At 55.1% G+C, this 55,245-nt stretch carries 62 protein-coding genes and 1 tRNA gene (2 of these 63 running past the window's edge); 34 read left to right on the top strand and 29 right to left on the bottom strand.

Translation table 11 applies throughout. The annotated features are described in order from the left end of the window. The 8 genes from NQ012_RS05565 to NQ012_RS05530 all read right to left on the bottom strand — a co-directional run. Positions 1-195 carry the start of a hypothetical protein gene (locus tag NQ012_RS05565; protein WP_257066629.1) on the bottom strand. 837 nt of this gene lie to the left of the window's left edge, so the window shows 195 of its 1,032 coding nt (coding positions 1-195); the start codon lies at positions 193-195; the stop codon falls past the left edge of the window. Between the two features lie 80 nt (positions 196-275). Next, entirely contained in the window at positions 276-1,289 is a 1,014-nt protein-coding gene (locus NQ012_RS05560; protein ID WP_257066628.1) for a hypothetical protein, read from the bottom strand. Positions 1,290-1,354: 65 nt separating this feature from the next. Further along, positions 1,355-2,284 (bottom strand): ACP S-malonyltransferase, encoded by a 930-nt coding sequence (gene fabD, locus NQ012_RS05555; RefSeq protein WP_257066627.1) that lies wholly within the window; start codon positions 2,282-2,284, stop codon positions 1,355-1,357. Between the two features lie 9 nt (positions 2,285-2,293). Beyond that, positions 2,294-3,550 carry a DUF1294 domain-containing protein gene (locus NQ012_RS05550; protein WP_257066626.1) on the bottom strand — a complete coding sequence of 419 codons (1,257 nt, stop codon included), beginning with the start codon at positions 3,548-3,550 and terminating at the stop codon, positions 2,294-2,296. 182 nt (positions 3,551-3,732) lie between these two features. After that, positions 3,733-4,698, bottom strand: coding sequence for a beta-ketoacyl-ACP synthase III (locus tag NQ012_RS05545; RefSeq protein ID WP_257066625.1), 966 nt, complete (start codon positions 4,696-4,698; stop codon positions 3,733-3,735). Positions 4,699-4,900: 202 nt separating this feature from the next. Continuing rightward, positions 4,901-4,977, bottom strand: a tRNA-Pro gene (locus NQ012_RS05540). A 110-nt stretch (positions 4,978-5,087) separates the two neighbouring features. After that, positions 5,088-5,798, bottom strand: coding sequence for an SAM-dependent methyltransferase (locus tag NQ012_RS05535; protein WP_257066624.1), 711 nt, complete (start codon positions 5,796-5,798; stop codon positions 5,088-5,090). Between the two features lie 104 nt (positions 5,799-5,902). Then, positions 5,903-6,493, bottom strand: a complete 591-nt coding sequence (locus NQ012_RS05530) for a Maf family protein (RefSeq protein ID WP_257066623.1) — start codon at positions 6,491-6,493, stop codon at positions 5,903-5,905. Positions 6,494-6,544: 51 nt separating this feature from the next. Here NQ012_RS05530 and NQ012_RS05525 point away from each other — a divergent pair, with 51 nt between their 5' ends. From NQ012_RS05525 to plsX, 4 genes are all read left to right on the top strand, one after another. After that, positions 6,545-7,048: a YceD family protein gene (locus tag NQ012_RS05525; protein WP_257066622.1), complete on the top strand. Its 504-nt coding sequence runs from the start codon at positions 6,545-6,547 to the stop codon at positions 7,046-7,048. A 35-nt stretch (positions 7,049-7,083) separates the two neighbouring features. Beyond that, positions 7,084-7,263: a 50S ribosomal protein L32 gene (gene rpmF / locus NQ012_RS05520; RefSeq protein ID WP_003785213.1), complete on the top strand. Its 180-nt coding sequence runs from the start codon at positions 7,084-7,086 to the stop codon at positions 7,261-7,263. Positions 7,264-7,425: 162 nt separating this feature from the next. Further along, complete coding sequence (locus NQ012_RS05515) at positions 7,426-7,953, top strand: phosphoribosyltransferase (RefSeq protein ID WP_257066642.1); 528 nt, start codon at positions 7,426-7,428, stop codon at positions 7,951-7,953. Between the two features lie 66 nt (positions 7,954-8,019). Then, the gene (plsX, locus tag NQ012_RS05510; RefSeq protein WP_257066619.1) at positions 8,020-9,084 is read left to right on the top strand and encodes a phosphate acyltransferase PlsX; all 1,065 of its coding nucleotides are present in this window, start codon (positions 8,020-8,022) and stop codon (positions 9,082-9,084) included. 559 nt (positions 9,085-9,643) lie between these two features. On the opposite strand, the gene NQ012_RS05505 is transcribed toward plsX, so the two are convergent. From NQ012_RS05505 to NQ012_RS05485, 5 genes are all read right to left on the bottom strand, one after another. Further along, positions 9,644-10,249 (bottom strand): Maf family protein, encoded by a 606-nt coding sequence (locus NQ012_RS05505; protein ID WP_257066618.1) that lies wholly within the window; start codon positions 10,247-10,249, stop codon positions 9,644-9,646. Further along, positions 10,246-11,088, bottom strand: coding sequence for an SDR family NAD(P)-dependent oxidoreductase (locus NQ012_RS05500; RefSeq protein WP_257066617.1), 843 nt, complete (start codon positions 11,086-11,088; stop codon positions 10,246-10,248). The genes NQ012_RS05505 and NQ012_RS05500 overlap by 4 nt, the downstream gene beginning before the upstream one ends. 231 nt (positions 11,089-11,319) lie before the next feature. Then, positions 11,320-11,766: a hypothetical protein gene (locus NQ012_RS05495; protein ID WP_257066616.1), complete on the bottom strand. Its 447-nt coding sequence runs from the start codon at positions 11,764-11,766 to the stop codon at positions 11,320-11,322. Continuing rightward, positions 11,759-12,151 carry a hypothetical protein gene (locus NQ012_RS05490; protein WP_257066615.1) on the bottom strand — a complete coding sequence of 131 codons (393 nt, stop codon included), beginning with the start codon at positions 12,149-12,151 and terminating at the stop codon, positions 11,759-11,761. The genes NQ012_RS05495 and NQ012_RS05490 overlap by 8 nt, the downstream gene beginning before the upstream one ends. An 81-nt stretch (positions 12,152-12,232) precedes the next feature. Beyond that, positions 12,233-12,472, bottom strand: coding sequence for a hypothetical protein (locus NQ012_RS05485; protein WP_257066614.1), 240 nt, complete (start codon positions 12,470-12,472; stop codon positions 12,233-12,235). Positions 12,473-12,868: 396 nt separating this feature from the next. Between NQ012_RS05485 and NQ012_RS05480 the strand changes: the two genes are divergently transcribed. The 7 genes from NQ012_RS05480 to NQ012_RS05450 all read left to right on the top strand — a co-directional run bounded on the left by NQ012_RS05480 (position 12,869) and on the right by NQ012_RS05450 (position 19,235). Continuing rightward, the gene (locus tag NQ012_RS05480) at positions 12,869-13,297 is read left to right on the top strand and encodes a YqaA family protein (RefSeq protein WP_257066613.1); all 429 of its coding nucleotides are present in this window, start codon (positions 12,869-12,871) and stop codon (positions 13,295-13,297) included. A 131-nt stretch (positions 13,298-13,428) separates the two neighbouring features. Beyond that, positions 13,429-14,439, top strand: coding sequence for a ferrochelatase (gene hemH, locus NQ012_RS05475; protein WP_257066612.1), 1,011 nt, complete (start codon positions 13,429-13,431; stop codon positions 14,437-14,439). 170 nt (positions 14,440-14,609) lie between these two features. Further along, positions 14,610-14,948: an iron-sulfur cluster insertion protein ErpA gene (gene erpA / locus NQ012_RS05470; RefSeq protein ID WP_085362710.1), complete on the top strand. Its 339-nt coding sequence runs from the start codon at positions 14,610-14,612 to the stop codon at positions 14,946-14,948. Positions 14,949-15,371: 423 nt separating this feature from the next. Further along, on the top strand, positions 15,372-16,043 hold the full coding sequence (locus NQ012_RS05465) for a hypothetical protein (RefSeq protein WP_373566637.1): 672 nt from the start codon (positions 15,372-15,374) through the stop codon (positions 16,041-16,043). 372 nt (positions 16,044-16,415) lie between these two features. Continuing rightward, positions 16,416-17,429, top strand: coding sequence for an ABC transporter substrate-binding protein (locus NQ012_RS05460; RefSeq protein WP_257066609.1), 1,014 nt, complete (start codon positions 16,416-16,418; stop codon positions 17,427-17,429). Between the two features lie 109 nt (positions 17,430-17,538). After that, positions 17,539-18,444 (top strand): ABC transporter permease, encoded by a 906-nt coding sequence (locus tag NQ012_RS05455; RefSeq protein ID WP_257066607.1) that lies wholly within the window; start codon positions 17,539-17,541, stop codon positions 18,442-18,444. Next, a complete protein-coding gene (locus tag NQ012_RS05450; RefSeq protein WP_257066605.1) occupies positions 18,441-19,235 on the top strand; it encodes an ABC transporter ATP-binding protein in 795 nt (264 codons plus the stop codon). The genes NQ012_RS05455 and NQ012_RS05450 overlap by 4 nt, the downstream gene beginning before the upstream one ends. 211 nt (positions 19,236-19,446) lie before the next feature. Here NQ012_RS05450 and NQ012_RS05445 read toward each other — a convergent pair whose 3' ends face one another. The 9 genes from NQ012_RS05445 to NQ012_RS05405 all read right to left on the bottom strand — a co-directional run bounded on the left by NQ012_RS05445 (position 19,447) and on the right by NQ012_RS05405 (position 25,481). Then, positions 19,447-20,079: a 7-carboxy-7-deazaguanine synthase QueE gene (locus NQ012_RS05445; RefSeq protein WP_257066603.1), complete on the bottom strand. Its 633-nt coding sequence runs from the start codon at positions 20,077-20,079 to the stop codon at positions 19,447-19,449. Beyond that, positions 20,076-20,447: a DUF1304 domain-containing protein gene (locus tag NQ012_RS05440; protein WP_257066601.1), complete on the bottom strand. Its 372-nt coding sequence runs from the start codon at positions 20,445-20,447 to the stop codon at positions 20,076-20,078. Before NQ012_RS05440 ends, NQ012_RS05445 begins: the two co-directional genes overlap by 4 nt. Continuing rightward, positions 20,435-20,872 (bottom strand): 6-carboxytetrahydropterin synthase QueD, encoded by a 438-nt coding sequence (gene queD, locus NQ012_RS05435; protein ID WP_257066599.1) that lies wholly within the window; start codon positions 20,870-20,872, stop codon positions 20,435-20,437. Before queD ends, NQ012_RS05440 begins: the two co-directional genes overlap by 13 nt. A gap of 66 nt (positions 20,873-20,938) precedes the next feature. Further along, positions 20,939-21,439, bottom strand: coding sequence for a DUF1543 domain-containing protein (locus NQ012_RS05430; RefSeq protein WP_257066597.1), 501 nt, complete (start codon positions 21,437-21,439; stop codon positions 20,939-20,941). 27 nt (positions 21,440-21,466) lie between these two features. Then, the gene (gene queC / locus NQ012_RS05425) at positions 21,467-22,135 is read right to left on the bottom strand and encodes a 7-cyano-7-deazaguanine synthase QueC (protein ID WP_257066595.1); all 669 of its coding nucleotides are present in this window, start codon (positions 22,133-22,135) and stop codon (positions 21,467-21,469) included. Positions 22,136-22,275: 140 nt separating this feature from the next. Continuing rightward, the gene (grxD, locus tag NQ012_RS05420; protein ID WP_085365051.1) at positions 22,276-22,584 is read right to left on the bottom strand and encodes a Grx4 family monothiol glutaredoxin; all 309 of its coding nucleotides are present in this window, start codon (positions 22,582-22,584) and stop codon (positions 22,276-22,278) included. Between the two features lie 124 nt (positions 22,585-22,708). After that, positions 22,709-23,752 (bottom strand): N-acetyl-gamma-glutamyl-phosphate reductase, encoded by a 1,044-nt coding sequence (gene argC / locus NQ012_RS05415; protein WP_257066593.1) that lies wholly within the window; start codon positions 23,750-23,752, stop codon positions 22,709-22,711. 124 nt (positions 23,753-23,876) lie between these two features. Continuing rightward, positions 23,877-25,031 (bottom strand): NnrS family protein, encoded by a 1,155-nt coding sequence (locus tag NQ012_RS05410; protein ID WP_257066592.1) that lies wholly within the window; start codon positions 25,029-25,031, stop codon positions 23,877-23,879. 87 nt (positions 25,032-25,118) lie between these two features. Continuing rightward, entirely contained in the window at positions 25,119-25,481 is a 363-nt protein-coding gene (locus NQ012_RS05405) for a hemerythrin domain-containing protein (protein ID WP_257066591.1), read from the bottom strand. A gap of 78 nt (positions 25,482-25,559) precedes the next feature. Between NQ012_RS05405 and NQ012_RS05400 the strand changes: the two genes are divergently transcribed. The 4 genes from NQ012_RS05400 (at position 25,560) to NQ012_RS05385 (ending at position 28,393) form a co-directional block, all read left to right on the top strand. Continuing rightward, positions 25,560-26,012 carry an Rrf2 family transcriptional regulator gene (locus NQ012_RS05400; RefSeq protein ID WP_257066589.1) on the top strand — a complete coding sequence of 151 codons (453 nt, stop codon included), beginning with the start codon at positions 25,560-25,562 and terminating at the stop codon, positions 26,010-26,012. Positions 26,013-26,285: 273 nt separating this feature from the next. Next, a complete protein-coding gene (locus NQ012_RS05395) occupies positions 26,286-27,203 on the top strand; it encodes an energy transducer TonB (RefSeq protein WP_257066588.1) in 918 nt (305 codons plus the stop codon). Between the two features lie 92 nt (positions 27,204-27,295). Further along, entirely contained in the window at positions 27,296-27,955 is a 660-nt protein-coding gene (locus tag NQ012_RS05390) for a MotA/TolQ/ExbB proton channel family protein (RefSeq protein ID WP_257066587.1), read from the top strand. 3 nt (positions 27,956-27,958) lie between these two features. Next, positions 27,959-28,393, top strand: coding sequence for an ExbD/TolR family protein (locus NQ012_RS05385; protein WP_257066585.1), 435 nt, complete (start codon positions 27,959-27,961; stop codon positions 28,391-28,393). Between the two features lie 247 nt (positions 28,394-28,640). Here the strand turns inward: NQ012_RS05385 and mnmC are convergent, their stop codons facing one another. Further along, positions 28,641-30,278, bottom strand: a complete 1,638-nt coding sequence (gene mnmC / locus NQ012_RS05380; RefSeq protein ID WP_257066584.1) for an FAD-dependent 5-carboxymethylaminomethyl-2-thiouridine(34) oxidoreductase MnmC — start codon at positions 30,276-30,278, stop codon at positions 28,641-28,643. A gap of 203 nt (positions 30,279-30,481) precedes the next feature. Between mnmC and pyrF the strand changes: the two genes are divergently transcribed. From pyrF to NQ012_RS05335, 9 genes are all read left to right on the top strand, one after another. Then, on the top strand, positions 30,482-31,219 hold the full coding sequence (gene pyrF / locus NQ012_RS05375) for an orotidine-5'-phosphate decarboxylase (protein WP_257066583.1): 738 nt from the start codon (positions 30,482-30,484) through the stop codon (positions 31,217-31,219). A gap of 72 nt (positions 31,220-31,291) precedes the next feature. Next, positions 31,292-32,254, top strand: a complete 963-nt coding sequence (rfaE1, locus tag NQ012_RS05370; protein ID WP_257066581.1) for a D-glycero-beta-D-manno-heptose-7-phosphate kinase — start codon at positions 31,292-31,294, stop codon at positions 32,252-32,254. 33 nt (positions 32,255-32,287) lie between these two features. Then, positions 32,288-32,470, top strand: a complete 183-nt coding sequence (locus NQ012_RS05365; RefSeq protein WP_085365035.1) for a hypothetical protein — start codon at positions 32,288-32,290, stop codon at positions 32,468-32,470. Then, positions 32,451-33,035 carry a zeta toxin family protein gene (locus tag NQ012_RS05360; RefSeq protein WP_257066579.1) on the top strand — a complete coding sequence of 195 codons (585 nt, stop codon included), beginning with the start codon at positions 32,451-32,453 and terminating at the stop codon, positions 33,033-33,035. The genes NQ012_RS05365 and NQ012_RS05360 overlap by 20 nt, the downstream gene beginning before the upstream one ends. Positions 33,036-33,078: 43 nt before the next feature. Beyond that, the gene (gene rfaD / locus NQ012_RS05355; protein ID WP_257066578.1) at positions 33,079-34,080 is read left to right on the top strand and encodes an ADP-glyceromanno-heptose 6-epimerase; all 1,002 of its coding nucleotides are present in this window, start codon (positions 33,079-33,081) and stop codon (positions 34,078-34,080) included. Positions 34,081-34,233: 153 nt separating this feature from the next. Continuing rightward, positions 34,234-34,728, top strand: coding sequence for a ribonuclease E activity regulator RraA (rraA, locus tag NQ012_RS05350; protein WP_257066577.1), 495 nt, complete (start codon positions 34,234-34,236; stop codon positions 34,726-34,728). 3 nt (positions 34,729-34,731) lie between these two features. Beyond that, positions 34,732-35,151: an OsmC family protein gene (locus NQ012_RS05345; RefSeq protein WP_257066576.1), complete on the top strand. Its 420-nt coding sequence runs from the start codon at positions 34,732-34,734 to the stop codon at positions 35,149-35,151. 87 nt (positions 35,152-35,238) lie between these two features. Next, on the top strand, positions 35,239-35,961 hold the full coding sequence (locus tag NQ012_RS05340; protein ID WP_257066575.1) for a GntR family transcriptional regulator: 723 nt from the start codon (positions 35,239-35,241) through the stop codon (positions 35,959-35,961). A 344-nt stretch (positions 35,962-36,305) separates the two neighbouring features. Then, a complete protein-coding gene (locus tag NQ012_RS05335; RefSeq protein ID WP_257066641.1) occupies positions 36,306-37,190 on the top strand; it encodes an RnfABCDGE type electron transport complex subunit B in 885 nt (294 codons plus the stop codon). 191 nt (positions 37,191-37,381) lie between these two features. Here NQ012_RS05335 and NQ012_RS05330 read toward each other — a convergent pair whose 3' ends face one another. Beyond that, complete coding sequence (locus NQ012_RS05330) at positions 37,382-37,861, bottom strand: FKBP-type peptidyl-prolyl cis-trans isomerase (RefSeq protein WP_085365029.1); 480 nt, start codon at positions 37,859-37,861, stop codon at positions 37,382-37,384. 477 nt (positions 37,862-38,338) lie between these two features. On the opposite strand from NQ012_RS05330, the gene NQ012_RS05325 reads away from it, so the two are divergent. The 8 genes from NQ012_RS05325 (at position 38,339) to rpoD (ending at position 49,323) form a co-directional block, all read left to right on the top strand. Continuing rightward, entirely contained in the window at positions 38,339-38,632 is a 294-nt protein-coding gene (locus NQ012_RS05325; protein WP_085365028.1) for a hypothetical protein, read from the top strand. A 138-nt stretch (positions 38,633-38,770) separates the two neighbouring features. Further along, positions 38,771-40,144, top strand: coding sequence for an FAD-binding oxidoreductase (locus NQ012_RS05320; RefSeq protein WP_257066574.1), 1,374 nt, complete (start codon positions 38,771-38,773; stop codon positions 40,142-40,144). Between the two features lie 352 nt (positions 40,145-40,496). After that, positions 40,497-42,782 (top strand): formate C-acetyltransferase, encoded by a 2,286-nt coding sequence (pflB, locus tag NQ012_RS05315; protein WP_257066573.1) that lies wholly within the window; start codon positions 40,497-40,499, stop codon positions 42,780-42,782. A 146-nt stretch (positions 42,783-42,928) separates the two neighbouring features. Further along, entirely contained in the window at positions 42,929-43,729 is an 801-nt protein-coding gene (gene pflA, locus NQ012_RS05310) for a pyruvate formate lyase 1-activating protein (protein WP_257066572.1), read from the top strand. Between the two features lie 719 nt (positions 43,730-44,448). After that, positions 44,449-44,661 (top strand): 30S ribosomal protein S21, encoded by a 213-nt coding sequence (rpsU, locus tag NQ012_RS05305; RefSeq protein ID WP_085365024.1) that lies wholly within the window; start codon positions 44,449-44,451, stop codon positions 44,659-44,661. 250 nt (positions 44,662-44,911) lie between these two features. Then, entirely contained in the window at positions 44,912-45,358 is a 447-nt protein-coding gene (locus tag NQ012_RS05300) for a GatB/YqeY domain-containing protein (protein ID WP_257066571.1), read from the top strand. Between the two features lie 76 nt (positions 45,359-45,434). After that, complete coding sequence (gene dnaG / locus NQ012_RS05295) at positions 45,435-47,210, top strand: DNA primase (RefSeq protein WP_257066570.1); 1,776 nt, start codon at positions 45,435-45,437, stop codon at positions 47,208-47,210. 154 nt (positions 47,211-47,364) lie between these two features. Then, the gene (gene rpoD / locus NQ012_RS05290; RefSeq protein ID WP_257066569.1) at positions 47,365-49,323 is read left to right on the top strand and encodes an RNA polymerase sigma factor RpoD; all 1,959 of its coding nucleotides are present in this window, start codon (positions 47,365-47,367) and stop codon (positions 49,321-49,323) included. A 230-nt stretch (positions 49,324-49,553) separates the two neighbouring features. Here the strand turns inward: rpoD and NQ012_RS05285 are convergent, their stop codons facing one another. The 4 genes from NQ012_RS05285 to purM all read right to left on the bottom strand — a co-directional run bounded on the left by NQ012_RS05285 (position 49,554) and on the right by purM (position 52,904). Further along, positions 49,554-49,682: a hypothetical protein gene (locus NQ012_RS05285; protein ID WP_257066568.1), complete on the bottom strand. Its 129-nt coding sequence runs from the start codon at positions 49,680-49,682 to the stop codon at positions 49,554-49,556. A 4-nt stretch (positions 49,683-49,686) separates the two neighbouring features. Continuing rightward, positions 49,687-51,219, bottom strand: a complete 1,533-nt coding sequence (locus NQ012_RS05280) for a BCCT family transporter (protein ID WP_257066567.1) — start codon at positions 51,217-51,219, stop codon at positions 49,687-49,689. Between the two features lie 332 nt (positions 51,220-51,551). Continuing rightward, on the bottom strand, positions 51,552-51,788 hold the full coding sequence (locus tag NQ012_RS05275; protein WP_257066566.1) for a hypothetical protein: 237 nt from the start codon (positions 51,786-51,788) through the stop codon (positions 51,552-51,554). Between the two features lie 78 nt (positions 51,789-51,866). Further along, positions 51,867-52,904, bottom strand: a complete 1,038-nt coding sequence (gene purM / locus NQ012_RS05270) for a phosphoribosylformylglycinamidine cyclo-ligase (protein WP_257066565.1) — start codon at positions 52,902-52,904, stop codon at positions 51,867-51,869. A 140-nt stretch (positions 52,905-53,044) separates the two neighbouring features. On the opposite strand from purM, the gene NQ012_RS05265 reads away from it, so the two are divergent. Further along, positions 53,045-54,115 carry an AI-2E family transporter gene (locus NQ012_RS05265; protein WP_257066563.1) on the top strand — a complete coding sequence of 357 codons (1,071 nt, stop codon included), beginning with the start codon at positions 53,045-53,047 and terminating at the stop codon, positions 54,113-54,115. 78 nt (positions 54,116-54,193) lie between these two features. Here the strand turns inward: NQ012_RS05265 and NQ012_RS05260 are convergent, their stop codons facing one another. Continuing rightward, the gene (locus NQ012_RS05260; RefSeq protein ID WP_257066562.1) at positions 54,194-54,604 is read right to left on the bottom strand and encodes a hypothetical protein; all 411 of its coding nucleotides are present in this window, start codon (positions 54,602-54,604) and stop codon (positions 54,194-54,196) included. Positions 54,605-54,764: 160 nt separating this feature from the next. Between NQ012_RS05260 and NQ012_RS05255 the strand changes: the two genes are divergently transcribed. Beyond that, on the top strand, positions 54,765-55,245 hold the 5' portion of the coding sequence (locus tag NQ012_RS05255) for an SDR family NAD(P)-dependent oxidoreductase (protein ID WP_257066561.1). Its footprint extends 248 nt past the window's final position; the window shows 481 of its 729 coding nt (coding positions 1-481); the start codon lies at positions 54,765-54,767; its stop codon lies beyond the right edge, outside the window.

The following is a 55,245-nucleotide window of genomic DNA, read 5'->3' as shown; positions in this document are numbered from 1 at the left end:
TTTGGCGTATTTATCGCGCAACACCAGTTTTCTGAATTTAACGCCGAGCCGGGCGGACAGTGAAGGGTAGCGGAATGTACGGGGGTCGGAAACCAAATAGATCACATTGAAGCCGTGGTGTTCGAGGTTGGCTTGGATGCTTCGGTAGATACCCATATGGTCGGGCATACCTAAAAAAACGGTCGGTTTGTTCATGGCGGCGGCTTTGGTTTGATGGGTTTCAGACGGCCCGGTATCGGGATGGAGGCCGTCTGAAAACGGCGCGGGGCAAAGGTTTACGGCAGTGCGGCGGTGGGCGCAAATGCGCGCTGTATCCAGCTTCCGAACGAATAATATCGTTTGATTTCGAGATCCAACGCAACGTAGGGTTTGTTGAGAAAGTCTGCCAGCCCGTCGAGGTTTGTGCCGTTCCACACGAAAATATTGTCGGGGTGGTAGAAATCGTAGCCGGTAACGGTTTGGTTGTTGGTGATCAGCTTTTTATCGAAACACAGGGCGTCGAAAATCCGGAACGACAGGCCGTAGTGGTCGAATTGGACAAAATCGACCACGGCACGGCTGCCGCATACTTTTTGCAGGTTTTGCTCGAAACTCAGCACGGTGGAACGGTTGAGATAGGTGATGCCTTCGGTGCCGAAGGCTTTGCGGGCACGCTGGTCTTTGCAGTAGATATGGAAATCCAGCGGCAGTTTCAGACGGCGTGCTTCTTCGATAAAGCATTTGGTATCGACGGCGCGGTTGCTTTCGTAACCGCCGAGAAAATACAGGCCGTTGCTGCCGTTTTCGGTTTCGACCGGAAAGTCGAAATAAAAATTGGTGGCTGCTTCGAAACGGTATTGGGGATATTTGGCCACATCGTTTTTATCGAACACGAAACAGCGGTCGAAATAGGGCAGGTAGTCGATGATGTCGGGAAAGCGGCCGATGCCGTCCCATTGGTAGTTGATGCAGAAGGCGGAATGCTCGCGGATTTTTTTAATGATGGCTTTGGGGTAGATATTGGCGCGTATGCACAGGGCGAAGCCGGCTTTTTCTCCGCCCAGCGCGGCGAGTTTGCGGTTGATTTCGTTTTGAAAGCGCGAAAACTTCAGCTTTTTCTTATAGTCTTGGTTTTTAGTGATTTTTTTGTGATAAAGCGCGGCCAGCCGGCTGCCCAGGTGCGGGTAGTAGGAATCCCGGTCGTCATAACACAGATTAATGACATCGAAACCGTGGTAACGCAGGTTTTTCTCGATACATTGATCCAAGCCGTACATATAAGGCACAGCCAAAATAACGGTTTTACTCATGATGGAAGAGGTTGTCGGATTTCCAAACGGCATTAGTGTTTCATGCCGTCTGAAAAGTTCCGTTGTCAGGCGTGTGATTCGATAAAAGCGGCCACTTGCGCGGCATTGGTCAACGCGCTGCACGAGGCTTCTTTGTTGATACGTTTGGCCAAACCCGCCAATACTTTGCCGGGGCCGCATTCTGCGGATCGGGTAATGCCTTCGGCAACCAGCGCGTTGACGGTTTCGGTCCAGCGCACGGGGCTGTAAAGTTGGCGCACCAAGGCGTCTTTGATTTTTTCGGCATCGTCGTAGGCGGCCACGTCGGCATTGTGGATCACGCGGATTTGCGGTGTTTTGATCACCACGTTTTTCAATGCTTCGGCCAGTTTTTCGGCGGCAGGCTTCATCAGGCTGCAATGCGAGGGCACCGAAACAGGCAGTGGCAGGGCGCGTTTGGCGCCTTTTTCTTTGGCGAGTTCCATTGCGCGGTCAACCGCAGCGGCGGCACCGGCAATCACCACTTGGCCGGGCGAGTTGAAGTTGACGGCTTCCACCACGCTGCCTTGGGCGGCTTCGGTGCAAACTTCGCGCACCACATCATCGTCCAGCCCCAAAATGGCGGCCATCGCCCCTTCGCCTTGCGGCACGGCGCTTTGCATCAGCTCGGCGCGCAGTCGCACGAGTTTGACGGCATCGGCAAAATCCAGTGCACCCGCAACCACCAATGCGGTGTATTCGCCCAGGCTGTGCCCGGCTGCTACGACGGGAACTTTGCCGCCTGCTTCGAGATAGGCGCGGTAAGTGGCCACGCCGGCGGCCAGCATCAGCGGCTGGGTGTTGACGGTTTCGTTGATGGGGGCGGCATCGTCGCCGTTAATCATCGCCCACAAATCCCGGCCGAGCACGGCGGAGGCTTCGTCGAAAGTGGCTTTCACAACGGCGGTGCCGTCGAAACCGTTCATCATGCCGAGGCTCTGCGAACCTTGGCCGGGAAAGAAAAATGCGAAAGACATGGCAATCCTTTAGTTTTTTAACAATGAAGCAAGCGGATTATCGGCATAATGTATCAGCAGCGCATAGGTGATGGCAATATTGATTGCCGCCACCAGCCAGAAAACGCGGATAAACGATGCTTTGCCGGTTTTGTGGTTGAAGGCGCCGCGTGCCAAAAGCGCGCCCGGCCAGCCGCCGATCAGGCCGATTTGGTGCAGTTTTTTCTCAGGCACGCGCCCCAGATAACCTGTTTTGCCGGCTTGGGTAACGGCGGTTTGCTTGTCGCTGCGGTAAAGCCAGAAGGCGGCAGCGCTGGCAAGCAGGTAAAAAACGGCCAGTTTGGTGGAATAATGGTTGACGGCCAGCAGGTAAACCGTTCCGCTCAGTCCGTAACACAAAAATTTGCGCATATTCAGGTTCAGCTCGTGGTAATCGTAGGGGCGGTCGGAAAACAACGAGGCTTCGTGGCCGCTCAACACCACTTTCAGGGCTTTCTGCGGTTCGCTGCCGACGGGGCGGTTGCAGTAGAAGCTCACCTGCTGCCCGGCCTGCGGCCGCTGCGATGTGTAGTGGAACGCAGAAATGTGGAAAAACACGCTTTGTTTTTTTGCGGTGCGGATGAAACCGTAGCCTTTCTCGTCGTCCCAACTGATGATTTCGCCGTTTAAAACACGGTTGGCGGGCAGGGCGGGCGTGTCGGAGCCGGCGGTGCCGTGTTGCACGGTATCGGTGCCGCCGGAGATTTGCGGGCTGTCGGCACGGCCGGTTTCGGTTTGCAGCTGTTCTTCGGCGATAATGGTGGCGGGTTGCTGTGCCGTATCCGGTGCGGTTTCAGACGGCCTGCCGATAATATCGGCTTCCACCAAAAGCCATTGGCCGTTGCTGTGTTTGACCAGCCTGCCTTCCAAAACTTCGCCGGTTTCGGGAATACGGGTTTGGTCGTTTAAAAACTGCCCCAAAATAAAAATCGGGGAACTGCGCTGCACCTGGTGGATGCCGTAGCCGCCGTTTTGCTGGAAGTTCCATTCGGTGAGCGTGACTTCCACCCGTTCGTTTTCCTTTAAGGGCGGCAGCGGTGACACATTTTCTGCGCATAAGCGGTTTTTGGCGTCTTGATGCAGGCAGAAACTGATGCGGTCGCCGCTTTTCGGACGGGGGTAGTGCCGGCTTAAAGACGAGGCTTCGAGCAGAATCCGCTGCGTGCCGTGATCGTCGGAAACTACCGAGCCGCGTTGCAGCTCGGCGAACCAGTGCGTTACTGTGCCGTAATGTATTTTTTTAGTCATTTTCGTAATGTATTTGGTGAGTTATGGTTGGGCGGCCGGGAGAGCTTCCCCTGCTCTGCGGTTGGCCGTCGTTGTTTTATTCGGTTTTATTTTATTTGGCCGTCTGAAAATACTTCGGTTTGCTGTGTTTCAGACGGCCTGAATGTTGTTTTTTTTAAATGGTGTGCGTTGTTTTCAAACGGTTAGTATTTCAACAGCACCGCGCCCCAAGCGAAGCCGCCGCCGATGCCTTCAAGCAGCAGGTGCTGGCCGCGGCTGATTTGGCCGCTGCGTATGCCGCTGTCTAAGGCGAGCGGAATGGACGCTGCGGAGGTGTTGCCGTGTTCCTGCACGGTTAACACTACTTTTTCCATGCTCAGCCCCAAATGTTTGGCGGTGCTTTCGATAATGCGTTTGTTGGCCTGGTGCGGCACGATCCAGTCGATCTGATCGGCGGTGTAGCCCGCTTCGGTAATCACTTCGTCGGCCACTTTCGCCAGCATTTTTACGGCGAATTTGAATACGCCGGGGCCGTCCATGGTTAGGAAGGGTGTACCCCAAACCTGGCCGTTTACCACTTGGCCCGGGGTTTTGAGCAGGTCGAGATAGTCGCCGTCGGCTTGCAGTTTGCTGTGGATGATGCCCGGTTCGTCGGATGCGCCCAATACCACTGCTCCTGCGCCGTCGCCGAACAGCACGCAGGTGGTGCGGTCGTTCCAGTCGAGAATGCGGCTGAAGGTTTCCGCGCCGATGACCAGCACGTTTTTGGCCATGCCGCTTCTGATATAGGCGTTGGCGGTGGTGATGGCATACATAAAACCCGCGCACACGGCCTGCACGTCGAAAGCGGGGCAGCCGCTGCTGCCGATGCCGAGTTTCTGCTGCACGATGGTGGCGGTGGAAGGGAAAATCATATCGGGCGTTGAAGTGGCAACGATAATCAGGTCAAGCTCTTCGGCGGGCAGGTTGGCGCTTGCCAAGGCATTGCGCGCGGCGGCAACGGCCAAATCGCTGGTTTTCTCGTTATCGTCGGCGATATGGCGGAATTTGATACCGGTGCGCGTGGTAATCCATTCGTCGGAAGTATCGATTTTTTTGGCTAAATCATCGTTGCTTACGCGGTTGGCGGGCAAATAGCTGCCCGTGCCGAGAATCTTGGCATACTGCATGGTAACGCCTTTATGATGGTTTGGGGATAACGGCTATTGTAAGATAATCCGCCCGATTTTCCCAAATATTAATCGCAGGGGTGGCGGGAGGCTTCGGATAACGGCGGTTTGGCAAAGGTTTCGGCGGCCGCCGGTGTTGCAAATAAAGCCAAACATAAAGAAAACAGGCAGCTTTGAATCATCAAAGCTGCCTGAATTATTGTGGTCGGAATGAGAGGATTCGAACCTCCGACCCCTTCGTCCCGAACGAAGTGCGCTACCGGGCTGCGCTACATTCCGAATAAGCTGCGCATTATAGGTAAAGAATTTCCGTTTGGCAAGATAGGGCGGCGAAAATTAACGGGCGCTTTGCCGGCAGCCGCTTTTGCCGTTGTGATTGCGGGCGGAAGTCAGGCGGCGTGCACAACAAATATGGTGGGGCGTTTTTTCAGATTGGGCAGTGGCCCGCTTTTGCGCCAGCCGGACACGGTTTGGCTGATGATAGTTTGCGAAGGCAGCGTTAAATCGCTGGCGGTGCATAGGCGGGTGGCGGGGGAGAGTGTTTCGACGGCATCGGCCAGCAGGGCGTCGTTGCGGTAGGGCGTTTCGATAAACAGCTGGGTTTCGTTATGCTGGCGGGAACGCTGTTCCAATGCCTTTAAAGCTTGGATGCGTTCGCTTTTTTCAGACGGCAGGTAGCCTTTGAATGCAAAATTCTGGCCGTTGGCACCCGACGCCATCAGAGCCAGCAGCAGGCTGGACGGACCGATCAAGGGTCGCACTTCAAAGCCGTGCTCGTGCGCCAGCGCCACCAGATTGGCGCCGGGGTCGGCCACGGTGGGGCAGCCGGCTTCGCTGACTATGCCCATGCTGCGGCCTTCTTGCAGCGGTTTGAGCAAATCGGGCAGGGTTTTGATGTCGGTGTGTTCGTTGAGCGTTTGCAGGTTCAGTTCGCGTATCGGCGTGGTAATGCCCAAATGTTTCAGGTGGGTGCGGGCGGTTTTTTCGGCTTCGACTACGAAATCGGTCAAACCGATGATTTGCGCCTGTTCGTGCGGCAGCAGGCAGGGCGTGTCGGGCGCGCCGAGCGGGGTGGGAATGAGATAGAGAATGGCAGGCATGGTTTCGGGCGTATTTGTATTATTGGTAAAACGGTTGATTTGTTAAGGCCGTCTGAAAAACGAACTGCTTAATAGAGTATTTTCAGACGGCCTGATTGTTGTTGTTAAATAACTTCCACACCTTCCGCCGCCAAAAACTCCACCAGTTTGAAAACCGGCAGACCGATCAGGGCGTTGGGATCGGTGCTGTCTATCCGTTCCAGCAGCGCCGCGCCCAAGCCTTCGCTTTTGGCCGCGCCGGCGCAGTAAACGGCGTCGGGTTCGCGTTCCAGATAACGGTGGATTTGCCCGTCGGTTAGTGCGCGCATGGTAACCACGGTTTTATCAACGTGGGCGTGCAGGCCGTCTGAAACGGTGTTGAGCAGGCACAGCGCGCTGTAAAACTCGATACGCTGCCCGCTCAATTGCGCCAGCATCTGTTGTGCGTTTGCGACGTTCATCGGTTTGCCGAGCTGGCGGCCTTTGCACCAAGCTACTTGGTCGGCACCGATAATCAGCGCGCGCGGAAATTTTCCGGCCAGCGAGCGGGCTTTGCCGACGGCAAGGCGCAAGGCGGTTTGCGCTGCGGTTTCGCCGGGCACGAGCGTTTCGTCGAAATCGGGGCTGGCCGTCTGAAACGGAACGCCCAAGCGTTGAAGCTGGGCTTGGCGGAACACCGAACTCGAGCCTAAAATAAGCGGCAGATTTGCATTCATGTGTGTAAAAACATTGACGTTAAAGCAACGAAATTATATCATACCCCGTTTATGTCAGACCTTAATTTGATTGACCCCGCCGCTTTCGCCGCCGAAAAGCAGAGCCTGCAAGGCAGATTTTTGCTGAGCCAGTTGGACGAACGCGTTTGGTCGCACGAATATTTTGCCGACAAACAGGCCGAGGTGTTGTTCACGCTCAAAGGCGGGCAAGACCGTCTCGGGCGCTTGTTTCTCGATTTGGGCGTAACCGGCAGCGTGCCGCTGGTGTGCCAGCGCTGTATGCAGCCGATGCCGTTCGATTTCAACGAAACCGGCCGTATCGTGTTGTTCGGCGACGAAGCCGGTTTGGACGAAGCCATGCTTTCCGACGAAGACTTGGAAGGCATGGTGGCGGAAGAAACGCTCGACGTGCGCACTTTGGTGGAAGACCAAATCCTGATGGCCCTGCCGTTTTCGCCGCGCCATGAAAACTGCGGCAATGCCGTTATCGAAGAGGTCAACCGAGACAAACCCAACCCGTTTGCCGTTTTGGCAGGGCTGAAAAGCAGCCGCTGACCCGGTTTTACAGTTTTATATTTTAGGAGCTTGAAATGGCCGTTCAACAAAACAAAAAATCCCCCTCACGCCGCGGTATGCACCGCTCGCACGATGCCCTGACTGCGCCCGCCCTGTCGGTTGACGGCGCTACCGGCGAAGTGCACCGCCCGCACCACATTTCCCCCAACGGCATGTACCGCGGCCGCAAAGTGGTGAAAGCCAAAGGCGAATAATCCGCACCGCCCCCGATTATGAACGAAAGCCAGAAGATTGCCTTCCAACCGCAATTACTGGCTTTTTTGCGTTAAACGCCGCAGATTTGACATATCAATAAATCAGGCCGTCTGAAACCTTGTTTGAAGGTATGAGCCTGCGGCATTGCCGGTATCTGTATGATGAAAAAGAAAGTCTGGTACACCTACGACGATATCCACCGCGTTATCAAACAGCTTGCAGAAAAAATCAAGGCATCGGGCGTGCGTTACGACGCCATGATAGCCATCGGCGGCGGCGGTTTTATCCCCGCACGGATTCTGCGCTGTTTTCTGGAAATCCCGATTTACGCCGTTACCACCGCCTATTACGACAGCGATAACGAAGGCCAGGTAACCGACGGCGTGAAAAAAATCCAATGGCTGGACCCCATGCCCGAAACCCTGCGCGGTAAAAACGTACTGGTGGTGGACGAGGTGGACGACAGCCGTGTTACGCTCGAATTCTGCCTCAACGAGTTGGCCAAAGAGCAGTTCGGCACTGTGGGCATTGCCGTTTTGCATGAGAAAATCAAAGAAAAACAAGGTAAACTGCCTGAAAACATGCCTTATTTCAGCGGGTTGACTGTGCCCGACTGGTGGATTAACTACCCGTGGGATGCCGAAGATATCGACGAGCACAACCGCCTGGCGGCGCAGGCCGCAGAGTGAGCGGCAGGTTTCGCGGCCGAACATCAGGCCGTCTGAAACATTTGTATAACATACGGAGAAACATGAATGATTACTTTGGCCGTTGATGCTATGGGCGGCGATGCCGGATTGAACGTTACCGTTCCCGGTGCCGTGGCCTTTCTAAACCGGCAGAGCAACGTGAACCTGATTATGGTGGGAGACGAGGCGCTTGTGAAAGCCGCGCTGGCCGCCGCCCATGCGCCGATGGAGCGCATCACCGTGCAGCACGCCTCGCAAGTGGTGGAAATGGACGAAGCTCCGCAGCTGGCGTTGAAAAACAAAAAAGACTCTTCGATGCGCATCGCCATCAACCAAGTGAAAGAAGGTTTGGCGCAGGCCGCCGTGTCAGCGGGCAATACCGGCGCACTGATGGCGACGGCGCGTTTCGTGCTGAAAACCATTCCCGGCATCGAGCGGCCCGCCATTGCCAAATTTCTGCCGTCTTCCAACGACCACATGACCTTGATGCTGGATTTGGGCGCCAATGTCGATTGCACCGAAGAGCAATTGATGCAGTTTGCCGTTATCGGCAGCGAACTCTACCAAGCCCTTTATCCCGAAAACGGCCGCGCGCGCGTGGGTTTGCTGAATGTGGGCACGGAAGACATCAAAGGCACCGAAACCGTTAAACAAACGTTTAAGCTGCTGAAGGCAAGCAATCTGAATTTTGTCGGCAACGTGGAAGGCAATGCGGTGTTTTCCGGTAAGGTCGATGTGATTGTGGCCGACGGCTTCGTGGGCAATATCGTGCTGAAAACCATAGAAGGCGCGGTGAAGTTTATGGGCGGCGCCATCAAGCAGGAATTTCAGGCCAATGTGTTCACCAAAGCCGCCGCACTGGTTTCCATGCCGGCGTTGAAAGGTTTTAAAAACAAATTCGATCCCCGCCGCTTCAACGGCGCCATCTTTCTCGGCCTGCGCGGCGTGGTGATTAAAAGCCACGGTGGCACCGATGCGGCCGGCTTTGCATTTGCGCTGGAAGAGGCCTACCACGAAGCCCATGCCGATAGTTTGACGAAAATCGAGCAGGGCGTAGCCGCGCAACTGGCTGTGATGATGGAGAAAAAGCTGGAAAGCGAGCAGGTGGCTATGGCCGACAATATCGGTTAGTGCGGTTGGATATTTCGCCAAAAAAACCTAGGCCGACATCTCGTCGGCCTAGGTTTTTTGTAGTTGCAATAGATTGCTCAGACTGAAACCTTTGCGAAATTCAAGAAACATCGCAAAAGAGGCCTTTGCAAAACCTAGGGAGTGTAGTCAGAAAGCGTTGCGGCGGTATTTTTGGTTAAAATCCACACCTGCGGCGTTAGGTAGTGTAGCGGACTTGCGAAGCTAAAATGCTCGCAAGATGTTCAATCTTGCTGCACTTTTTGCCTTGCATCTGCGGATTTTTCCTCAAAAACCGTTTCACAAGCATTCTGACTAACTCCCTAGAAAAAGCTTATTTATCGTCATTGGCTTCGGAAGTCCGCTGCGCTACTTCCGCGTAGGTGGAAGTCCAGACGTTTGATGCTCAAGTGTTTGTTTAGTCAATATTTATATTTTCAGCTGGATTCCCGCTTACGCGGGAATGACAGAATCTAAGCATTTCAGACGGCCTTAAAGTATTTTTGCAAGGCTTCTACATTTCCTTTTTTTCGGGATAAACCGGCAACCGGTATTTTGGTTTTCAGGCCGTCTGAAAAGGCGGCGTGGCCAAATCCAAGCTTTTCAGCAAGGTTACGGTTTCAAACACGGGCAACCCCATCACGCCGGTAAAGCTGCCGCGCAGATTTTCCACGAATATTCCGCCCAAACCCTGAATGCCGTATGCGCCGGCTTTGTCCATGGGTTCGCCGCTGGCGATATAGGCGGCGATTTCGGCTTCACTCAAGGTTTTGAAAGTAACGTCGCTCTGCTGCATCAGCGCGCGGGTGTCGCCTTGCCAATAAACGCATACGGCCGTTAATACTTGGTGGGTGGTGCCGGAAAGCCGGCGCAGAATATCGGCCGCATCGTCTGCGGATTGGGGCTTGCCGAGAATGTGGTTGTGCAGTGCGACGGTGGTGTCGGCACTCAGCAGCGGGTATTCGGGTGCAAAAGGGTGTTGTGCCTGCCAATAAGCAACGGCGGCGGCATTTTTTTCAAGCGCCATTCGCGCCACATAAGCGGCGGCGGCTTCGTGCAGGTAAGGAGTTTCGTCGATTTCTACGCGCAGGCGGGCAACGGTGTAGCCGAGGTTCTCGAGAATTTCGCGGCGGCGCGGGCTGCCTGAGGCAAGATAAACCGTGTTCATTTGCCTTGTCCTTCGACGGCGCCGCGTTGCATACGGTCGAGCAGCCAAATGGGCAGCAGGCGGCGCAGATACCAAAACAATACGGTGGGAAAGGTAACGAGATAGCGTGCTTTGGGCCGGTCGGCGGTGAGGGCTTTGACGCACACGGCGGCACAATCGGGCGACGACATGGTGAAAGGTGCCACCGCGCCTTCCGCTTCCAGGCGGTTGAGCTGGCGGCGGTAGTTTTCGGCGTGAAAGCTGGATTCGATTTCGATATATTGGTGGAGTTTTTTCAAGGCGTTGGGGCGGAAGCGGGTGGCGATCGGGCCGGGTTCGACCAGGCTGACAAAAATGCCGCTGCCGTAGGTTTCGTGGCGCAACGTATCGCACATGCCTTCGAGTGCGAATTTGGTGCTGTTGTAGGCACCGCGCCAAGGCATGGCCGAAAAGCCCAAAATGCTGCTGTTCACCAAAATCCTGCCGTGGCCTTGCTGCCTGAACACTCGCATGGCCAGGCGGATACATTCCCATGCGCCGAAAACATTGGTTTCAAACTGCTCGCGCAGGGCTTCGCGCGGAACGTCTTCCACCGCGCCGACTTGGCCGTAGCCCGCGTTGCTGAACAGGGCGTCGAGCTTGCCGCCGGTTTGTGCCAGCAGGGTGTCGAAAGCGGCCTGTATGCTGCGGCTATCGGTAACGTCCAGTTGCAGCGCGTCGGTTAAGCCTTCGCTGCGCAGGCGCTCGACATCTTCGGAGCGGCGGCATGTTGCGAACACGCGCCAGCCGAGCGCGTGCAGTTGTTTGGCAGTATCGTAACCGATGCCGCTGGAGCAGCCGGTGATTAAAATGGTTTTCATAATATTAATGATTTGATGGGTGCGGGGGTTAAGTATATAGCCAATAAATATTTTTCGATACCGGAAGGCAGGCTGCCGCATGGGCGCGGCAAGGCGCGGCAATGCCGTACCGGAAATTGAAACAGCCGTTACCGATAATAACAGGCAGGGGTCTTTGCAAAATTGTTCAGGCCGTCTGAAAACAAATGCGGAATTTGCTTTCAGACGGCCTTTCGGTTGGGCGAAACAGATTTAAAGCCGTTGCACGCGCTGTTTAAGCGCTGCGATTTTATCTTTCAGTTTCGATACGCGGGTGTGCCAGATTACCAAAGCGCCCGATACAAGCAGCAGCAGCAGCAGGGTGGTGCCGCCGGTTTGATAGTCGCCGAAATCCTTAAGTTGCATAATGTTGCCGGCACCCGCAATAACCGGTGTGGAAGGGGCGGCCAGAATCACAAACATCACGCCGCACACAGTCAGGCATGAAAACAACAGCACCATGCCGGTTTTCAGCCGCCAGTTTTTGAAGCGGGCGATAGCCAGGCCGACAGCCGTCAGCACGGCCGACGCTGCCGAAAAGGCCAATAGTGCCGACCATTTGTCCACTACCGTTTGCGTGGAGATAAAAGCGGTCAGCCCCAGCATATACAAACAGAAAATAGCACCACAGAAAAATATCATACTCAACAGATTACGCATTACCTATTCCACCGGAGGTTTGAAAATAAAAATGGGTACGGGAACGGAACAAAAAATATACGATGCAGGCAAACAGCACCACTCCGTAAAGCAGCATCGGCTGGTCGGGCGATACCGCCAGATTAAATACGATACCCGCCGTGCCGTAAATCACATACAGCCAGCGTCCCCAGTTTTTGGCACGCAGCATGGCTGCACCGGCAACGATGTTCAACACCGATTCCGAATAAGCGGCCGAAGTATAAATGCCTATCGGAAACGGGATATGGCGGATGATTTCCTGCATTTCGGGGTTATGCCGGGTTGCCAGCATGGCCAGTATGTTGAATGCAGGGGCGGCAATTAAAAACCAGGCCAAAACCGTTACAAAAAGCGGTCGTTTCATAAGTTATCTAAAAAATACATTTTTTAACAAATCTAATTATGCCAAACAAATTACAATTGTGACTATTTTTTAGATAAACGGTTAAATTTCCGCATAAAGGTTGTTGGGGTATTCCGAGCGGGAGAAACCGCCGTTTTCTGCCAAACCGTTGCAGTCGCCCGCGCTTGATATTTGCGGAATACCGGGGTTATTTTTATTAAATACAAAAAGTTCAAAACAAATTTTGTCGGATTTTTTAAATCTTTCCGGCAGAAGGCCGGTTTTTATCATGCCGGGCAGATGAGCTTTTTTGCCGGATTTTAAAGGTGTGCCTTGTTGCATATTTACTACGTTGTCATTTTGTGTAAGCCGGTTTGTTTCAACTTTTCATACGACACCTTGCCTGTGTAAAACCAAACATTGCTTATCTTTTTTTAACTAAAAGTGGCTGAAATTTGCAGATTTGGTTTGGGTGGCCAAGTTATGTTCGGGTTATGTTTCAGACGGCCTCGCTGCGAAGCCTATCTTAAGCGGCACAGATTTTAACAAAAACCCGAACAAATTTCGGTTATTTTCACAAAACTACGGATTAGGTCAACAAGCGGCATACGGGTGGCAGCTGTGGCGGTTTAACGGCATAGTACGGTATGGGAATGTTGCGGGGCGGTATAAAAAACCGTCGTCGGCCGGGTGCTTTGCATTACAATACGCATTTTTCTGCCGTGCCGACCGCCTGCTATGGAATTATTCTGGCTTTATGCCGCCTTGGCCGCATCTGCTTTCACATCCGCCACCATTCTGCCCGGCACGTCTGAAGCCGTATTCACCGCTTTTGTGCTCCGCTATCCGGAAGCTTGGTCGGGTGCGTGGCTGGTGGCGGGCTTTTTCAACGGGGCGGGCAGTATTGTATCGTATGGTATGGGCAGATTGTTGCCCGATAAGAAAAGGCCGTCTGAAAAAATATTTAAGTTTCTGAACCGATACGGTATTTGGACGCTGCTTTTGGCCTGGGTGCCTGTTGTGGGCGACGGGCTGCCGATTGCGGCAGGCTGGCTGCGCCTGAATGTTTGGAAATGCTGCCTGATTTTGACGGTGGGCAAACTGATACGCTACGGCATTTTGCTCGGCGGCATACAGGCTTGGAACGGAGCGGCATTTACGGCTTGAGCTTAGCGGGCCGCACTTCAGCATCAGAAAAATTTTGCCAGGTATTAATCAGGTATTGATAGGAATATAGCAATACGCCCGCATACGCCAAACTTAAACAGGCCGTCTGAAAAAACGATAGGATAAACACCATGCCGAGTTTTTTACCCGAACCCGCACTGCCTTACGGGCAGCAAAACAAAACCGCCGTGCTGCTGATGAACCTCGGCACACCGGCCGCGCCGACGGCTGCCGCAGTCAAACCCTACCTGCGCGATTTCCTGTCGGACAAGCGCGTGGTGGAGCTGCCCAAACCGTTATGGCAGCCGATACTGCACGGCGTGGTGCTGACCCTGCGTCCGAAAAAAAGCGCCCACGGTTATGAAAAAGTGTGGCTGCCCGAAGGTTCGCCGCTGGCGGTTTATACGGAAAAGCAGGCCGAACTGCTGGCGCAGCGGCTGCCTGATATTATCGTGCGCCACGCCATGAGTTACGGCAACCCCGGCGTGCCGCAGGTTTTGCGCGAACTGAAAGCGCAAGGCGTGATGCAGGTGCTGGCCGTGCCGCTTTACCCGCAGTATGCCGCTTCCAGCACGGGCGCGGCACTCGACAAAGTATTTGGTGAACTTTTGCAGCAGCGCAACCAAATGAGCGTGCGTACCGTGTCGCGTTTTTATAACGACGAAGGCTATATCGCCGCCATGAAGCAGCATATCGAAGCCTATTGGGCGCAGCACGGGCGCGGCGGCAAACTGATGCTGAGTTTTCACGGCATTCCGCAGAAAAACAGCGACGACGGCGACCCCTATCCGCACGAATGCCACGAAACCGCGCGCCTGTTGGCCAAAGCTTTGTCTATCGGTGAAAACGATTATGTCGTTTCGTTTCAAAGCCAGTTTGGCAAGGCCAAATGGGTGGGGCCGGGTACGCAGGAATTGTTTGACCGGCTGCCCAAGCAGGGCGTGCTTGATTTAGACGTGTTCTGCCCCGGTTTTGTCAGCGACTGTTTGGAAACCATGGAAGAAATCGCCATAGCCGGCCGCGAGCAGTTTCACGAGGCAGGCGGGCGGCAATACCGTTATATCCCGTGTCTGAACACCGACGCGGCATGGATAGATGCCCTGGCCGCGCTGGTGGAACGCAACCTCCAAGGCTGGCGTTAAAGCGCATGTTTTCAGACGGCCGCCGTATTTTCTACCATTGAACCGGTGGATAAAAACGGCGTTAACCGGCTTTACCACATATTGAAATTCCGGCCGCCGCCCTAACTTGCTTAAGCAGCCTGTTTGCGCGACAATAGCCGCAAACTATCACAAATCTAAGGAAGCACATCATGTCAGAAGAAACACCCATCATCTTTACCGAAAGCTGCTGCGCCAAAGTGGCCGACTTAATCGCCGAAGAAAACAATCCCGATTTGAAACTGCGTGTTTTCGTGAACGGCGGCGGTTGTTCGGGTTTCCAATACGGCTTTACTTTCGATGAAATCAAAAACGACGATGATTTCGAAATCGAAAAAAACGGCTTAACCTTTTTGGTGGATCCCATGAGCTACCAATATTTGGTAGGTGCCGAAATCGACTACACCGAAAGCCTGCAAGGCTCGCAATTCGTTATCCGCAATCCGAACGCTACCACCACCTGCGGTTGCGGTTCATCGTTTTCCGTTTGATTTCCGCAATCCGGCCCGCCCGAGCAAGAACAAGGGCCGGGCGGGCTGGCGTTTCGGCTTTGTGTTAAATCAATTTCTTTTGCCTGTCTAAAGGCGTAGGGGAAAAATAATTCGCAGAGGTGCGCATGCTTAATTTATAATTGCCGGCATTACTTTTTCAAATCATGCGTATCGGCTGCACAGGTTAAAATTGCCGTGCAGAAACCTTGCCGTTAGTGTCTGTTTGATTTAATCGCAAATAAATACCGTTTGTATGTTGGTAGCTGACAAAACTGCTACAATTGCATAATCTTGATGTCGGCATACTCGTGTATTTTCATAATCCAAAGAGGCTGAATTTTTAAGATTTTGTTTTTTATAAAAATAAAAAAATTATTGCTAGAAATTTGAAGTCTAGGCTTCAGAAATAGATTTAACGGAAAAATAATGAGTCAACAGAAATTTTATGACGTTTATGTGTCTTATCCGCCCGGTATCGACCGCGAGCGTATCAACGCCTGCCTGCTCGACAACCTGCCGGAAAATGAAGCCAATGACCTGATTCAGGCATTGGCCGAACGTCCTCAGGCCATTATTGCGGAAAACTGCACCAAAGACGAACGCGAAAACGCCCAGCAATATTTCAGTTATCTGGGTTTGGATGTGATTATCCGCCACTCGCTCGAGCTGATGCCCGACGATACCGAAGAGGAGGATAAGGTTCAGCCCATCGTCGACCAATGTCCGGTGTGCCGCACCATGATAGACAATCCTGAAGAAACTGCGGAATGCCCCACCTGCCGTCTGCATTTTGCAACCGCTACCGAAGCCGTTATCGCGCGCAAACGCATCGAGTGGGAAGAAAAAGTGGCTTTCGAGCATAAGAAGCAGCAGGAAATCGCGCACCGTATGCAACTGGAAAAGCTGGCCGAAGAAAAACGCCTGCGCAAGCAAGTGCGTGCGGAGCTGGAAGAAAAAATGGAAAAAGAACTCGGTATTCCGCGCTGGATGTCGTGGTTCAGAGATGAAAAAGCCTTGATTGCCGGCGGCGTTATCTTGGTTGTTGTGATTATTTTGATTGCGGCAGGCTATTTTCTCGGCCAGTCGGGAAAGTAATCAGATTATTCCTGCAAACGCATATAAAGGCCGTCTGAAAGTTTTTTCAGACGGCCTTATTGTTTGGTTTGCGGCGGCCTGCCTTATTGTTTTCAAGATTATTCCGCTTCACAGGATTCTAGGTGGTGCGATATATTGGCAGATAACCATATTTTTCTTTAAAAAAATCCATAATTGATTTTTTATTGAAAGTATAAAAAATTTTTTAAAATTTAAATTTAAAAATTATTTGTTTTTTAAAATATTAAATTATTATTGGTGTGGGGATTTGCAACCGCACGCCGGCGCGGGCCGTGATTTTTTAAAAAAATTAAAATACCATTACACAGTTCGTGCCCAGGCACCTGCTTTATCAATTAAGGAAAACTTCCAATGAACCACCAACCCGCAAAAAAATATGTTTTAGGCACCGTGGCCGCCTTGCTGCTGGCTGCCTGTTCTCCCGCCGAGCAAGCCGCCGCGCCTGCGGCGTCGGGCACCGCTGTTGCGGCAGGCAATAAAAAAATAGCCATCACGGCGATTGTGGAGCACCCAGCCTTGGATGCCGTCCGCAAAGGAGTGATTGACGAATTGAAAAGCAAGGGTTACGAAGAGGGTAAAAACCTGACGGTTGATTTTCAAAGTGCACAAGGCAGCACCGCGAATGCTGCGCAGATTGCCAAGAAATTCGCCGGCAGCAATCCCGACGTAATTGTGGCGATTGCAACACCGAGCGCGCAATCGGTGGTGACCGCTACCAAAACCATTCCCGTGGTTTATGCCGGCGTAACCGATCCTGTGGCGGCGAAACTGGTGCCGGGTTGGGAGGCTTCCAACACCAATGTAACCGGTGTTTCCGATGAGCTGCCGCTGGAACCGCAAATCGATTTGATGAAAAAGCTCGTGCCTGCGGTGAAAAACGTGGGTTATGTGTACAGCCCGGGTGAAGTGAATTCCACCATCGTGCTGGATCAGCTTAAAGCCAAGCTCTCGCCTCAAGGCATCAATGTGGTGGCGGCTCCTGCGCAGCGTTCTTCCGACGTGCTTACCGCCGCGCGCAGCTTAAACGGCAAAGTCGATTTGATTTACACTTCGCTCGACAACAATGTGGTTTCTTCTTACGAATCCATGTATAAAGCCGCCGTGGAAATGAAAAAACCTTTGGTTGCTTCGGATACCGATTCCGTGAAACGCGGTGCGGTGGCCGCTTTGGGGGTGAACTATTATGATTTGGGCAAGAAAACCGGCGATGTGGTGTTCCAAATCTTAAATGGTAAGAAAGCGGGCGAAATCCCGTCGGCCCGTATGGAAACTTTAGACCTGTTTTTGAGCAAAAAGAACGCCGCCGCCGAGGGTATTACCCTGCCGGAAGATCTGATTAAACAGGCTAAAGAAGTGCAAGAGTAACCGGTTGATTCGGTTTGATAAACGATTGGCCAACCGCAAAGGTTGGCTGATTGTGTTTTCAGACGGCCGTCTGAAAACACAGGCAACCTGAAAGAAAGTTTGACCAAACATGAGCTTGATTGCTTTTTTCGGCGGTATCGAAGCCGGCCTGATTTATGCGCTGGTGGCGCTGGGCGTGCTGATTTCGTTCCGCATTCTCGATTTCCCCGATCTGACTGCCGACGGCAGCTTCCCTTTGGGCGCGGTGGTGTTTGCCGTATGCGTGGGTTCGGGTGTCAACCCGTGGCTGGCCTGCCTGGCCGGTGCGGCGGCTGGCGCTTGTGCGGGCATGATAACGGCGTGGTTGAACGTGTCGTTGAAAATTCTGCCGCTTTTGGCCAGCATTTTGGTGATGGTGGCGCTGTATTCGGTTAACCTGCGGATTACCGGCGGCACGCCCAATATTCCGCTGATCGGCGCACCGAGCGTGTTTGAGCCGTTTGTGGCCGCCGATTTCAGCAACCAGTTTTGGGTGCAGCCGCTGATTATCGCCGGCTTTGTGGTCGTCGCCAAACTGCTGCTCGATTGGTTTTTCAACACCAAAACCGGTTTGGCCATGCGCGCCACCGGCGTAAACGCACGTATGGCCAAGGCGCAAGGCGTGGCCACCTCGAAAATGGTGGTGCTCGGCATGGCGATTTCCAATGCCCTGATTGCTTTGGGCGGCGCGCTGTTCGCCCAAACCACGGGCAGCGCCGATTTGGCCAGCGGTATCGGCACCATCGTTATCGGTTTGGCGGCGGTGATTATCGGCGAGAACCTGCTGAGCAGCAAACGCATTATCTTTATCACGCTGGCCGCCATCGTGGGCGCGCTGGTGTACCGCCTGCTGATTGCTTTTGCCTTGGGCAACGAATTTCTGCAAAGTTTGGGCGTGCGCCCGACCGATTTGAACCTGATTACCGCCGTGCTGGTGGTTATCGCCCTGCGCCTGCCGGCGGTTAAACGCTCGCTTACAAGGAAAACCACATCATGATGCGCGCCGATAATTTGAAAGTAACCTTTAATGCGGGCACACCGATTGAAAACCCCGCCATGCGCGGCATGAGCCTGCATATCCGAGACGGCGAATTCGTTACCGTTATCGGCAGCAACGGCGCGGGCAAATCCACTTTTCTCAATGCCATCAGCGGCGATTTACCGGTGGACAGCGGCAGCATCCGTATCGACGGCCAAGACGTTACCCGCCTGCCCGCGCACAAACGCGCCCATTTGGTGGCGCGCGTGTTCCAAGACCCGCTGGCGGGCACCTGCGAAGCGCTGAGCATCGAAGAAAACATGGCGCTGGCGTATTCGCGCGGCCGCAAGAGAGGCTTGAAGTTTGCGTTGAACAAGGCCAACCGCGAGCTGTTTCGCGAAAAGCTCGCCGTGTTGAAACTCGGTTTGGAAAACCGCCTCACCGACCGCATCGGCCTGCTTTCGGGCGGCCAGCGCCAAGCTGTGAGCCTGCTGATGGCCAGTTTGCAGCCGAGCAAAATCCTGCTGCTCGACGAACACACCGCCGCACTCGACCCGAAAACCGCCGCTTTCGTGCTGGAGCTGACCGACCAGATTATCGCCGAAAACAAACTGACGGCGATGATGGTTACCCATTCCATGCGCCAAGCCCTCGACCACGGCAGCCGCACCGTTATGCTGCACCGCGGCAAAGTGGTGCTGGACGTTGCGGGAGAGCAGCGCGCGGGCATGGATGTGCCCGATCTGCTGGATTTGTTCGAGCAGACCCGCGGCGAGAAAGTGTCGGACGATGCTTTGTTGCTGGATTGAAGCGGGGCATGGTGGATAAACAGGCCGTCTGAAGGGTTTCAGACGGCCTGATACTTTTTTAAATTCAAAAAAACACCGCTAAAAATTATTTACCATTACACCCGGGTCGGATGCAAATATCTGCTGTTTCTTTCCAATCAATAAGATACTCGGGTCAAGCCCGAGTATGACGGCGATCGGGTGTTTCAGACGGCCTGTTTTTTCCGCCGCCCTATTCAATCCCCGCCCATTTGTGCGTCTGCACGCTCAATTGCCAATGCACGGCGGCATCGGGGCGGCTGTTTAACAGGCCGATTTGGCGGATGGTGTCGTAGATATTCATTTCGCCGTTTTGCTCGCAGGGCGAAAGATAATAATGCTCGGCACGGATTTTCTGCTCCATCGCCGCGCAAAACGCCAGCACGTTACCATCGGCCACAATGCGCACTTCGTCCGCCTGTTTGATGCACTGCTGTTCATACTTGGCCGCATAGCAGGCTTTCGGGCTGGCGGCCACATAATCGATTTGCGGCGGCGCGGGATTCAACCCGTTGGTTTCGATGTACAGCCGGTAGCCGGCCGATTTCAAGGCATCGAGCAACACTTCCAAATGAGGCTGTATGGTCGGCTCGCCGCCGGTGATGATGATGTTGCGGGCGGTATAACTTTTCAGACGGCCTAAAATATCCGCCAGGCTCATCATCGTGAACGTGAGGTAATCGGTGTCGCACCAGGCACAGGCAAGATTACATTTGCCCAAGCGGATAAACACGGCGCTCATGCCGGTGTTGTAGCCTTCGCCTTGCAGGCTCTCGAAAATTTCGACGATGCGGTATGCGGGGTTTTCGGGGCGGATTTCGGTCATGCCGCGCCCCACACGGCCAGAAACGCCAACAGTGCGGGCAAGCCCTGTTTGATGAGAATCCCTTTGTTTGAGGTAACGGCTCCCCAAAGGGCGGCGGTTATCACGAAGCCGAGAAACAGCAAGGTGGCTTCGGTGCCGGCGTTTTCCGGCGCGAAAAACTGCGCCCATACGATGCCGGCGGCCAGAAAGCCGTTATACAGCCCTTGGTTGCTGAACATCACCTGCACGCGCTTTTGCTGCATAAATTCCTCGGGCAGGCCGAAAATGCGCGCGGTTTGCGGGCTGGGGATTTTGCACATTTCGAGATACATAATATAAAAATGTTCGGCGGCCACGATTAAGGCCAATACGGTTGCTAAGGTTTGCATGGTTTAGTTCCTTCATATTCGGCGCACGAGGCGGGCGTTTCCCACAGTTTGACGCTGCACACGGGCAGGCCGGCGGTTTTCAGACGGCCGTAAATTTCCACGCTCAGGTTTTCGGCGGTGGTGCGGCGGTTTAGGCGCAGGGTTTTCATCTGCCAGCCCTCCAGCAAGGCGGCGATTTGGCTTTCGCGCGCGTTGCCGCCGTGGTAGATGAAGGCATGGTCGAACGGCTCGATAACGGTTTGTTTGACAATGGTTTTCAAGTCGGCGAAATCCATTACCATGCCCGCTTTGGCGCCTGCTTCGATCAGGCTGTCTGAAACGGTGATTTCGAGCGAATAAGTGTGGCCGTGCAGGTTTTGGCATTTGCCGTCGTGGCCGTCGAGCATATGGGAGGAATCGAAGGTGAAGATTTTGGTGATTTTCATAGGCGGCTTGCGGATGCCTGTCTGAACTTTTTCAGACAGGCATTTTTTAATGTTCTGATGGTGGAATTAAATCGGCAGATAACCTTGGAAACCGATCTCGGCGGCCTTGCCGTCAGGATTGCTTTCCAAGCGGATGTAAAAGCCGCCGATTTCGTTTAGTTCCAACAGGTTATCGACATCTTTCAGGTTGTCTTTGTGTTGGTGCAGATAATCGGGCAGCAGTTTTTGCAGGGCTTTCTGTTTGGCTTCGCCGGCGTTTTCCGCCACAAATAAATCAAAGGCGTGCGCTTCCGCCAATCGGCCTGCGACGTAGCCGCCGACATTCACAAAATACAAGCGCAGCGGGCTTTCAGACGGCCTGTCCGACAGTTTGACATCGTAGCCGTCCGCCCAATCCACAACCCGCCAGCCGTCGATATGGATTTTATCCGTATCGCCGAACCAGGCGGCTTTCAATTCGGGCACGGCTTCGCGGTAATCGCTGCATACGGCAAACTGGATGTCGTGTACTTCGATGTTCGAGCGGCCTGCGTTGCCGCCGAGATAAAACATGTGCAACTGCTTCATATGCTTGCTCCTTGTGGATTTATCGGGCTATGCGGTTGGGGCGGCGGCTTTTTGCGCCAAATATTCGGCCAGCCCGCGCTCGCGCAGCACGCAGCTCGGGCATTCGCCGCAGCCGCCCGCCACACCATGGTAGCAGGTGTGGGTGTGTTCGCGGATATAGTCCAAACAGCCTAACTCGTCGGCCAGCGCCCAGGTTTGCGCTTTGGTGAGGTACATCAGCGGCGTGTGGATTTGGAAATCGTAGTCCATCGCCAGATTGAGGGTTACGTTCATCGATTTGATGAAGATGTCGCGGCAGTCGGGGTAGCCGGAAAAGTCAGTTTCGCACACACCGGTAATCAGATGGCGGGCGTTACGGCTTTTGGCGTAGATGGCGGCATAAAGCAGAAACAGGGCGTTGCGGCCGTCGACGAAGGTGTTGGGCAGGCCGCCTGCGGGGGCTTGGATTTCGGCGGTTTCGTCCATCAGCGCGTTGTGGGTGATTTGCTGCATCAGGCTCAAATCGAGAACGGTTTGGCGTACGCCCAAATCTTGGGCGATCCGGCGGGCGCGTTCCAGCTCGATGGCGTGGCGCTGGCCGTATCGGAAGGTGATGGCTTCAACGTTGTCGCTGCCGTATCGGCGGATGGCCTGAATCAGGCAGGTGGTGGAATCCTGGCCGCCTGAAAAGACGACCACGGCTTTTTGAGGGTTCATGGCGGGTTCCTAGTTTTGTTGTCGCGGGATGGATTGCGAACCGCGTGCGGCGAAGGAAAACGGCGATTATAACCGATTAAAGGTTTCAGGCCGTCTGAAAGTGTGTTTCAGACGGCCTGAAGTTTTTAACGGGTTGGAGATTAGGCTTTCAATGCTTCTTGCAGTTCGCCTGCTTCAAACATTTCCATCATGATGTCCGAGCCGCCCATGAATTCGCCGTTGATATACAGCTGCGGAATCGTCGGCCAGTTGCTGTATTCCTTGATGCCTTGGCGCACGGCTTCGTTTTCCAGCACGTTAACGGTAACGAAATCTTCACAGCCTGCGGCTTGCAGAATCTGCACGGCGCGCGAAGAGAAACCGCATTGCGGAAACTGCTTGGTGCCTTTCATAAACAATACCACGCGGTGGGTGGTAACCACTTCTTTAATCTGCTCTTGGATGCTCATGCTCGGTTCCTGAAAGTTATGGGTGTAAAGATAAGATTATAGTGGATTCAATTAATTTCCGATACAAAGGCAGCAACGCCGTAGCGGAAGTTAAGTGAATCCGCACGATACGCGCTTTGCCGGGTTAGGGCAGCAGCGGTGCATTGTGCAGGCCGGCTTTTTCATTGAAGCCGAACATGATGTTCATGTTTTGCACGGCTTGCCCGGCCGCACCTTTCACCAGATTGTCGATAACCGACAACACAATCCACACGTTGCTTTGCGGCGCCTGCTGCACGCTGATGCGGCAGAGGTTGGCGCCGCACACGCTGCGGGTTTCGGGCGTGCTGCCCGGCGGCATGATGTCGACAAACGGGCTGTTGCGGTAGAAGCCGGCCAAGAGTTCGTGGGGGTCGGTGCCTTCGTGCAGGTGCAGATACATGGTGGCCTGCATACCCCGTATCATCGGCGTGAGGTGGGGCACGAACACCAAACCTTCGGCCACGTTGCTTTGCAGAGCGCTGATGGTTTGTTTGATTTCGGGCAGGTGGCGGTGGCCGCCCACACCGTAGGCTTTGAAGTTGTCGCCCGCTTCGCAAAACAGCGTGCCCACGTTGGCTTTGCGGCCCGCGCCGGAAACGCCGGATTTGCAGTCGGCAATCAGCGGCATGTTTTCTTTCAGACGGCCTGCTTTCAATAAGGGCAGAAGGGCGAGGGAAACGCAGGTGGGATAGCAGCCGGGGTTGGCCACCAATTGTGCCCGGGCGATGCCGTCGCGGTTCATTTCGCTCAAGCCGTACACGGCGTGGGCAACGGTTTCGGGGCTTGCGTGCGCCATGCCGTACCATTTTTCCCAAACGGGAATATCTTGCAGGCGGTAGTCGGCCGACAAATCCACCACGCGCACGCCTTGCGCGAGCAGCGCGGGCGCTTCTTTCATGGCCACGCCGTTGGGGGTGGCGAAAAACACCACGTCGCATTGTGCCAAACCGGCTTCGTCGGGCGTTTGGAACGCCAAGTCATACACCCCGCGCAGGCTGGGGAAATAATCGGCTACGGCGATGCCGGCTTCGCTGCGGCTGGTTACGGCGCAAACTTCAACGTCGGGGTGGGCGGCAAGCAGGCGCAGCAGCTCTACGCCGGTGTAGCCGGTGGCGCCGACAATGCCGGCTTTAATGCGGTTGGACATGATGGAATCCTCGGTGGAAGGCGGGTTGGAAAAGGCTTAAGTTTAAAACCATGCAGGCCGTCTGAAAAGGCGGATTTTTTCAGACGGCCTCAAACAAAACAGTCGTTTTAAGCGGCCGGACGCCTCATCCGGCCTTGCCGTCGGCGCGGGGCGAGAGCAGCCACGGGGTATAACGCCAGGCATACAAGAGCAGCGATAAGGCGAATAAAACGGCCGAAAAGCGGATGCCGTGGGTATAGGCCGTGCCGCTTGAAAACGCAACGGCGGCGCGCACCAAAGCGGCGGCAGCCATCAGCCAAAAAGCCGCCGTTACCGATGCGGGCGCGGGGTAGATGGATCTGCCGGTGTGTCCCAGCGCGGTGCGCGCCATCATGCCCACGGTGAGCAGGCCGATGCCGCCCACGCCGGTCAGGTGCACGCCCAAACTCAGATAGGCCGGCTGCCATTGCGCCGCGCCGCTGGCAATCAGGCCGAGCGCGGTAAACAGATAACCCGCAAACAACACCCACAGCATAGGCTCGCGCAACACTTTGCCGTTCCACCAGCGCCACACCTGCACCACATTGATAATGCCCGCCGCCATCGCCGCTACGGCGGCCGCGGGCAGGGCGGTTTGCAGCATCATCAGCACAGCCGCAAGCATAGGCAGCAGCAAAGCCGACAATGCCACCCAAGAGGGCGTGGCAACCTGCGGGATATTCAAACGTTTGGCGGTGAAGAACGGCATAATCCGCATACCCACCAAGCCGATAAAGCCCGCCACCATCATCAGGCCCGCCATCAGGCCGTTAAGCAGGGCGGCGGCGTGAAACGGCTTTAAATAAAGGTGGAACAACGCATGGGTCAGGCCGAACACAAACAGGGCGGCCACCGCGATATAGTTGCGCGAATTGCGGCTGCGGATAACCGGCAAAGCCAAACACACCGCCGCATACCAAAAAAACACCGTTCCCGCGACGCCGCTTAAAGCCGTGCCGTGCGGAAAATACAACGACACCCGCGCCACCAGCCAGCAGGCGACCAAACCCGCCAGCGCGGCACCGCGCGTAGGCGGCTGCCCCGTCCAAGTGGCGACGGCGGTTAACAGAAAGCCCACCACCACCGCGCCTGCATAGCCCCAAATCATTTCATGGGCGTGCCAATAGAGCGAAGGCAGCTCTGCCGTGCCCTGATAACCCAAGCCCCACAGCAGCACCGACAGTGCGCCGAAAATCGCGGCCAGCGGATAAAACGGCCTAAAGGCCATCGCCCACACCGGGCGGTCGAAAAAAGCGTTCATGGCGGTTCCTGAAATAATGTTAAACGGCAGAAAGTTTTCAGACGGCTTACGGCGTGCATGGCAGGCCGTCTGAAAAGTTGGGGGGCTTTACAAAAACGGTTCGGCGGCAGGAAACAGCTCGCGCTCTTCAAAACGGGCGTGGTCGCGCAGCGTGCGCGCAAACCCGGTGTTCCATGCTTCGCTGCCGTATTGCGGCGCGGCGGCCATTGCGCGCAGTTGGCGGTGGTCGGCCTCGAAGCGTGCGCGCAGGGCAGGGTCGAGCTTGGGCCAGAGCGGGGCGAACTGGTTTTCTTCGGCAGAAAAATGCGCCAGCAAGTCAGGCAGGTGGGCTTCGATGTCGGCCTGATGGTTATCGGCGGGGTTGCGCAGAATACGCACGCACAATGCCAGCGAATGATGGTGTTCGCGCGAGCGTTCGATTAAATCGGGGTGGCGTTTCAGCGGTTTCATGGCGTTGCTGCTGGATAATTTTATAAGTTTCATATATTATGAAACTTATCTTGCCGATAAGTCAAACCCATTACGATCATGTATTTAACCCAACACACCGATTACGGCCTGCGCGTGCTGGTTTATACCGCCGTAAACGACGATGCCTTGGCCAATATCGGCACCATTGCCGACACTTACGGCATATCGAAAAGCCATTTGATGAAAGTGGTTACCGCGCTGGTGAAAGGCGGCTTTCTCGACAGCGTGCGCGGCAAAGGCGGCGGCCTCAAGCTCGCCCGCACGCCCGAACACATCAACATCGGCGCGGTGGTGCGCCATTTGGAACCGATGCAGCTGGTTGAGTGCATGGGCGAGAACAACCAATGCCTGATTACCCCGGGCTGCCGTTTGGCGGGCATACTCGGCGGGGCGATGAAAGCCTTTCTGAATTATCTCGACGGCTTTACGCTGGCCGACTTGCTCAACAAACCCATCTACGATCTGCTGTATCTGCCGAAAATTCCCATCTTGGCCGAAAGCCGTTTGTAGCAACGCCCTCGACGACACCCCCTAAGAAGGCCGTCTGAAAATATTTTTCAGACGGCCTTATAGCCTTATAAATATAGGATTCACACGAAGGCATCAATGCGACGCTGTCACGCACTCTGCAAAACCGCATTTGCCGCTTCGGCCTGCTAACTCTTCAAGTAACCTTCATCACTGTTTTTATAGTCATTTATTTATGTAAAAAATCCGGTAATCCGTGTGCGTAAGCATCAAATAAGTTGCAAACAGGAATAATTGCTATTAACATACCAAGCCATGAAAAATGAACGTATTTTAACCCCCACCACGTTCGCGTTGGTGGCTTTTTTACATATCGGGCTGATGGCCTTGCTGTGGCAGGGCAGACCGCCGCAGCAGGTTGAGATGGCGCATATCGAATTCGTCGATTTGGGCGCTTTCGGCGGCGGCGACGGCCAAGCTGAAGGTGCAGGCGCGCCTGCGCCCGAAACGGCAGCACCGCCGCAGCCCAAACCCGAGCCGGCCAAGCCCAAAGAAACGCCCAAGCCCCAACCCAAACCGGCCGAACCGCCCAAGGCAGAATTAAAACCCGTTATCACCCAAAAAGCACAGGCCGATATCCGTCAAACCAAAGAGCCGCCAAAGCCCAAACCGGTGGAAAAAACCAAGCCTGTGCCGGTGGAGAAGCCCGTAGAAAAACCGGTTGAGAAACCGGTGGAAAAACCTGTTGCCGCACCGGTTGAAAAGCCGGCGGCAGCACCGGACAAACCCGCCGCGGCCGGCCCCGCCAGAACCAAAGACGGCACGGGCGACGGCAGCGGCTATGCCAAAATACAGGGCAAGGGTAGCGGTTCAGGCAGCGGCGAAGGCCGTGGCACGGGTAGCGGTTCGGGCAGCGGCAGCAGAAGCGGCGACGGCCACGGCGAAGGCGGCGGCAGCGGTGCGGGCAGCAGCCGCAGCAACCCCGTGAAAGCCAGCGGTTCTATTCCGCGTCCGCCGTATCCGCCGCTTTCGGAAGAAAACGGAGAAGAAGGCACGGTTAGATTAAGGGTGCTGGTGTCGCCTTCCGGCAGCGTTGCCGACGTGAAGGTGGCAAGAGGCAGCGGCTCCGCGCGTTTGGACAGGGCGGCGGCCGGTGCGGCACGCTCGGGCAGCTTCAACAGCGGCGGCAAATGGGTTGAATATGCGGTGTCCGTAGATTTCTCTCTGAACTGATATTTTAAAATGAATATTTAGTGTTGCGGCCGTCTGAAATGCGGCGGTTGCGGCGAAAGATTTTGATTGACTAACTTTTGGAATAAACAGCAATGAATTTAGGATTGGTTTTTGAATCAGGCGATTATGTGTTGATCAGCGTGTTTTTACTGCTGGTGCTGATGAGTATCGTAACGTGGACAGTGATTGTGGTGCGCGCCGTCAAACTCAGCAAGGCTAAAAAAGGCAATGCTGCCGTGAAACCGATGATTTGGAACGCCAAATCGTTGGACGACGCCGTTGCAAAGGCTAAAACCGTAGAGTCGCCGATGAGCGCGGTAACGCTGGATGCCGTGCGCGCACGCGAAAGCTACCGCCTTCACAAAGACAACCAAATCGCCGCCGCCGTGCCGCTGAACGAATATCTTGTGCGCCAAATCCGCAACAGCATGAGCCAAAACCTGCGCCAATTCGACGGCGGCCTGACCGCGCTGGCTTCCATCGGCGCCACCGCCCCGTTTATCGGCCTGTTCGGCACGGTTTGGGGCATTTACCATGCCTTGATTAACATCAGCCAAAGCGGCCAGATGAGTATCGCCGCCGTGGCCGGCCCCATCGGCGAGGCTTTGGTAGCCACCGCCGCCGGTTTGTTTGTGGCGATTCCTGCCGTGCTGGCCTACAACTTTCTGGTGCGCGGCAACAAAACGCTGGCGCAGGATATGGATGCCTTCGCCCATGATTTTCATGTTCAACTGTTAAACCATAAGGATTAAGCCATGGCATTCGGTTCGATGAATTCCGGCGACGATGCGCCGATGGCCGACATCAACGTTACCCCTTTGGTGGACGTGATGTTGGTGCTGCTGATTGTGTTTATGATTACCATGCCCGTGCTCACGCACTCGATTCCGCTGCAACTGCCCACCGCGTCGGAAAACATCAAGCAGGAAACCCAGCCCAAAGAGCCGCTGCGGTTGAGCATTGATGCTGAGGGGGCTTATGTGCTCGGTGCGGAATCCACAGCCAAACTGAGTTTGGAAGAGGTTACCGAGCAGCTCAAACAGGCCAAAGCGAAAAACGCCGATTTAATTGTGGCCATCGCCGCCGACAAGCATGTGGAATACGATTCGGTTGCCCAAGCCCTGCACTCCGCCCGCGAAGCCGGCATCAGCAAAATCGGGTTTATCACCGAAACCGATTCGGGCAAATAACCGTGTTTGGGAAACGGTTGGTTTGAAAGCAGGAAAAGGCCGTCTGAACAGATTTTTTCAGACGGCCTGATTGTTTTTTCAAGACGTTTGGGCCGTCTGAAATATTTAGCTTCGTCATACCCGGGCTTGACCCGAGTATCTCTTTTTCTTCTAAAACAAACAGATGCCCGGGTCAAGCCCGAGCATGACGCAAGTGTTTTAAGGTGTCGAAAAGAATTTTCTACACCTCAGGCTTCATCTGGTTGAATCACGCTTCCGCCAGCAGCGGCCGGCCGCGGATAATCGCGCGGATAACCGTGCGGTTGGGCGAGAGCGCGTTGCGCAGGCGTTGCGACAGCGGATTGGGCAGGCCGAGAATGTCGGCGGCGACGGCGGCGGCGCAGACGGGTGCGGTGGCAAGGCCGCGGCTGCCGTGGGCGGTGTTGATGTAGGCGCCCGGCAAATAGGGGCAGGGCGTGTGGATGCGGTAGTTTTTATCGAGCGCGAGTTTGGCGTAGACCTGCTGCATGGTATAGATGTCGCCGAGTGCGCCCACCAGCGGCAGGTGGTCGGGGCTGTCGCAGCGCAGGGCGGCATGGCCTTGCAAAGATTGTGCGGGGCCGTTTGAACGGGTTTCAGACGGCCTGTCCGGACTCAGGCCGTCTGAAAATAAATTGCCGGCCAGTTTGGCATCCAGTTCGCGCAAGGTGAGGCGGTTGGCTTCGGCATCGCTTGCGCGCCATTCGCTGCCGGTGTCGTGCTGGATAAAGGTGGCGCCGAAGCAGTGCGCGCCCTGCCATGCGGGGCTGATGTAGCCGGCGGCGGAAAGGGCGCAGCGCAGGGCGGAGGAATAGGGTGTGGCGGCGGCCAGGTCGGTTTGGCCGCGGATCAGGCGGTAGGGCAGTGCGGATACGTCGGCTGCGGCGGCCAGCGGGCTGTGCGCGCCCATGCAGTAGATAATATGGCTGCCGCAGAAGGTTTGCGAGGCGGTTTCCACCTGCCATACGCCGTTGCGGTATTCGGCGGCCAGCGCGGGGGTGCGGGTGTGCAGCTCTATCAAGGAGTGGTCGAGCAGGGCGTTGGCCAGTGCGGGCGGGTTCAGCCATACGCCCTGCGGCCAATAAAGTGCGCTTTGTGTGAGGAAGATGCCGGCCAGTTGCGAGGCCGTTTCGGCACAAACGGGGCGGTAGAGGTGGGCGTGGTGGGTTTGCGCCGCCAGCGCCAGATTGCGGCGGGTTTCTTCTTCGTTATGATTGAGATGGAGCACGCCGCTGCCGCCCCAGTTTTCGCGCGTGGGCAGCAGGGCGTCGAGCAGGCGGCGGGTGTGGCCGTAGCCGCACAGCAATAATTCGGTCTGCTCGGTGTTGTGCGGCGAAATCTTGGCATACAGCAGCCCCTGGCGGTTGCCCGAGGCGGCGTTGGCCGGTTCGGCGGCTTCGAGCACGGTAACGGGCAGGCCGTGCTGCGCCAGCGCGCGGGCGGTAGCGGCGCCGGCGATGCCCGCGCCGATAATGACAGCACGGGTTGCGGTGCGCCGTTCGGGTGGTTTGAACCACGGTTTGACGTCGGATGGCGGCAGTTGCGGCACGGCTTCGGTTTGCCATTGCACGGGCTGCGGGAAATGTTCGCCGAGGCGGCGGGCGGTTTCAGACGGCATCAGCCACAAATGCACGTCGGGCAGAATATCGTATAGCGCATTGGCAGCGTTAAACTGAATGCAGCCGAGTTTGCTTCCGATGGCTTGGCTTAGCGCGGTTTCTTGTGCCGAAGGCGTTTCAGACGGCCTGAATGCGGGGATTTCGTTTGCGGGCAGGCACACAACCAAATACAGCGGTTTGGGGTACTGCGCAACGGCGCGTGCCAGCGCCGGTAAAGAAGGCGGGCGGTTCCAAGCGAGGTAGTTCATCTGTCGGGCAGTCTGAAAAAATAAAGGCTGGAATTTTAGCACGCGCTTCGGCCGCATACCGCCCAAGTGCGCGGAAAAGCTGTTAAAATCAGGGCGATTTTATTGTTTCAGACGGCCTTGAGGCGGATTGGGAAAATCTGTCGGTTTGTATAGTGAAACCGCTCCTGCCGCCGTCTGACCCATGCAACCGAACGGAAACCGTTATGAACCCCTTAATCGCCGACTTCAACGCCGAACCTGCACGCGCACCCGTGATTGTGGCGCTGGATTTTGCCAACGAACACGACACGCTCGCGTTTGTGCGCAGGCTTGAGCCGTCTTTATGCCGCTTGAAAATCGGCAAAGAGCTGTTTACCGCCACCGGCCGCCGCTTGGCCGAAAGCCTGATCAACCAGGGCTTCGAGCTGTTTCTCGATTTGAAATACCACGATATTCCCAACACCGTGGCCAAAGCCTGCCGCGCGGCGGCGGAAATGGGCGTGTGGATGGTCGATATGCACGCCTGCGGCGGCCGCCGCATGATGGAAGCCGCCGCCGAAGCCGTGGCCAATCAGGCGCACAAACCGCTGTTGATCGGCGTAACCGTGCTCACCAGCATGGAAGAGGCCGATTTGGCCGAGATCGGCCTGAACGCGCCGGTGGAAGAGCTGGTGTTGCGTTGGTCAAAACTCGCGCAAAGCTCGGGTTTGGACGGCGTGGTGTGTTCCGCCCACGAAGCCGCCCCGCTGCGCCGCGACTTGGGCGAAGATTTCGTGCTGGTTACGCCCGGCATCCGCCTCGATGTGGCGGGCAACAGCGACGACCAACGCCGCATCATGACCCCGGGCCAAGCACTGGCGGCCGGTTCCACCTATCTGGTGATGGGCCGCCCCGTTACCCAAGCCGCTGACCCCGTGGCCGTGCTGCGTGAAATCAATGAGGCCGCACGGGCCGTGCGCTGATTTTTTCAGACGGCCTATACAATATTTCAGCGTTTCAGGCCGTCTGAAACCCAAAGAAACGGATTGATCAATATGGTATTCCCAACCGACCCGCAAACCCTCAAAACCCGCCTTGCCCAAGCCCGCGTGCTGGTGGTGGGCGACGTGATGCTCGACCGCTACTGGTTCGGAGACGTATCGCGCATTTCCCCCGAAGCCCCCGTGCCCGTGGCCAAAATCGGCAAAACCGACCAGCGCGCCGGCGGTGCCGCCAACGTTGCCCGCAACGTCGCCTCGCTGGGCGGGCAGGCCGCTTTGCTGTCGGTAACCGGTAACGACGAAGCCGCCGACGTACTCGACGGCCTGATGCGGCAGGACGGCGTGGCCGCCCATCTGGTGCGCGATTCGGAAATCGCCACCACCGTGAAACTGCGCGTGGTTGCCCGCAACCAGCAATTGATCCGCCTCGATTTCGAAGAGGTGCCGCACCGCGAAATCCTCGATTCGGTAAAAGACCAATACCGCGCGCTGCTGTCCGAATACGACGTGGTGATTCTGTCGGACTACGGCAAAGGCGGACTGCTGCACGTTGCCTCGATGATAGAATGGGCGCGTCAGGCCGGCAAACCCGTGCTGATCGACCCCAAAGGCGACGACTACGAAAAATACGCCGGCGCCACCCTGCTCACGCCCAACCGCGCCGAGCTGAAGGAAGTGGTGGGCAGCTGGCGCAGCGAAGCCGAGCTAACCGAAAAAGCGCAGCACCTGCGCCGCCACCTCGAACTTGAAGCCCTGCTGCTCACCCGCAGCGAAGAGGGCATGACCCTGTTCGGCGGTAGCGAAATCGTCAACCGGCCCACGCGGGCGCAGGAAGTGTACGACGTGTCCGGCGCGGGCGACACCGTCATCGCCAGCATGGGCTTGGGGCTGGCCGCGGGCTTCAGCCTGCCCGAAGCCATGCACATCGCCAACACCGCCGCAGGCGTGGTGGTGGCCAAACTGGGCACGGCAGTATGTTCGTTTGACGAGCTGACCGCAGCACTCGAAAAGGAATAACGGCGGTTTCAGACGGCTTTGAAAGGAGGCGCTATGTACCAACCCGATTTGGAAAAAATCAAACGCAAGCAGGCTGAATTGCAGGCGGCCCACCGCGCATGGATAGCCGAAAAAGCCAAACACGAAATATTGGCGTTTGCCGATGAAAAAGGCAACGTCGTATTGCACCACCCCGACGGGCATACGGAGATTGTGCATGAGGCCGAAGCAGGCTAGGGCGGTATTTTATTGCGGCACCAACGGTGCGGGCAAAACCACTTTGCGCGGTTTGAACCACGATGCCGTGTCGGTGGTGATTGATTCCGACCATATCGCCGCCGAGCTTAATCCTGCCAACCCGCGGGCCGCAGATATGGAGGCCGGGCGGCAGGCGTTAAAACTTTTTCAGACGGCTTTAAATAACGGTATTTCGTTTTCCATGGAATCCACACTGTCGGGTGTTTCGGTGTTGCGGCGTATGCAGCAGGCCAAAGATAAGGGATTTCATGTTATTTTGAACTATATCGGGCTGGTTTCCGCCGATTTGCATATCGAACGCGTACAGTCGCGCATCCGCAGCGGCGGCCATCCGATAGACAGCAGGGTCATCCGTAAGCGTTTCATCGAAAGCCACGCCAATCTGGCCGTGGCGCTACAATTGGCCGACGAAGCGTATCTTTATGATAATTCCGGGGCAGAGTTGGCATTGGTGTTATATGCCGCAGACGGTAAAATTTATCTGCAAACCGATACGCAGCCCGCATGGGTGCAGAAGCTGATACAAACACTAACGGCCGTCTGAAAGCCCGGGTCTTTTTCAGACGGCCTCCCGAAAGGAAAGCATTATGACCATCATCGTAACCGGTGCCGCCGGCTTTATCGGCAGCAACATCGTTCAAGCCTTAAACCGGCGCGGCATCACCGACATTGTTGCCGTCGATAATCTCTCGCGCGGCGAAAAATTCAAGAATCTGGCCGAGTGCGAAATCGCCCATTATCTCGACAAACATGAGTTTATCCGCCAAGTGCGCGAGCACGAGCTGCCCTACGACAACATCGAAGCCGTGTTCCACGACGGCGCCTGCTCCGACACCATGGAGCACGACGGCCGCTATATGATGGACAACAACTACCAATACAGCCTCGACCTGCTCGATTGGTGCCAAGACGAACGCATCCCCTACCTTTACGCCTCCAGCGCGGCGGTGTACGGCAAAGGCGAAATATTCCGCGAAGAGCGCGAGCTGGAAAAACCGCTCAACGTTTACGGCTATTCCAAATTCCAATTCGACCAAGTGGTGCGCCGCCGCATGAAAGAAGGGCTGACCGCGCAGGTGGTGGGCTTCCGCTATTTCAACGTTTACGGGCAGCACGAGCAGCACAAAGGCCGCATGGCGTCGGTGGCTTTCCACCACTTCAACCAATACCGCGAAAACGGCTACGTTAACCTGTTCGGCGCCAACGACGGCTACGGCAACGGCGAGCAGACCCGCGACTTCGTGAGCGTGGAAGACGTGGTGAAAGTGAACCTGTTTTTCTTCGACCACCCCGAAAAATCAGGTATTTTCAACCTCGGCACCGGCCGCAGCCAGCAGTTTAACGAGCTGGCCGCCGCCACCGTCAACGCCTGCCGCTCGGCCGAAGGCAAAGCGGCGATGACGTTGGAGGAGCTGGTAAAAGAAGAGCTTATCCGCTATATCCCCTTCCCCGACGCGCTCAAGGGCAAATACCAGAGCTTCACCGAAGCCGACATCTCGCGCCTGCGCGAAGCGGGCTACGACGGCACTTTCTTCGATGTGAACGAAGGCGTGAGCCGCTATGTGGCGTGGATGCTGGAAAACCTTTAGCAAGCGCGGCAGGCAGTCTGAACGGTAAAAATCTTTTATAATTAATGTTTTCAGACGGCCCGGTATTGTATTTTCGGCATTACGCGCCATTTTAAGGCGTATCCCGCCAAAGATTTTCAGGCCGTCTGAAGCCTGTAAACACAAGGAGAAAACATGAGCAACCAATACGATTTCGCCACCTCCGACCTGATCGACATTGCGCCCGACACCCCGTCGTGCGAAACCCAGTTGCGCCATTTCGGCCGCCGTTACCGCTTCTGCGGCAGAATCCGCACGGTAAAATGCAGCCGCGACAACGGTTTGGTTAAAAAACTGATGAACACCCATTCCGACGGCGAAGTGCTGGTGGTGGACGGCGGCGGCGATTTATATAGCGCGCTGATGGGCGACATGATTGCCGGTGCGGGAGCAGCCAACGGCTGGGCGGGGGCGGTGATTTTCGGTGCCATACGCGACAGCGAAGCACTCAACACCCTCGATTTCGGCGTGAAAGCGCTGGGCACCAACCCGCGAAAAAGCGGCAAAGAAGGCACGGGCGAAGTGGACGTGCCGGTCAGTTTCGGCGGCGTAACCTTCACGCCCGGACATTATCTATACAGTGATTCAGACGGCATTTTGGTTTCGGAACAACCGTTTCATCAGGAATAAAACATGCAGGTAACTTCAAAATGGATTGACGGGATGTGCTTTATCGGCACCACGGAGCACGGCCACAGCGTGGTGATGGAAGGCGCGGCGGCGGAAGGGCGTGTCAAACGCGGCCCCAGCCCGATGGAAATGCTGTTATTGGGTGTGGCGGGTTGTTCCAGCATCGACGTGGTGATGATTGCCGAAAAACAGCGGCAGAATGCGGCAGACTGCCAGGCCACCGTTACCGCCAAACGGGCAGACGAAGCCCCGCGCGTATTCACCGAAATCCACATCCATTTCAAAGTGTTCGGCCGCAACCTTAAAGAGAGCGCGATTGCCAAGGCCGTGGAGATGTCGGCCGAAAAATACTGCTCCGCCTCGATTATGCTGGGCAAGGCGGCAAAAGTAACGCACAGTTTCGAATTGATTGAAGAAGTATAAAGGTTTTGCCGATTGAGGCCGTCTGAAAACCGTTCAGACGGCCTTGAAATCCATCTATGATGACTCTGAAAACCAAAGAGACACAGTATGATTGAAAATAACAGCAATAATACCAACACCATGTTTTACGCCCCCGCTGCTTCGGCTTCGATGGAAGAGCGGCACGACTCCGAACTGTTCAGGGTGTATGCCCAGATTCTCGACGGGATTACCGACCACCAACTCCGCCCCGGCCACAAACTGACCGAATCCGACCTGTGCCGGCAGATGGTGTGTTCGCGCGGTACCGTGCGCAGCGCGCTCTCGCTGCTCGCACACGACAAAATCGTCGATTTGCTGCCCAACCGGGGCGCATTCGTGCATGTGCCCGATGCCAAAGAAACGGAAGACGTGTTCAAAATGCGTATCGCGCTGGAAGAAACCGTGATCAATATGCTGCTTGAACGCCCTGATCTGGCCGAGCGCGCCAAACCGCTGTATGCCATGATAGAGCGGGAAGAAGCCGCCTTCGCACGCGGCGACCGTGTGGCATGGAACCGCCTTTCCAACGCCTTTCACGTCGAATTGGCGCGACTGCTCGACAACAGCGTGTTGATTGATATCGTTAACACCTTGTGCGCCCGTTCCTCACTGATTATTGCCGTTTTCGACGCCCCCAAAGACCGCTTGCGCCACACCTATTGCGAACACCGCGAAATCCTCGATCTGCTGGTGGCGGGCAAAGGCAACCGCGCCTGCAAAATGATGCGCAAACACTTGGGCCAATGCCAGGCGCGCCTGCTGCGCAAATTCGGTTTGGAAGAAGAGTAATAACCCGCGCTTGCCGCAGCCGTGCCCGTTAAAAAACCGCATCCTAACCGGATGCGGTTTTTTTTATGCCGCTATCTTTGCAGAAAAGCATGGTTTTGAATGCTGCGGGTTGAATGTTATATAGTCAGAGAACTTTGCAAAATTCTTTTCGATACCTTAAAACACTTGCGTCATGCTCGGGCCAAGCCCGAGTATGACGAAATATAAATAAATTCAGGACTACAACGGCTTTTTGCAAAGGTTTCAGTCAACCAACTTCAGAATAAAGCACACGCGCCATACCCGGGCTTGAACCGAGTATTTCCTGTTGCCGAAACTCAAGATGCTCGGGTCAAGCCGGGTATCTGTTAAAATGCACCTTTCCCTATTCCAGCCTGCCGACCATGAGCCTCGTCCAACATTTAGACCACCTGCTGCCGCAAACCCAATGCCGCGAATGCGGCTATCAGGGCTGTTTGCCCTATGCACAGGCGCTGGCCGAAGGAGAGGCCGAAATCAATTTGTGTGCGCCGGGCGGAGAGACCGTTATGCTGGATATTGCCGGCCTGCTCGGCAGGCCGCCGCTCAAGCCCGCCAAAATTCAAGAAAAAGCGCTGGCGTGGATAGACGAAACCGCGTGCATAGGCTGTACGGCCTGTATCAGAGCCTGTCCGGTCGATGCCATTATGGGCGCGTCCAAACAGATGCACACGGTTATCCGCAACGAATGCACAGGGTGCGGGTTGTGCGTGGCGCCGTGTCCGGTCGACTGCATCCATATGCAGCCGGTCGAAGCCGGTTTTCTGCCGCTGGCGCACGCAAGCGGACACGGCGGCAATCCGCGCCAAGCCGCGGCCGAATATGCCTGCGCCCGTTTTAACTGGCACGAAAAACGTACGGCGAGAGATTTGCAGGAGAAAAAAGCCCGCTTGGCCGAACGGGAAGCCGCCGTTAAAGCCAAAGCGGCAGAACAGGCCGCCACGGCCCGAACGGCCGCTCCCTCGTTCAGCCCGGCTGATCTGATTGCACAGGCAATGGCGCGCGCCCAAGCGCAGCAAACGCAACGGGTGGTGTCGGCCAACCGCGAAGCTTATCAGGCAAAGCAGTTGGAGGAAGCCAAAGAGCGTGCCGCCTACCGCCGCGCGCAGCGCGATTTGCAATACGGCACGGAAGAAGAAAAAGCGGCGGCATTGGCGTTTCTGCGGCAATATAAGGCTGAGCAGGAAGCCAAAGCGGCCAAGCGCGATTAGGTTTATCCGCCGTAGCCAAACAACTTAACTTAAATCGCAGTATTGCCATATTCGGGTTAAACCCGAGTATGGCGTATGTACTTTTTCTTAAGTTGATTTATAGCTGCCAATTTTGGAAGATGCTGCACCATAACGATACAGGCCGTCTGAAAGTTTCAGACGGCCTGTTGTCATTTGGAAAACCGGCTCGATTAATGATGGTGTCCGTGCTCGCCGTGCACATGGCCGTGGGCGATTTCTTCTTCGCTGGCATCGCGCACGCTGTCAACTGTGGCTTTGAAGCGGATTTTCATGCCGGCCAGCGGGTGGTTGCCGTCAACCACGGCTTTGCCGTCGGCCACGTCGGTTACGCGGTAAACCCACACATCGCCGGTTTCGGGGTCGTCGGCTTCGAACATCATGCCTACTTCCACTTCAACAGGGAACACGCTCACATCTTCGATGCGCACCAACTCGGGGTCTTGCTCGCCGAAAGCGTCGTCGGGTTGCAACACAATGTCCACCACGTCGCCCGCCTCTTTGCCGTGCAGCGCTTCTTCTACCAACGGAAAAATACCGTCGTAGCCGCCGTGCAGGTAGGCGATGGGTTGTTCGGTTTTGTCGAGTAACTGGTCGTTGGCGTCAAACATCTCGTAATGCAAGGTAACAACGGAATTTTTTTGGATAGCCATGCTAAGGTCCTTGTTTGTTTTGAAAATTCGGTTTCTTTGATAAAACTTCGGCGATTATAACACACTTATGCACGCACCCCGGGTTTCAATTTGTCGGGCGAAATCAAGTTATGCACGTCAAAAATTATGCAAATGTTGTATTTTTGCCACTTTGTGCATCATTGTGGCAAATAATGCGTAATAATTCTGAAAATAGTTTTATTTGTTATCGAATTATTTAAAATTTTGAAATTTCAATGCAAACTTTAGTTTTATTACAGAAATAAAGCAGAAATTTGCAATTTATATTGAACTTATTTCTGCTTTGATATGACTAAGCTACCATATTCATGGTTCGCTGGGTTGCCGGTTGCATTGCATTAGCCAAGCAGGTCGGGCATAATGCCGGAATTCAGCAATGAATTTCTTTTTCCCCATATGAGACCGGGTTCGTGCCTGTGTCAATTTGTTTTTAAATCGATTTAAAAGGTATTGAAAATGAAAAAATCTCTGTTAGCCGCTGCTCTGATGTCTTTGTTCTTGGCTGCTTGCGGTCAGCAAGCTAGTGCTCCTGCTGCCGCTTCTGCTGCCAGCGAAGCCGCTTCTGCCGTTGATGCAGCTGCTTCTGCTGTTGACGCTGCTGCTTCTGAAGTTTCTGCCGCTGCTTCTGCTACTGAAGCCGCTGCCGCTTCTGCTACCGATGCAGCTGCTTCTGCTGCCGACACTGCCGCTACCGCAGCTGCTTCTGCTGCCGACGCTGCCGCTTCTGCTGCTGCTTCTGCCGCCAAATAAGCATATTTTTAAAATATGCAGCAAAAAGCAGGATACAATGTATCCTGCTTTTTGTTTTGGGCAATCATTCCGCCCGAGCCTTTGTCCCCTTCCGAAACCGTTTCGGAAGGTTTTCCTGTTTTTCAGACGGCCTGAATTATGAATCCGCAACACATCAAACCGGCATTGCTGCAATTTTTAAGTGCAGACGAAATCTTAGAAGACACATCCGCCTGGCTGACCGACCAGCGCCGCCGCTATACCGGCACGGCAGATGCGGTGGCGCAGCCCAAAAGCGTGACTGCGGTGCAGCAGTTGATGCGGTTTTGTTTTGAAAACCGGATACCGGTAACGCCGCAGGGCGGCAACACAGGGTTGTGCGGCGCTGCCGTGCCCGAGGGCGGGGTGTTGCTGAACCTTTCCAAACTCAACCGAATCCGCAGCATCAATTTGGCCGACAATGCAATAACCGTGGATGCGGGCGCGGTGCTGCAAACGGTGCAGGAAGCGGCGGCGGCGGCGGGGCGGCTGTTTCCGTTAAGTTTGGCCAGCGAAGGGTCGTGCCAAATCGGCGGTAATATTGCCTGCAATGCGGGCGGGTTGAATGTGTTGCGCTACGGAACCATGCGTGATTTGGTGTTGGGGCTGGAAGTGGTATTGCCAAACGGCGAATTGGTTTCGCACCTGCATCCGCTGCACAAAAACACCACCGGTTATGATTTGCGCCATCTGTTTATCGGCAGTGAAGGCACGCTGGGTGTGATAACGGGGGCAACGTTGAAACTGTTTGCGCTGCCGAAAACCGTTGAAACCGTGTGGGTGGGGGTGGATTCGATAGAGCGGGCGGTGGAACTGCTCACGCTGGTGCAGGGCGGTTTTGCCGAGCGTTTGTGCAGCTTCGAGCTGGTCAGTCGTTTTGCGTTGGCGTTGTCGTCCGATTTCAGCCGTATCGGCCAACCGGTTGATGCACTGTGGCATATTCTGCTGGAGTTAGCTGATTCGATGGAAAGCGGCGGCTTGGGCGAGGAGTTGGCGGAGTTTTTGCTGGCGCACGGTTTCGACAATGCCGTGGCGGCGCAATCCGAAGCCGAACGCCAAGCCTTGTGGACGTTGCGGGAAAATATTTCCGCATCACAGCGCAATCTGGGCGCCAGTATCAAACACGATATTGCGGTGCCGATTGAAAACGTGGCCGGGTTTGTGGCCGATTGCGAAACTGCGCTTCAAACGGCTTTTCCCGGCATCAATATCGTGGTGTTCGGCCATCTGGGCGACGGTAGCCTGCACTACAACACTTTCCTGCCCGGCGTGCTGGATAACGGGGTGTATGAATATGAAGATGCGGTGAATGCCGTAGTGTATGAAAACGTGTTGGCCTGCAACGGCACGGTGGCGGCGGAGCACGGTATCGGCATTGTGAAGAAGCAATGGCTGCCGAGCGTGCGCAGTGCGTCGGAAATTGCGTTGATGTGGGCGGTGAAAGCCGAACTTGATCCGCGCGGCGTTATGAACCCGGGTAAATTGCTGCCGTAGTTTTGTTTCAGACGGCCTGAGGTCTGTGAAAAGTCCGATCAGGCAGTCCGAAATACCCAACCGGTCAAAATAAAATAATCGTTGGTTGGTGAAAAAATTTTCAGGCCGTCTGAAATGTTTCAGACGGCCTGTTTTAATCCACACAATTTGATTATTGTACGCCTGTTTTTTGCTGTGCGACAGTATTTGTCGGTTTGTTTTATCCTACTACATTTTGCTACCTGATTTATATCAAGTAGTAATTTTGTTTCAATAAAATCGCAGCGCATCTGCCTTGAATAAGTGCTATTCTGTGCCCATTAAGTTTCATGTAACCCGTTTCTTATCGTTTGAAAAAACAAGGAGTTCAAAAATGGCTACCACCGCACAAGAGCGCCCCGCAGCATGGGCCGGCTTTAAAGCCGGCGAGTGGGAGAGCAGTATTGACGTACGTGATTTTATTCAGAAAAATTACACGCCTTATGAAGGCAATGCCGACTTTCTAGCCCCCGCCACCGAAGCCACCACCAAACTGTGGGCGGAAGTGATGGAAGGCATCAAAGTGGAAAACCGCACCCATGAGCCTTATAAAGTCGACGCTCAAGTGGTTTCCGGCATCACCAGCCACGGCCCCGGCTATATCGACAAAGATTTGGAAACCGTCGTCGGCCTGCAAACCGACGAACCGCTGAAACGTTCCATTATGCCTTTCGGCGGCCTGAAAATGGTGCAGGATTCTTGCAGCATCTACCGTGTAGAGCTGAACCCCACCGTAACCGAAATCTTCACCAAATACCGTAAAACCCACAATCAGGGCGTGTTCGACGTTTACACCCCCGATATCCGCCGCTGCCGCAAATCAGGCGTGCTGACCGGCCTGCCCGACGCTTACGGCCGCGGCCGCATCATCGGCGACTACCGTCGCGTGGCGTTGTATGGTATCGACCGTTTGATGGCCGACAAAGTGGCGCAGTTCAACTCGCTGCAACCCGATTTGGAAGCCGGTAAGAACTTGGAAGAAGTTATCCGCCGCCGCGAAGAAATCAACGACCAGCACAAGGCTTTGGGCCAAATGAAAGAAATGGCCGCCAGCTACGGCTTCGATATTTCCGGCCCCGCCAAAAACGCCCGCGAAGCCGTGCAGTGGACTTATTTTGCCTACTTAGCTGCCGTGAAATCGCAAAACGGCGCCGCCATGTCGTTCGGCCGCGTGGCCACTTTCTTGGATATCTTTATCGAGCGCGACCTGCAAAACGGCACGTTAACCGAAATCGAAGCGCAAGAGCTGATCGATCACTTGGTGATGAAACTGCGTATGGTACGCTTTTTGCGCACCCCCGAATACGACCAATTGTTCTCGGGCGACCCGATTTGGGCCACCGAATCCATCGGCGGCATGGGCTTGGACGGCCGCACGCTGGTAACCAAAAACAGCTTCCGCTTCTTGCACACCCTGTATAACATGGGTCCGTCGCCCGAGCCGAACATTACCGTGTTGTGGTCCGAGCAGCTGCCCGACGGTTTCAAACATTTCTGCGCCAAAGTATCCATCGACACTTCGTCTATCCAATACGAAAACGATGACTTGATGCGCCCCGATTTCAACAGCGACGACTACGCCATTGCCTGCTGCGTCAGCCCGATGGTGGTCGGCAAACAAATGCAGTTCTTCGGCGCACGTGCCAACTTGGCCAAAACCCTGCTGTACGCAATCAACGGCGGCGTGGACGAAAAATCGAAAGAACAGGTCGGCCCCAAATCCGAGCCGATTCTCGACGAAGTGTTGGATTTCGACACCGTGATGGCGAAAATGGACAATTTTATGGATTGGTTGGCCACCCAATACGTTACCGCGTTGAACATCATCCACTACATGCATGACAAATATTCGTATGAAGCCGCGCTGATGGCTCTGCACGACCGCGACATCAAACGCACCATGGCCTGCGGTATCGCCGGTTTGTCGGTAGCCGCCGACTCGCTTTCCGCCATCAAATACGCGAAAGTGAAACCCGTGCGCGACGAAAACAATATCGCTGTCGATTTTGAAATCGAAGGCGAATACCCGCAGTTCGGTAACAACGACGACCGCGTTGACGACATTGCCTGCGATTTGGTAGAACGCTTCATGCGCAAAGTGGCCACCCACCCGATGTACCGCAACGCGATTCCGACCCAATCCGTGCTCACCATCACTTCCAACGTGGTTTACGGCAAAAAAACCGGCAACACCCCCGACGGCCGCCGCGCAGGCGCACCGTTCGGCCCCGGCGCCAACCCCATGCACGGCCGCGATGTGAACGGTGCGGTGGCTTCGCTCAGCTCGGTAGCCAAACTGCCGTTCGAGTTCGCCAAAGACGGTATTTCCTATACCTTCTCGATTGTGCCGGGCGCATTGGGTAAAGACGAGCAGTCCCGCGAACGCAATCTGGCAGGCCTGATGGACGGTTATTTCCACCACGAAGCCGGCGAAATCGAAGGCGGCCAACACCTGAACGTGAACGTGCTCAACCGCGAAACCCTGATGGATGCGATGGAACATCCGGAAAAATATCCGCAGTTAACCATCCGCGTATCCGGTTACGCCGTGCGCTTCAACTCGCTGACCCGCGAGCAGCAGCAAGATGTGATTACCCGCACCTTTACGGCAAGCATGTAATCCGGTTCAGGGTTCGTTATCAAAATGCCGGGTTCGCAGCCCGGCATTTTTTCAGACGGCCTTGATTACTTAATGAAGGCCGTCTGAAACCCGTTTAAATAGTTTTATAAACCCAACCCGAACAAAACCAAAAAAAGACAACCGCCATGCAAACCTACACCATCAAACCCGAAAACGAACACCACGAAGGCCACCGCGGCTACCACGGCACCGCCATCGTGCATTCCATCGAATCATGCGGCACGGTCGACGGCCCCGGCCTGCGCTTCGTGCTGTTTCTGCAAGGCTGCCTGATGCGCTGCCTGTATTGCCACAACCGCGACACTTGGGATATGCACACCGACAAATCGCAAGAGCTTACCGTGGAGCAGGTGATGAAACAGGTGCTGTCATACCGCCACTACCTCAAAGCCACCGGCGGCGGTGTAACCGCAACCGGCGGCGAGCCGCTGCTGCAATACGAATTTCTGCGCGACTGGTTCACCGCCTGCCGCGAGCACGACATCCACACCTGCCTCGACACCAACGGCTACGCCCTGCATTACGACGAAATCCTTGACGACCTGCTCGACCACACCAACCTGGTGATGCTCGACCTGAAACAGATTGATCCCGAAATCCACAAAGTGCTGGTGGGCATTCCCAACACCAAAACCCTCAACTTCGCCCGCTATCTGGCCGAGCGCAACCAGCCCACGCGCGTGCGCTATGTGATCGTGCCCGGCTACACCGACGACGAACGTTCGGCCAACCTGCTCGGCGAATTTATCGGCGGCATGGAAAACGTGGAAACCGTGGAGCTTCTGCCGTATCACGAACTGGGCGCGCACAAATGGGAGCTGTGCGGCGACGAATACAAACTCAAAGGCGTACATCCGCCGCCCAAAGAAACCGTGTTGAAGATTAAAGAAATTTTAGAGGGCTACGGCAAAAACATTATTTTGTAGGCCGTTAATGCCTGTCAGGCCGTCTGAAAGCAGACAGACAGCATGAGACTTTTGCAAAATTCTTTTAGGCCGTCTGAAATATCCGATTATCGTCATTCCCGCGCAGGCGGGAATCCAGTCGTTTTTTCATAAGTTATTGAAATAAAATACTTGATGGTTTTAAGGCCGGATTCCCGCCTGCGCGGGAATGACGGGATACGAACGTTTTCAGGTTTGAATTGGTTATTTTGCAAAGGTCTCAGCGCATGGTTTTTTCAGACGGCCTGATGGTTTTGTGAAATCCGTTTCCATATGATTACCGTCTATTTATTACCGTCATACTCGGGCTTGACCCGAGTATCTTTTATTTTCTTGATTTCCCTGTCAAAAGAGAATACCCGGGTATGGCGGAACACAAACTTTTGGCAACCCGGTAACTTTGGCAGTTTGCAAAAACAACAGCCTGATGCCTTGGTAAAAAAGTCGGCAATCCCGCCGTTTTTCTTGACAAACCAAGCCGTTGCTAAGATAATCCGCTAATTCGTCTGCCGCCGTTTGAATACGGCGGGTAATTTTTCGGCAGCCTGTTGCTGCCGTGCCGTTAGGAGGTGATGTTTACATCACGGCGCGTATCCCGCCCTGCCGGATCCGGCACAACCTGCGATACACCCAAACCCATTTCCGAGGCCGTCTGAAAACAAAGCGGCGGCCCGTAACCTGATTTTTGTTAAGGAATAAAAATGCCTGCTATCCGTGTAAAAGAAAACGAACCTTTTGAAGTTGCCATGCGCCGTTTCAAACGCGCTGTGGAAAAAACCGGCCTGCTCACCGAGCTGCGCGCCCGCGAAGCCTACGAAAAGCCGACCACCGAGCGCAAACGCAAAAAAGCCGCTGCCGCCAAACGCCTGCAAAAACGTCTGCGCAGCCAGCAACTGCCCCCGAAACTCTACTAATCCGTCACGCTTTTCGATGTGACGAAAGCAATACACACCGTAAGGCTTCGGCTTTGCGGTGTTTTTGGCTTTGTATGGCCGCCCGCCTGCAAACCGAAACGTTGGCGATGTAAGCTGCCGGCGTGAAAAACGTCAAACCTTATACGGCAGGCAGGGTTTTGCAAAAGCCGCAGGCCGTCTGAAAACTTGATTTTTTACCGGGCGGCACCATTGAAGCCATACCGATTGTTTAATTTAACCGAGCGACACCATGAGCCTGAAAGCCCGACTTGCCGAAGATATGAAAACCGCCATGCGCGCCAAAGACAGCGTAACGCTTTCCACCGTGCGCCTGATTAACGCCGCCGTCAAACAGTTTGAAGTGGACGAACGCACGGAAGCCGACGATGCCAAAGTGGTGGCCATCATCACCAAAATGGTCAAACAGCGCAACGACAGCGCGAAAATCTACACCGATGCCGGCCGCAGCGATTTGGCCGACAAAGAAAACGCCGAAACCGAAGTGCTCAAACGCTATCTGCCGCAGATGATGTCGGCAGAAGAAATCCGCACCGCCGTAGCGGCAGCCGTGGCCGAAACCGGTGCCGCCGGCATGGCCGATATGGGCAAAGTGATGGGCGTTTTGAAAACCCGCCTGGCCGGTAAAGCCGATATGGGCGAAGTGAATAAAGCGTTGAAAGCGGTGTTGGCGGCCTGATTGCCAAACGAGGCCGTCTGAAACGGATTACGGCCTAACCGTTGCCGTTTTTTCAGACGGCCGCAGATAAAAAAACATGATACCCAGCGAATTTATAGACGAGCTGCTGGCCAAAGTCGATATCGTCGATATTATCGACGAGCATGTGCCGCTGAAAAAAGGCGGTGCCAACTATATGGCCTGCTGCCCGTTTCACAAAGAAAAATCGCCGTCGTTTTCGGTGAGCCCGCAGAAGCAGTTTTACCACTGCTTCGGTTGCGGCGCGCACGGCACGGCCATCGGTTTTATTATGGAGTATCAGGGGTTGAGCTTTACCGAGGCCGTGCAGTATCTGGCCGACCGCACGGGTTTGACCGTGCCGCGCACGCACGCCCGGCAGGACAACCCCGAACAGCGCGCCGAGCGCAAGAAAAAACAGCAAACGCTGGAAGAAACCACCGAGGCCGCCGCCGCTTTTTACAGAGGCCGTCTGAAACAGGATGCGCGCGCGCAGGAATATCTGCGCAAACGCGGCCTGAGCGCCGAAATCATCGAGCATTACGGCTTGGGCTATGCGCCCGACGGCTGGCAGCCGCTGGCGCAGGTGTTCCAGCCGTATCCCAACACCCCGCTGGTGGAAAGCGGCATGGTGGTGGAAAAAGACGGCAAACATTACGACCGCTTCCGCGACCGCATCATGTTTCCGATCCGCAACCCGCGCGGGCAGGTTATCGGCTTCGGCGCCCGCGTGCTCGACAAAGGCGAGCCGAAATACCTCAACTCGCCCGAAACGCCGCTGTTCGACAAAGGCCGCAACCTCTACGGCCTGCACGAAGGCCGCGCCGCCATCAAAGAAGCGGGGCGCATTTTGGTGGTGGAAGGCTATATGGACGTGGTGGCGCTGGCGCAGTTCGGCATCGGCTACGGCGTGGCCGCGCTCGGCACCGCTACCACCGCCGAGCATGTGAAAATCCTGATGCGGCAAACCGACAGCATTTATTTCTGTTTCGACGGCGACAGGGCAGGGCGCAAGGCCGCATGGCGCGCACTCGAAAACGCGCTGCCGCAGCTGAAAGACGGCAAAACGCTGCGTTTTCTGTTTCTGCCCGAAGAGCACGACCCCGACAGCTATATCCGCGCCTACGGCAAAGCACAGTTTGAAGATGCTCTGCTCAACCAAAGCCAGCCCTTGTCGGCCTATTTTTGGGAACACCTTTCAGACGGCCTCAATTTGAACACGCAAGAAGGCAAGGCCGAGCTGGTGAAAACCAGTGCCCCGCTGCTCGCCCAGATTACCGCACCCGCGTTATCCTTTCTGCTGAAACAGGAATTGGGCGACAAAGTGGGCATCGACCCCGCCAACCTCGCCCGCCTGCTGGGGCAGGAAGCACCCAAGCAGCACGTGAAGCAGAAAAGCTACAAGCTGCCGCAGGAAACCTTTAGGCAGCCGCAGATGTCCACTCTAGTAGAGCGGCAGATACGCAGCCTCTTGATAAATCCCGCATGGGCTGCATATATAGAACTGCCTGAATATCTGAACCTTAGCGGCGATTTCGCCTGCCTAGCCAACCTTGCCGAGCTGATCAACAGCCGGAAAGAGCCGCCGGGCAGCGCGCAGATTTTGGAACATATGCGCGGCACGCCCCACGAAGCCACCGTCAACCGCATTTTCCAAAACATGCTGCACGGTGCGGAAGAGCTGGAAAGCAGCAGCGAAGAAGATTGCGAAAGTTTCAAACTCGGCATGAAAAAGCTGCTGAATGAGTTAAAATACGCCCAAATTGAAATGCTGAAACAAAAAAACCGGCAGGGCGGTTTGAGCGAAAGCGAAAAAAAACTGCTGCTAGCCTTATTAACGCCCGCAGCATATTGAAACCTTGAAACAGGCTTGCGAACACGATTCGGAGGCCGTCTGAAAACACATACACACCACTGCAACCGAGTCGTCTTGCACCTACCGCAGAACCCCCTTTCTATTGTTTCAGACGGCCTCATCCCCGTTAAACCGTTTAACCAGAGAACATTCTATGTCTAACGAAAACACCGATATCCACGACAGCGAATACGAAGAACAAGACGACAACCGCCCGCTGACCCTTGAAGAGCAGCGGGCGCGGTTGCGCCAGCTCATCATCATGGGCAAAGAGCGCGGCTACATCACCTATTCCGAAATCAACGACGCGCTGCCCGACGATATGTCGGATGCCGAGCAAATCGACAATATCGTCAGCATGATTGCCGGATTGGGTATCCAAGTAACCGAGCAGGCGCCCGATGCCGAAGAAATGCTGATGAGCGACAACACCGCCGCCATCACCGACGACGACGCGGTGGCCGAAGCCGAAGCCGCCTTATCGAGCGTGGACAGCGAGTTCGGCCGCACCACCGACCCCGTGCGTATGTATATGCGCGAAATGGGGCAGGTTGACCTGCTTACCCGCGAAGACGAAATCATCATCGCCAAAAAAATCGAAAACGCCCTCAAAAACATGGTGCAGGCCATTTCCGCCTGCCCCGGTTCGATTGCCGAGATTCTCGAATTAATCCAGCGCATCCGCGAAGACGAAATCAAAGTCGACGAAGTGGTGGAAGCCATTATCGACCCCAACGAAGTGCTACTGAACGAACTCGGTTTGGGCCACCTCGAAACCGCGCCGGCAGCCGCCGCCGACACCGATGACGGCGACGATAGCGACGACGATGGCGATGACGATGAGGAAGACGAAGGCAGCGCGGAAGCCATCGCCGCCACCAATCTGGAAGAGCTGAAACAGAAAGTGTTGGAACACTTCGAACGCATTCAGGCCGACTACGACAACATGGTAGCCGCCCTGGCCAAGCACGACAGCCGCCACCAAGCCTATCTCGAGCACCGCGACGCCATCGCATCCAAACTGCTCGAAGTGCGCTTCGCCACCCGTCAGATCGAAAGCCTGAGCAGCAGCCTGCGCGAGCGCGTGGAAAGCATCCGCCGCCTGGAGCGCGAAATCCGCGACATCTGCGTGGAGCGCGTGCACATGGACCGCGATTATTTCATCGGCTATTTCCTGCCCGAAATCACCAATTTGGCATGGGTGGAAACCGAAATCGCCAAAAACAACGTGTGGGGCAACGCACTCGACCGTTTCCGCCATGCCATTATCGAAAAGCAAACCGAGCTGGCCAACATGGAAACCGAAACGCAGATTTCCATCGAAGAGTTGAAAGAAATCAACAAAAACATGGTTATCAGCGAGAAAGAAACCGCCGCCGCCAAGCAGGAAATGATTCAGGCCAACCTGCGCCTGGTGATTTCGATTGCCAAAAAATACACCAACCGCGGTTTGCAGTTTCTCGATCTGATTCAGGAAGGCAATATCGGCCTGATGAAGGCGGTGGATAAATTCGAATACCGCCGCGGCTACAAGTTTTCAACTTACGCCACTTGGTGGATCCGCCAGGCGATTACCCGCTCGATTGCCGACCAGGCGCGCACCATCCGCATTCCGGTGCACATGATCGAAACCATCAACAAAATGAACCGCATCTCGCGCCAATATCTTCAGGAAACCGGCGAAGAGCCTGATTCCGCCAAACTGGCCGAACTGATGGAAATGCCGGAAGACAAAATCCGCAAAATCATGAAAATCGCCAAAGAGCCGATTTCGATGGAAACCCCCATCGGCGACGACGACGATTCGCATCTGGGCGACTTTATCGAAGATGTGAACAACATCGCCCCCGCCGAGGCCGCCATGTATTCGAGCCTGCACGAAGTAACCAAAGAAGTGCTCGAAAGCCTTACCCCGCGCGAGGCCAAAGTGCTGCGTATGCGTTTCGGCATCGACATGAACACCGACCACACGCTCGAAGAAGTGGGCAAACAGTTCGACGTTACCCGCGAACGTATCCGCCAAATCGAAGCCAAAGCCCTGCGCAAGCTGCGCCACCCCACCCGCAGCGACCGCCTGCGCAGCTTCTTGGACAGCGAAGAAAACAAGCAGTAGGTAACACAAAAGGTTGTTTGATATGGAAAGGCCGTCTGAAACGTTTCAGACGGCCTTTTGTTTTTCAAAACCTGTTTTATATCATTTCCACCATACTCGGGCTTGGCCCGTGTATCTGCTTTTCTAAAAAAAAACAAAAAGATACTCGAGTCTAGCTCGAGTATGACATGAATGGTTTACATGACGCAGATGGTTTAAAAACAGGAAGGCTTCTGCCTTTTATCTCGGCATTATTCGTCTTTATCGAAAAACGCCAGCTTCACCACATAACACAGAAACAGCACCGCCAACAGCAGCAGCACGGTTTCCAGCGCGTTGTCCTGCGGGCTTTGGTTCCAGTAGAAAATCTCTTTTTTCATCTGCCTATTCCTTTCTCACGCGCGGCACGTCGCGGTTGAGCTGCCGCCACAGCGCGGCAAACCACAAATACATCACGAACACAAACGGAAAACCCGAAAACGAGCCTACGGCTTTGATGCCTTCCATTTTGCCGGTAAAAATCACCGCATAGCTGATTAAAGTCATAAACACGCACCACACCACCGCGCGGAATTTGTTTTCGCTGCGGCCGTCGTTGCTCGTCATGATGCCCAGCGAAATCGCCGCGCTGGTAACGGTGGTAACGATAAAGCCGAGAAACAGCACGATGGTCAGCGGTTTGGTAACCCCCGACAGCGGCAGCATATTGAGCAAATAATAGAACGTGCCTTCATAATCGCCCTTGTTGGCGATTTCGGCCAAACGCCCCGTGCCTTCCACCGTGTCGAGCAGGCTGAAGCCGGAGAACACCGAAAACCAGATCACGATAAAGCCCGAGGGCACCATAACCGAAGCAAACACAAATTCGCGCAGCGTGCGGCCTTTGGAAATTTTGGCGAGAAACACGCCCACAAACGGCGCCCACGTTACCCACCACACCCAATAAGCCATCGGATACCACACCACCCAGTCGCGGTTGTGGAACATATAAAGTTCAAACGAATGGTGTACCGTTTTGGTGAGGATATTGCCCACCGACACCGCTATCGTGCTCAAAAAGTAATGCGTGGGGCCGACGGCGAATACAAACAGCAGCAGCAACACCGAGAAATAAATCGTCCAGTCGCCCAAAAATTTCATGCCTTTGTTAATCGGCAGCACCGCACCGGCGGTGTAGAGCGCGGCCAAGGCTGCTAATACCACCGCTTTCCAAGCTATAGTATCGAACGAAAAACCGGTGATGATTTTCAGGCCCGAAGCAATCTGCACAGAAGCCATCGCAATCGAAGAGGAAACCGACATCGCAATCGACAAAATCGCCATGCCGGTAACGATGATACCCAGCGGCTTCGCCCATTTTTTGCGGCTGAACGCATATTGCAGCGGCGCCGCAGGCGTGCATTCGGTTTTATGCTGATAGGTGAAATACGCCATCACCAAACCCGCAATCATATACAGCGACCACGCCGGAATACCCCAAACGTGCAGCGCCAGACTCATGGCGTTTTCCACTTTCTGATATTCCGTCAGCCCCGCCGCCTGAACGCCGATGGGCGAATGGAAATAGTGCCACAAGGCTTCGATGGGGCCGAAAAACACGATGCCCACGCCGATGCCGGCGGTAAACAGCATGTTCATCCACGAGAGAAACGAATATTTGGGGCGGGCGTCTTTGCCGCCCAAACGGATATTGCCGAAGCGCGGCGAAAGCGCCACCGTCAGCCCCACGCCGAAGGCCGCGAGCGGCAGCCACATAATCAGCCAGTCGAATTTCAGGTAGAAAAACTTGCTTACCGCAGCGATGGTGCCGGTGAGCAGGGTAGGGTTAACCACTGCGGTAACGGCCATCAGACCGACCAGCAGCGAAGTCCATAAAAAATAATTCGGGCGTTTCGGGGGATTTTCTTGTGCAGACATACGCAGCCTTTTCTTGGAGTTTGGGAAAAAAGGTTGCGAGTAAAGACGTTGGCAGGAATATCATGCCGTTTTGTTATGCGGCGTATCTTAGCATTAAGGGTTGGAAAATGTAAAAGGCCGAGACCTTTGCAAAATTCAACACCACCTAAAAATGATTCCCGTCATTCCCGCGTAGGCGGGAATCCAGGTGCTTGGCATACAAGTGTTTGTTTAATCAATACTTCAATGTTTACCTCTGGATTCCCGCCTACGCGGAAATGACGGTGTTAAGCATTTCAGACGGCCTGTTTCGGGTTGGCGGAAAAATCAGATTTCTGTTTTTAAACAAAAGGCTATTTTAAATCCAGCCGCTGCGCCCATTTTTTTGCAAACTCGGTGATGTCCGCCACGCTTTCGGGTTTGAGCATGGGGCGGGCCTGTTTGGCCAGCTGTTTCACTTGTTTGAAGTTGGTTTTTCCGGCGCGGTATTCCGCCCAATGGGTAACGGCGAACCGTTCCATTTCTTGTTGGTGTTCCGGCTGCGTGTGTTTCAGCAAAAATTTCAGCGCTTGTTTTTCAATAATATTCATAACGTTTGGTCGGATAAATGCCCGCAAAAATTGCGGGCAGCTATGTTTAAAGGGCGTTCAGACGGCCTGAAGCTGTGTTCAGGCAACCTGCGTTTGGTGCTCGCCGCCGTTGCGGCTGCGGATTTCGCCCAAGCGGTAAACGGTTTCGCCTTGTCCGGCCAAAAAAGCCTGCACCGCGTCGGCGTCTTCGGCGGCTACCACCACCACCATGCCGATACCACAGTTGAAAGTGCGGTACATTTCCTGTGTTTCCACATTGCCCGCCTGTTGCAGCCATTGAAAGAGCTTGGGCATCTGCCATGCGCCCGCATCGATTTGGGCGACGGTGTTTTCCGGCAGAATGCGCGGCACGTTTTCGGTGATACCGCCGCCGGTGATGTGCGCCATGCCTTTGATGGTGAATTGTTGCAGCGCGGCCAAAATCGGTTTCACATACAGGCGGGTGGGGGCGATGATGGCTTGGCGCAGGGTTTTGCCGTTGTCGAATTCGGCATCCAAATCGGGTTGGTCGCGCTCGATGATTTTGCGGATTAACGAATAGCCGTTGGAGTGCGCGCCGTTGCTGGCCAAACCCAGCACCACGTCGCCCTCGGCAATGCTGCGGCCGTTAATCACTTGGTCTTTTTCCACCACGCCCACCGCGAAGCCGGCCAAATCGTATTCTCCTTCGGGGTACATGCCCGGCATTTCGGCGGTTTCGCCGCCGATTAAGGCGCAGCCCGATTCTTCGCAGCCTTGCGCGATGCCTTTGATGACATCGGTGGCGCGCGCCACATCGAGTTTGCCGCAAGCGAAATAATCGAGGAAAAACAGCGGTTCGGCACCTTGTACCAGAATGTCGTTCACGCTCATGGCCACGAGGTCGATGCCGACGGTGTCGTGTTTGTCCCAATCAAATGCCAGCTTCAGCTTGGTGCCCACGCCGTCGGTGCCGGAAACCAAAACGGGGTTGCGGTATTTTTTGCCGATTTCCACCAGCGCGCCGAAACCGCCCAAATCCCCCAACACTTCGGGGCGCATGGTGCGTTTGGCAAAGGGTTTGATGTTTTCGACCAGTTGGTCGCCGGCATCAATATCGACACCTGCGTCGCGGTAGCTCAGGGAAGTGTTGCTCATGGAGGGGCTTTCTTATTCAGGGTTGGGAAAATGCGGCTATTTTACCCGATTTTGTGCCGCTTAAGCATTTTCAAGCGGCCTGAAAAGCCAAATATGATATGCTTGAGGCCGTCTGAAAACTGTTAACGAATCGTTTTTTTATGTATCGCAAAAAAACTCGCGGCGGCAAGCCGTGGCTGATTGCTGCGGCCGTGACAGCCGTTTTTATCTGGTTGGTTTACGCGCTGGGCAATATCCTCACGCCGTTTATCGTGGCGGCGGTGCTGGCCTATATTCTGAACCCGTTGGTGGAAAAGCTGCGCGACAAGGGTATGAAGCGCGGGTTGGCCGCGATGGTGGTGATGATCTTGTCGCTGGCGGTGATTTTCGCACTGATGCTGATTATCGTGCCGATGCTGGTTAACCAGTTTAATAATTTGGTCGAGCGCCTGCCGCAAATTGTGAATTTTATTCAAAACAAGCTTTTGCCGTGGGTGAGCCGTTTTGCGGGCGAGCGGGTGGAAATCGATACGCAGAGCGTTACCGCCTGGTTGCAGTCGCACACCGGCGAATTGAGCAATGCGCTGCGCAAGGCCGCGCCTACATTGCTGCAACAGGGCGGCAATGTGGCGGCGGGGCTTTCCAACCTGCTGCTGCTGCCGTTTCTGCTGTATTACTTTCTGCTCGACTGGCAGCGCTGGTCGCACGGCGTGCGTGCGCTGGTGCCGCGCCGTTTTCTCGACAGCTATGTCCGCATCAGCGGCAATATGGATAAGGTGTTGGGCGAGTTTCTGCGCGGGCAGTTGATGGTGATGCTGATTATGGGCTTGGTTTACGGCGTCGGCCTGATGCTGGTGGGGTTGGATTCGGGCTTTGCCATCGGCATGATTGCCGGCATTTTGGTGTTTGTGCCGTATTTGGGCGCATTTACCGGCCTGCTGCTCGCTTCTGTTGCCGCGCTGTTGCAGTTCGGCTCGTGGCAGGGGCTGCTGACGGTGTGGGCGGTGTTTGCCGTCGGCCAGTTTTTAGAGAGTTTTTTCATCACGCCGAAAATCGTCGGCGACCGCATCGGCCTTTCGCCTTTTTGGGTGATTTTCTCATTGATGGCGTTCGGGCAGCTGATGGGTTTCGTGGGCATGCTCGTCGGCCTGCCGCTGGCGGCGGTAACGCTGGTGCTGCTGCGCGAAGGTGCGGACGTGTATTTCAAAAGCTGGTTTTACAACCACAAGTAACCGTGCCGTTTTAATAAACACAGGCCGTCTGAAAACTTTTTCAGACGGCCTTTGCGTTAACCGGATATTCTGCGCGTGTTAATCAATCGCTTTGTGTTTCTGCTTGTTGTGCAGCTTCCATTTCACCGCATAGCCCAGCACCACGGGCACGATGGCGATGATGATTTTAAAAGTCCAGCCCGCATACCAAGGTTTGCTGATAACGATGGCCGAAGATTCCGCGCCCGGCACCAGAATATCGCGCACCGCCACCCAATCGAGATACGGCCACCAGCAGGCCACCAGCAAGCCTGGGAAAAACGGCCAAACCGTGCGGCTCAGGTTGCGCTGCCACAGCACGAAGCACACGGTTACGCAAATCAGCGTTAACGCAGAAATCAGCAGCTTGGTTTGCGCAGGCGCGCCGAAATAATTGGCAATCAGGTAGGTGAGCACCACCCACAAAGCCGCCAACACGGCCACAATCAATTCTTCAGGGCGTTTAAACATTGCAGTTCCTTAATATGTTTTTGAAACAGTTTGCCGGAAAAGGCATTCAATATACCGCAAAACACTTTGCTTGGATACCGCGCCCCGTTTTCAGACGGCCTCGGCAAAACCGCCTGCCGGGCGTTAAAATACGCTTTTCCACACCACGGGCAGTCGTGTTATGAACACCAAAATCATCATCACCGGCCACAGCAGCGGCTTGGGCAAAGCGTTGGCCGGACATTATTTGCAGGCCGGTTGCAGCGTGCTGGGCTTGGCGCGGCGGCAGGTGCGCCTGATGCCGTCTGAAAAACTGGTGCAGCAGCAGATTGATTTGGGCGACAGCACCGCCCTTTCGGATTGGCTGGCGGGCGGTGCCTTAGAGCGGTTTGTTGCGGATGCCGGCGAAATCATCTTAATCAACAATGCCGCCGCCGTAGCCCCCAATGCCGTGGCGGGGCGGCAGCAGGCAACAGAAATCGCCGCCGCCGTGCCGCTGAACATTACCGCGCCCATGCTGCTGGCCAACCACCTGATTGCCTGCAAGCCCGAAGGGGCGGTGTTGAAAATCGTTCATATCGGAAGCGGGGCGGGGCGCAACGCCTATCCGGGTTGGAGCGTGTACGGCGCTGCCAAAGCCGCGCTCGACCACCACGCCCGCT

The sequence above is a fragment of the Neisseria dentiae genome, assembly GCF_024580525.1.
Taxonomy (GTDB): Bacteria; Pseudomonadota; Gammaproteobacteria; order Burkholderiales; family Neisseriaceae; genus Neisseria; species Neisseria dentiae_A.
Note: the sequence above shows the minus strand (reverse complement) of the source record. Positions and strands in the feature narration are given on the sequence as shown.

Bases quoted from the DNA above. Each gene is read 5' to 3' on its own strand.
- NQ012_RS05560 (WP_257066628.1), bottom strand. From the start codon at position 1,289: ATGAGTAAAACCGTTATTTTGGCTGTGCCTTATATGTACGGCTTGGAT.
- fabD (WP_257066627.1), bottom strand. From the start codon at position 2,284: ATGTCTTTCGCATTTTTCTTTCCCGGCCAAGGTTCGCAGAGCCTCGGC.
- NQ012_RS05550 (WP_257066626.1), bottom strand. From the start codon at position 3,550: ATGACTAAAAAAATACATTACGGCACAGTAACGCACTGGTTCGCCGAG.
- NQ012_RS05545 (WP_257066625.1), bottom strand. From the start codon at position 4,698: ATGCAGTATGCCAAGATTCTCGGCACGGGCAGCTATTTGCCCGCCAAC.
- NQ012_RS05535 (WP_257066624.1), bottom strand. From the start codon at position 5,798: ATGCCTGCCATTCTCTATCTCATTCCCACCCCGCTCGGCGCGCCCGAC.
- NQ012_RS05530 (WP_257066623.1), bottom strand. From the start codon at position 6,493: ATGAATGCAAATCTGCCGCTTATTTTAGGCTCGAGTTCGGTGTTCCGC.
- NQ012_RS05525 (WP_257066622.1), top strand. From the start codon at position 6,545: ATGTCAGACCTTAATTTGATTGACCCCGCCGCTTTCGCCGCCGAAAAG.
- rpmF (WP_003785213.1), top strand. From the start codon at position 7,084: ATGGCCGTTCAACAAAACAAAAAATCCCCCTCACGCCGCGGTATGCAC.
- NQ012_RS05515 (WP_257066642.1), top strand. From the start codon at position 7,426: ATGAAAAAGAAAGTCTGGTACACCTACGACGATATCCACCGCGTTATC.
- plsX (WP_257066619.1), top strand. From the start codon at position 8,020: ATGATTACTTTGGCCGTTGATGCTATGGGCGGCGATGCCGGATTGAAC.
- NQ012_RS05505 (WP_257066618.1), bottom strand. From the start codon at position 10,249: ATGAACACGGTTTATCTTGCCTCAGGCAGCCCGCGCCGCCGCGAAATT.
- NQ012_RS05500 (WP_257066617.1), bottom strand. From the start codon at position 11,088: ATGAAAACCATTTTAATCACCGGCTGCTCCAGCGGCATCGGTTACGAT.
- NQ012_RS05495 (WP_257066616.1), bottom strand. From the start codon at position 11,766: ATGCGTAATCTGTTGAGTATGATATTTTTCTGTGGTGCTATTTTCTGT.
- NQ012_RS05490 (WP_257066615.1), bottom strand. From the start codon at position 12,151: ATGAAACGACCGCTTTTTGTAACGGTTTTGGCCTGGTTTTTAATTGCC.
- NQ012_RS05485 (WP_257066614.1), bottom strand. From the start codon at position 12,472: ATGCAACAAGGCACACCTTTAAAATCCGGCAAAAAAGCTCATCTGCCC.
- NQ012_RS05480 (WP_257066613.1), top strand. From the start codon at position 12,869: ATGGAATTATTCTGGCTTTATGCCGCCTTGGCCGCATCTGCTTTCACA.
- hemH (WP_257066612.1), top strand. From the start codon at position 13,429: ATGCCGAGTTTTTTACCCGAACCCGCACTGCCTTACGGGCAGCAAAAC.
- erpA (WP_085362710.1), top strand. From the start codon at position 14,610: ATGTCAGAAGAAACACCCATCATCTTTACCGAAAGCTGCTGCGCCAAA.
- NQ012_RS05460 (WP_257066609.1), top strand. From the start codon at position 16,416: ATGAACCACCAACCCGCAAAAAAATATGTTTTAGGCACCGTGGCCGCC.
- NQ012_RS05455 (WP_257066607.1), top strand. From the start codon at position 17,539: ATGAGCTTGATTGCTTTTTTCGGCGGTATCGAAGCCGGCCTGATTTAT.
- NQ012_RS05450 (WP_257066605.1), top strand. From the start codon at position 18,441: ATGATGCGCGCCGATAATTTGAAAGTAACCTTTAATGCGGGCACACCG.
- NQ012_RS05445 (WP_257066603.1), bottom strand. From the start codon at position 20,079: ATGACCGAAATCCGCCCCGAAAACCCCGCATACCGCATCGTCGAAATT.
- NQ012_RS05440 (WP_257066601.1), bottom strand. From the start codon at position 20,447: ATGCAAACCTTAGCAACCGTATTGGCCTTAATCGTGGCCGCCGAACAT.
- queD (WP_257066599.1), bottom strand. From the start codon at position 20,872: ATGAAAATCACCAAAATCTTCACCTTCGATTCCTCCCATATGCTCGAC.
- NQ012_RS05430 (WP_257066597.1), bottom strand. From the start codon at position 21,439: ATGAAGCAGTTGCACATGTTTTATCTCGGCGGCAACGCAGGCCGCTCG.
- queC (WP_257066595.1), bottom strand. From the start codon at position 22,135: ATGAACCCTCAAAAAGCCGTGGTCGTCTTTTCAGGCGGCCAGGATTCC.
- grxD (WP_085365051.1), bottom strand. From the start codon at position 22,584: ATGAGCATCCAAGAGCAGATTAAAGAAGTGGTTACCACCCACCGCGTG.
- argC (WP_257066593.1), bottom strand. From the start codon at position 23,752: ATGTCCAACCGCATTAAAGCCGGCATTGTCGGCGCCACCGGCTACACC.
- NQ012_RS05410 (WP_257066592.1), bottom strand. From the start codon at position 25,031: ATGAACGCTTTTTTCGACCGCCCGGTGTGGGCGATGGCCTTTAGGCCG.
- NQ012_RS05405 (WP_257066591.1), bottom strand. From the start codon at position 25,481: ATGAAACCGCTGAAACGCCACCCCGATTTAATCGAACGCTCGCGCGAA.
- NQ012_RS05400 (WP_257066589.1), top strand. From the start codon at position 25,560: ATGTATTTAACCCAACACACCGATTACGGCCTGCGCGTGCTGGTTTAT.
- NQ012_RS05395 (WP_257066588.1), top strand. From the start codon at position 26,286: ATGAAAAATGAACGTATTTTAACCCCCACCACGTTCGCGTTGGTGGCT.
- NQ012_RS05390 (WP_257066587.1), top strand. From the start codon at position 27,296: ATGAATTTAGGATTGGTTTTTGAATCAGGCGATTATGTGTTGATCAGC.
- NQ012_RS05385 (WP_257066585.1), top strand. From the start codon at position 27,959: ATGGCATTCGGTTCGATGAATTCCGGCGACGATGCGCCGATGGCCGAC.
- mnmC (WP_257066584.1), bottom strand. From the start codon at position 30,278: ATGAACTACCTCGCTTGGAACCGCCCGCCTTCTTTACCGGCGCTGGCA.
- pyrF (WP_257066583.1), top strand. From the start codon at position 30,482: ATGAACCCCTTAATCGCCGACTTCAACGCCGAACCTGCACGCGCACCC.
- rfaE1 (WP_257066581.1), top strand. From the start codon at position 31,292: ATGGTATTCCCAACCGACCCGCAAACCCTCAAAACCCGCCTTGCCCAA.
- NQ012_RS05365 (WP_085365035.1), top strand. From the start codon at position 32,288: ATGTACCAACCCGATTTGGAAAAAATCAAACGCAAGCAGGCTGAATTG.
- NQ012_RS05360 (WP_257066579.1), top strand. From the start codon at position 32,451: ATGAGGCCGAAGCAGGCTAGGGCGGTATTTTATTGCGGCACCAACGGT.
- rfaD (WP_257066578.1), top strand. From the start codon at position 33,079: ATGACCATCATCGTAACCGGTGCCGCCGGCTTTATCGGCAGCAACATC.
- rraA (WP_257066577.1), top strand. From the start codon at position 34,234: ATGAGCAACCAATACGATTTCGCCACCTCCGACCTGATCGACATTGCG.
- NQ012_RS05345 (WP_257066576.1), top strand. From the start codon at position 34,732: ATGCAGGTAACTTCAAAATGGATTGACGGGATGTGCTTTATCGGCACC.
- NQ012_RS05340 (WP_257066575.1), top strand. From the start codon at position 35,239: ATGATTGAAAATAACAGCAATAATACCAACACCATGTTTTACGCCCCC.
- NQ012_RS05330 (WP_085365029.1), bottom strand. From the start codon at position 37,861: ATGGCTATCCAAAAAAATTCCGTTGTTACCTTGCATTACGAGATGTTT.
- NQ012_RS05325 (WP_085365028.1), top strand. From the start codon at position 38,339: ATGAAAAAATCTCTGTTAGCCGCTGCTCTGATGTCTTTGTTCTTGGCT.
- NQ012_RS05320 (WP_257066574.1), top strand. From the start codon at position 38,771: ATGAATCCGCAACACATCAAACCGGCATTGCTGCAATTTTTAAGTGCA.
- pflB (WP_257066573.1), top strand. From the start codon at position 40,497: ATGGCTACCACCGCACAAGAGCGCCCCGCAGCATGGGCCGGCTTTAAA.
- pflA (WP_257066572.1), top strand. From the start codon at position 42,929: ATGCAAACCTACACCATCAAACCCGAAAACGAACACCACGAAGGCCAC.
- rpsU (WP_085365024.1), top strand. From the start codon at position 44,449: ATGCCTGCTATCCGTGTAAAAGAAAACGAACCTTTTGAAGTTGCCATG.
- NQ012_RS05300 (WP_257066571.1), top strand. From the start codon at position 44,912: ATGAGCCTGAAAGCCCGACTTGCCGAAGATATGAAAACCGCCATGCGC.
- dnaG (WP_257066570.1), top strand. From the start codon at position 45,435: ATGATACCCAGCGAATTTATAGACGAGCTGCTGGCCAAAGTCGATATC.
- rpoD (WP_257066569.1), top strand. From the start codon at position 47,365: ATGTCTAACGAAAACACCGATATCCACGACAGCGAATACGAAGAACAA.
- NQ012_RS05285 (WP_257066568.1), bottom strand. From the start codon at position 49,682: ATGAAAAAAGAGATTTTCTACTGGAACCAAAGCCCGCAGGACAACGCG.
- NQ012_RS05280 (WP_257066567.1), bottom strand. From the start codon at position 51,219: ATGTCTGCACAAGAAAATCCCCCGAAACGCCCGAATTATTTTTTATGG.
- NQ012_RS05275 (WP_257066566.1), bottom strand. From the start codon at position 51,788: ATGAATATTATTGAAAAACAAGCGCTGAAATTTTTGCTGAAACACACG.
- purM (WP_257066565.1), bottom strand. From the start codon at position 52,904: ATGAGCAACACTTCCCTGAGCTACCGCGACGCAGGTGTCGATATTGAT.
- NQ012_RS05265 (WP_257066563.1), top strand. From the start codon at position 53,045: ATGTATCGCAAAAAAACTCGCGGCGGCAAGCCGTGGCTGATTGCTGCG.
- NQ012_RS05260 (WP_257066562.1), bottom strand. From the start codon at position 54,604: ATGTTTAAACGCCCTGAAGAATTGATTGTGGCCGTGTTGGCGGCTTTG.